Genomic DNA, 47,609 nt, shown 5'->3' with positions numbered 1-47,609 from the left:
ATCGCTGCGCCTGCCGGTGTTTGTCCAACTACGCCGCGCGGGGGGGGTGGGGCGCGGGGGGGGGGGGGGGCGGGGCCACCCCCGCCCCCCCCCGCCCTCCGCCTGTCAGGCGTCGACCTCGTACTGACCGACCTCGATGAAGTAGCGCAGCTCCTCCGGGGTGCCGTCGATGACGTCCTCCGCCGCCGCGCGCAGGGCGGCGCTGATGTCCGTCCTGGCGAGGATCTTCCCCACGGCGACCCGGTCGTCCTCCGCGCGGGCCAGCCGCAGGCCGGTGGCGAGGAAGTTCGCCCGGTCGGCAGCGGTCCCGTCGAGGGCCTTGTTCGCCTTCCTTATCACCGCCTTCCCGCTGGCGGGATCGGCGAGGAGGCGCGAGATCGCCACGGTGTTGTCCTCGTCCTGCGCTGTCGCCCAGCCCGTCTTCAGGAAGGTCCGCAGGTCCTCGACCGTGCCGTCGAGGGCCTTGTTCGCCTCCCTGGTCACCCCTGCCCCGGTGGCCGGGTCGGCGAGGATGCGCAGGATCTCGATGCGCAGCTCTTCCGGTGTCATCGAGTCGTACGGTGAGTCGGACTCGGCGGCCGTCGCCGTCGTGGCCGACGCCGTGACGGAGGCGGTGGCCGTGCCGGCGGCGAAGGCCGGCGTGGTGAGCAGCAGGGCCGGAGCCAGGGCGCCCGCGGCGAGCGCGAGTGCCGGACGGGTGAGTCTCATGTCGTGTTCCCCCATGCGTTGATTGATGTGCCGTCAGAGATCCTTACGGGGATACCGGTCGTTGTCACGGGCATTTCGGCGTTCCGGTCGATCAACGGGCCCTGAGGAATTCACAAAGACCCCGAAAAGCCCACAGTTGCCCCGCGAAAGAGACATGACTCGTTCGCCCACATCCAACGGTTGAGGGAAAGGAATCAGCCATTGACTCGCCCCGCGTGCCTGGATCACGGAGTCGCTTGGGGAGAATCGGTTCTTTGCCATCGTTCTCGCCACCATGGCGGCCGTCGGACTCTTCCTGTTCCTGAGGACCGGTCAGGCGCTGTGGGCGAAGGGGTTCGGGTTCCCCCCACCGCCCAGTGGCAGCCGGCCATACACAACTTGCGGCATCGCGGCCGTGCTCACCGGCACTCCGCTGAACGCCGCCGTCGCGGTGACGATCTCCGTGCCGCCCGCCGTGGGGAACGCGCTGTCCGGCCGCGCTGCCCATCTCCGACGTCGCCCCGCGCGGCCTGCGCCGTACGCTCGTCACCCTGGTCGACCTGTGGGGGCCGTGCCGTCCGTGGTCTACGGGCGGTGGCGCCTGCTTTGATCGCCCCGGAGAGGCGGCGGGAGTGGCTCAGGCCGGGGGTCTGGCGGTGGCTCGGGCCGCGGCGGCGAAGGCGGTGATCAGGGTGGGGTCCTTGATGCCGCGGCTGCGCTCCACCCCGCTGGAGACGTCGACGCCCCAGGGGCGGGCGCCGGCGACGGCGGCCCGTACGTTGTCCGGGGTGAGGCCGCCGGCGAGCAGCCACCTCTCCTCGGGGCCGGGGAGGGCCGCCGCAGCGCCGGACCAGTCCCAGGCGACCCCGGAACCGGGCACGGGGGCGTCGAGGAGCAGCAGGTCCTCGCCCAGCTCCCCGCAGCGCGGCGGTGCCGCCTCGCCGAACGCGGCGGCCCGGATCAGCGTCCAACCGTCGGCGCCCAGGTCGTCGTAGTACTCACGCCCCTCCGAACCGTGCAGCTGGACGGCCCGGATCCCCGCCTCACCGGCCAGGGCCCGCACATCGGGCAGGGGCTCGTCGCGGAAGACGCCGACCGTCAGGACGCGCTCCGGCACACGCCGGCACAGGCGCGCGGCCGTGGCGGAGTCGACCCGGCGCGGACTGGCCGAAAAGACGAACCCGACGGCGTCGGCCCCGGCCTCGACGGCCGTGTCGACGTCCCGCTCGGTCCTCAGCCCGCAGATCTTGATGAACAGGGGACTATTCGTGTCGTTCACGGTCCCAGCTTGCCGCATCGGCCCCGGCTCAGCGCCACGCTCCCGACAGCCGCCGGTTGACGACCGCGCTGAGGACGCGCACACCGTGCGTCGAGCCCGGGTCGATGCCGGTGAGCTCCCGGACCCGGCGCAGCCGGTAGTCGAGGGTGCGGACGTGGACGTTGAGGGCCGCCGACGCGGCACCCCGCTGCATGTCGTGCCGGTAGTACGCGTCGAGCGTGACGAAGAGGTCCGGTCCCGGATCCAGCCGTCGCGCCACCGTACGGAGCCAGTCGTCGGCGGACGGCGTCTCGGCGACGGCGAGTTCGACGAACACGTCCGGCACGGTGTGCGCCCGCATCCGCGCGGACGCCGGCCGCAGCGGGGCCGCCCGGCTGATCCGCCGCGCCTGTTCGAGGGCGTCGCCGAGCTCGGCCGACGGCCCGGAGGCGGTGCCGGCGGCGCAGGGCCGGCCGAGGGCCCCCGCGAAGTCCCGTACGGCGTCGGAGAGCCGGGACCCGTCCGGCTCCGCCTGCTGGAGCGGTCCCAGCGCGATCAGCTCCCCGCCCTCCGTGTCCCACAGAACCGGCATCTGATGGGTTTTCACCAGTGCCTCGAGCTCGCTCTCCAGGCCGGGGTCACCGTCCATGAATAGGCCCGGTACCCGGATCACCGTCACCGCGCAGCGCTCGGGCACCTCCATGCCGACGGCCGTGGCGAGTTCCCCCGCGAGGGGCTCGGCGTCCAGCAGCGAGCGGACCAGCAGGGCGGCCTGTTCGGCGTACGGCATCCTGCGGCGCAGCGCGGTGACGAATCCGCGGCTGTAGGCGACGATGCCGCGCTCTCCCTGCGGGGCGAACCAGGTCATGATCCGCATGAGTTCGTCGACGTCGCCGCCCCCGCGCTGCGCCACGGTCGCCTCGTTGATGTCCCGCAGCATGAGCTCGGTGTGCAGCCGCAGCACCCGCTGCCGTGAGTGCAGCGACATTCCCGCCACGGCACGTGCCTCGCCGATCGAGGCGATGTATCCGAGATCGTCGCCGCTCAACGCGTGGTTGTCCGGGGACAGATCGATGGTTCGGCGGCGCAGCCACACCGAGTACTCCATCGTCTCGTCCCGCGCCCGGCGGCTGCGGCCGAGGATCTCGAACTCCGGGATCTCCCGTGCGTACGCCTCGACCTCCCTGCGTGCGTTGGCCGCCGCCTGCCGGGACAGTTCCAGAAAGAGGCTCCCCATGACCGCGAGCATGACATTCCGATTCGGCGGCCGAAAGCCGAAATCAGGACGGCTGTTCATCACTCCGCACAAATGGCGGACGGGTTTTTCCAGGGCTCCTTTGTCATGATGCGCAAAATTCCCGGATCGAGGTGTTCTCCACCCCCGTTTCCGTTGTGAGGGAACTGTGAACTGGGCTTAATAGAAGCCGCAAACGACCGCTAATTCAGCTCGTACAAACGGGAGGGAAACACCGATGAAATCCTCTACCGGAAAGAGAATCGCGGCTGCGGGAGCGGCCCTGGTCACCAGCACCGCCCTGATGCTGGGCGTGCCGAGCAGCGGCTCCGCCGCCGCGGCCACTCCGAGCTTGCGCGCGTTCGGGATCACCGGCGACGGCACGTTGATGGCCACGTTCACCACCGACCGTCCGAACGTGCTCGACTGGGTGAGGGTCGTCACCGGTCTGGTCGGCGACACGAAGCTGGTCGGCATCGACTTCCGGCCCCAGGACGGCCTGATGTACGGCGTCGGCGAAAAGGGCGGCATCTACACGATCAAGACCCCGCCGGCCACCACGGACGTGGTCGTCACCAAGGTCTCCCAGCTCCAGGTCACCCTGTACGGCACGAACTTCGACGTCGACTTCAACCCGGCGGCCGACCGGCTGCGGGTGATCGGCGACCAGGGCCAGAACCTGCGGCACAACCTCAACGACCACACCACGGCCTCGGACGCCACCCTCACCACCCCGCCCGCCGGGACGGCCACGGGCGTCTCCGCCGCCGCGTACACGAACAACGACCTCAACGCGGCCACGGTGACCACCCTGGTCGACATCAACACGGCCACGGACCAGGTGGTCCTCCAGTCGCCGGCGAACAACGGCACGCTGGCCGCGACCGGCGCGCTCGGCATCGACGCCGGCGCCAACGCGGGCATGGACATCTTCAGCTACCTGACCAACGGCAAGACGACGTCCGTCGCCGCCTTCGCCTCCCTCACCCCGTACGGTGCGAGCACCCCGACCCTCTACAGCGTCAACATCATCACCGGCGAGGCGACCGCGATCTACCAGTTCCCCCTGAACATCACGGACCTGGCCATCACCCTCACCGGCACCTGATCCCGTCCACCGGGCCCGGCGGCGGGAGCGAAGGGGGGACGAACGGGGAAGCACCCTCCTTGCCGGGCCCGGTGGTACGGCTCGCACCACGCGCTCGACCGGTCAGTGGTACGCCAGTGTGGGGTACCAGTCGCCGCGCCCCTGCGGGGTGAGGTCGAGGATCTGCCAGACAGGCGCGTAGAGATCGATGCCACGCTCGTCGATGTCCTCGGCCAGCCGCGGATGCACGGAGTAGCGGTGCCGGACCGCGCCGTCGCCGTCACGGGTGAAGACGGAGATGGTCGAGTCCTGCCACCCTTCGTCGTCCTCGCTGCCCAGGTCGTACTTGAACGTGCTCTCACCACAGCTCAGCAGCCGCAGCCGGTGCCAACCCCGGTCGCGGGCGTGCTGCCGGAGGGCGGGCAGCTCGGCCGCCGCCGCCACGGCCAGGTCGGCGTTGCGGGTGACGTGGTGGGCGACACCGTTGAAGCCGTCGAGCCACAGGGTGCACATCGGACAGGGCTCGGTCTGGAGCCTGCCGAACATCAGGTGGTAGACGATCAGCGGCCGGTCCGACGCGGAGAACAGCTCGCTGAGCCTGACCTCTTCGACCGGCGCGTCCCCCGCGTCGAGGTCAGCGGGGCCCTCGAGGAAGACGTAGTCATCGAGGACCGGCCCCTGCGGCAGCGCCCGCCGCCGCGCCGCGACCTCCTCGCGGTGGCGCATCAGCTCGATCTCGGCCCTGCGCAGTTCCTCACGGGCGTCGAGGTACTCCGCCGTCTCCCCGGCCAGCCGGGTCTGCCGCCATACCATCGCAGCCTCCTGGGGTGATCGCTCCCCCCTGCTTGCGGGCCCTTCGAGTCTACGGCGGCGGCGCGGCGGACTCCTGGGCGCCGAGGGCGCGCAGCACGAAGGGCAGCAGCCGGGGATGCCGACGACTGCACCGTCGCCGTGAACGCAAAGCCGCACACTTCCCGGCCTTCACCGCGATCGCTGCCACACTCAGCTGCTATCGCAGGCTCCCCGAATGAAATGGCCTGTCAGCCTCGGCCGGCCCAGCCCTTGATCTCCTCGGCGACCAGCCGCACGTCCAGCCCGTCATGGGCGATCCGCTCGGCCAGGTCCCCGGCCTGCTTGAAGTCCGCTGTCACCACGACCCCGGACACCGTCAGGTACGAGGCGGCCACGACCGCACCGAACAGCTCGTTGGCGTACTCCAGCGCGGGCACGCGGATGAGCTGGTGCATGAGCGCGGCGGCCCGGTGGTGCACCTCGGGATAGACGGGCCGGTCCATCACCTTGTCTGCGTGCCGCGCCACCGCGGCCTGAAGCGTCCCGAAGTCGGTGACGTCCGGATCGCCGGGCAGGCTACGGTGCGCGAGGTCCAGCAGCCACGCACGGTCGATGTGCAGGATCACGCGGCTTTCCCGCGCGTGTCGTGCTTGGCGGGCGCGGGGTGGCCGAACCTCTCGGCGAAGTGGTCGCCCCACTCCTCGGTGAAGTGCGCGCCGGCGTTGAGGAACCGGTGCCGCAGGTCGTTGCCCTCGTCGGCGAGCACCGTGCGGGCGTAATCGGGCACGTCCATACCAGCCGCCTTCGCGCGCTCCTCGATGGTGGCGTACACGTCTTCTTCCACCCGTACGTTGATCTGCTTCTTCGCCATACGCCCAGCGTAGCGGCTCGTACGCGCCGCTACAGCAAAAACGGATTCGGCGTCACCGTGTCGGGCGGGCAGGTGAGGATCACGAAGCTCGTGCCGCCCGGCCCGGGCCAGGACATCCAGTCGATGCCGTCTGGTCGGTGTCGGTGCCTCGCCCCGCCGCAGCGCTTCGAGCATGAGGACGACGCGCGCGACACACTCGACAAGCTCCTTCGCCGAACCCACGACTGGCCTCGCGCTTTCACGCGCGTGCGGTGAGCAGACCCTATGATCACTCCGCCCCAGCGCCCGCTGCGGCCGCACACGCCTCTGAGACAGGCCGAAGACGATGACGAGCACTGCCCGCAAAGCTCCCTGGATCCTTGCCCGCTTCGCGCAAGCGGCGATAGCGGCGGCCGCCGTGGCGGACGTGTTCCGCGCGGCGGCAGTCCGGGATCACTACCTGCGCCCCACGGATGCGTCCCTGCACAAGTCGGGCTTCATCTCCATGATCTTCGTCAATCTGATGACCCTTGCGATCGTGCTGTTCCTCGTGTGGCTCGCCCGGTCCCGGCGCAACGCCCAGGAGCTGTCCCCCTGGGCCTCGGTCCCGAGTCGGGGCTGGACGATCGGCGCGTGGTTCGTACCCGTGGTCAACTTCTTTATCCCGCGCCAGTTCGTCCTCAACATCGGGCGCGCGAGCTCCGCGTCGTGGGAGCAGTGGCGAGACACGACACTGGTGAACCTGTGGTGGGTCGCCTGGATCACGCACGCGGTGGCGCTCGGGATGGGGGACCGGGTGGCCCCGGGGTCGATGGCCTTCCTCGTCGTGGCGGAGGCGCTCATGATCGCGGCGGCCGTGCTGCTGGGGCTCGTCATCGAGCGCATCACGGCGTTGCAGAGCGCCGCGCTCGGCGCCGCCGTCCCGGTCGCACCTCTCGCCCAGGCATGAGGCAGTTCCCCCGATGCACTCCCCCACAGCGACGTGATTTGCTGCGCGCGACCAGCCGGCCGCCAGGTGGGTGTTGAGATTGCCCGGACCACGCGGCGTCATGGAGAAACCGGCCTCGCCCTCGAAGACGATCCAGGCTCCACACGCCGCCGCGAGCCTTTCGCCTGCGGTCACACCTCCTTCTTCCACAACTCCACCCCGTGCTGGCCAGGTTCGAGCGCCCGGCGGGCGGGTGCCTGCCAGGACCAGCCGCGCCGCTCGAGAACCCGCCACACCGTCGCCACCGACAGACCGAGCCGCAGACCGCGGAGGATCACGGTCTGCACCCGGGCCAAAGTCCACCGCTCATCGGCGCAACCGTGCGCGGCCGGGCCCTTGCCAAGTTCTGCCTCGAGTACGGCGAACTGGGCATCGGTGACGGTCGGGGAACTCGCCGGGCCCGTCGAACGCAGGGCCTCCAGGCCGCCCTCGCGCCAGGCGTGGCGCCGGCGTTCCACCGACCGCACGCTCACCCGCAGATCCTTCGCGATCACCGCGGTCTTCTCACCCGCCGCGAACCGCATGCCGGCCTCAAACCGGATCCGCTCACGAAACGCCCGACGCTCAGCGGTCAGACCCCCGCCCTCTGGATACCTCACACCAACGGCCTACCGGAAGGATCATGAACGGTCGCGACCGACTACAACCCGAAAGCTCAATAGCTGTCGGCTAGCGCAAGTGGCCGATCACTGCTGGGTTGAGGTGCCGCGGGCGAGTGTTCTGAGCGTTACGCGCCGCTCGATATGAATCTGGGTGAAAACCGCTACCTTCGCTCGCAGGGCCCATGGGTCGAAGGGCTTGGTGATGTAGTCCACCCCGCCTGCGAGATATCCCTGATTGGCGTGTATCGGGTCCGCACCCATGGCGGTGAGGAAGATGATGGGGACGTCTCGGTTGCGGTGTCGGCGTTTGATCTGGGCAGCCGTCTCATATCCGTCCATGTCGGGCATTTGTACGTCCATGATGATCACGGCGAAGTCGTCGTTGTCCAGGAGGGCTTTCAGGGCATCCCGTCCGGACGAGACCGTGACGAGGTCCTGGTCCAGCGTGCCTAGGACAGCGGTGATGGCCAGGAGGTTGTCGGGCTGGTCGTCAACGATGAGGATCTTCGGCATACCTGCGTCTGGCACTGCCGGCAGCACTGTTGGATGCTCCAGGGCTTCCAGCTGCCGCTCCAGCAGCTGACAGCGCTCTTCGGCGGCGGCCCGCTCCTCACGTGCACTTCTCAGCTCCTCACCGAGTCTGGTGGCTTGCTGCTGAAGCACGTCACGTTCCTCGAGCAGTTGGGAGACGTTGGGGTGGGCGGCCGCGAGTTCGTCGGCTCGGCCCCGCTCGGCCCTCCAGTCCGCCTCCAGCTGCGAGAGCCTCACCTCAAGGTCGTGGATACGGTTCGTCCGCTCCAGCAGGGCGTCACCCAAGACATCTCCCTGGACGCTGGAACGGCGGGACCTGCGGTCGGCGTCGGCCAACTGGTCCTCGAGGACCTCCATTGCGTGATGCTGCGAGGTTCCGGCATCGATCGCGGCCCGGTACAACTCCCGGACGAGTTCGACGGCCTCGGGTGTCACAGCAGTACCTCGGTGCTCACCGAGATCGGCCAGCAGCTCTCTCACGATCTTCCACGGTGGCATCCGGGTGCCGTTGAGATACCGCGAGAGCGTGCCGGGGTCCCACTGCCGACGTGTTGCGTACCGGCGCACTGAAACTCCCAGCCCTTCGAACAGTTCCCTGAGCGCCTGAGCCAGAGCACGCGTCGCTTCAGGAAGGTCACTGCCCAATGGCCTCAGCTCACCCACGCTCCTCTCCCTCCGCTCCGTCGGAGGCACCGCCGCGTACCCCGTCACCGGCAATCAGCCGATTGAAGAACGAAACAGCCAGCCCGGCCACTGCAAGACCGGCGAGCACGCTGCGGGAAAGTCCCTCACCCGCCGTCCAGGACAGTGCCGTTGCGGCACCTCCGCTGAGCATCGCGAGCAGAAGCACCAGCGCCCCTCTGGTCGTTAACAAGGGCCGTTCCATACCGTCTCCATCCACTCGCCCCCTGACCGGGCGGCAGGGGAAGCCCATCACCCACGCGGCGGATTGCCGTCTGGGTGACTCATAGAATGGAGTGTGACGGACGCGTTGCGTACCGTAATCCGCAGTGCAACACCCGTGCCGCGGTGTTGCACACCGCAGGGCCATCAGCGAGCACGGCGTTTGCCCAGGCCACATAGACCTCCGGCAAGATCGTTGCCACGTACGTTGCGTGCAACGTGGGCATTCCCGAACAGCGGCGGCAAGCGGACCACTGTGTTCACCACCGCCGGCCACGTCCGTTCCCTGCGCAACCGCGCCGCCCACCACGAGCCGCTGATCAACGGCTTCCCGCTCCCGGGCCGAACGGACAGCCGAGGCCGGACCCGCCGGCTCACCCTGCCCGATGCGCGCGCCGAGGTCCTGCGCCCGGCCGAGTACGTCGACAAGGACGTCGCCACCTGGCTCGGACAGAGCAGCCGAGTGTCCGAGCCGCTGCGCACCCGCCCATGACGCCTGACCGCCCGCTCGGTGAAGCAACCCGCCGCTGCGGGCTGCTCAGGACAGGGCGGTCCGCCTGCGGGGTGGCGGCACGGCCCGCAGCAGCTCCCACGCGCATCAAGCTGATCAAGCGGAAGGGCTACGGCCGAGCCAACCTCGACCTGCTCCGCAAGCGGATACTCCTTACGACCTGACCAGGAGGCCCGGCCGCCCGAACACCCTGGAGCTGCCCTTCTTAAAGTTCGAAGTCTCTCGCGGTGTCGTCCCAGCAGAGGCTGCGGAGACCGTGATCGGCATCCTCGCCTGACGGGATGTCGGGAGTTTCCTGGAACCACACGACGGTCAGTGCGGAGTAATGCAGCACCGACTCTCGTTCGGGATCGATCGGATGAGAGGCGAACGACCCGACGCACGTCACGGCAGGCAGCAGTTCGACGGGTCCGAAGCCACCAGCGGGGAGGTCTGGCAACTCCCGGACCGGCGCGACCAGGTACACCGGCACCGAGGGACGATCCTTCTCGACGCTCCTGAGCAGATGCTCCAGCTTGAGATCGTTCCAGCGCCGGAACGGGTACCCCTCCAGCATTCCGCCATACGTCGAAGACAGTCGCACCTCCGAGAGCTCGATCGAGCGGCCTGAAGTGAGAACTACGTGCGCCAGTGCCATAGCCCACAACCTACTGGCGCGACAGGGCCCGGCTCCTGGTTCCCCGGCTCCGAGGCCGTGATGACAGGTCAGGAACTTTCCGTGCCGGCCTGTGCGTTGTGCCATGGCACGAACGCGTTTGTCAGCCCCGCGAGGGCCGGGCGCAGTTCCGGGTGGTGCCGCAGGATCACGGTGGCCATGGTGTTGTCGTCGATCCAGGCCATTCCGGCCTTGGAGTAGACCTCCGGGGTGTAGTACGCGGTGAAGAAGCGGTCACTGCTCATCCTGACCGAAGCCATCAGGATGAAGATGCGGAACGCGGTGTTGCTGAAGGTGAACCCGGCCGGAAGCTTCTCGGCGTACATCCCGATCGTCAGGTCGACCTTCTCGATGTCGTTCTCGTACAGCCGCTTGATCTCCTCGGCCCACGTCGGATTGTCGGTCAGCTCCTCGAAGCTTGCCGCGGGCTTCATCCGCAGAAGCCGCCGGAACTCGTTGTAGCGGGGGACGCCCAGCTCCCGGCTGCGCAGGATGTCGGTGGCGGCAAGGTCCTGCAGATGCCCGTCGGGGCGCTGGAACTCCTGGAGAAGCTTCGGGAAGTTGTGCAGGGTGACCAGACCCGGGTGGAGCGTGCCGAAGCTGTAGAGCAGGTCGGCCATTTCCGTGGTCTCGAGGACCTTCAGCGCCTCGGGTCCGGAGATCTCACGCAGGGTGCAGTGGCGCAGGGTCTCGTTGTCGACGGCGGAGCGCAGGTGCCAGTGGTCGCGGATCAGCGGATGCATGCGGTAGATGGCCACGAACTCCTCGGTGAGGGCGAACGGGGCGCCGTAGTGATCCGTTTCGGCGCCGGGGATGCCGCTGACGAGCTCGCTGTCGCTGATCCGGCCAAGGAAGTTGTGGACGCGTTCCCCCGCGAGGCCCCACCAGTTGGTTCGCAGGGCCTTGACGGTCGTGGGATGACTGATCACGGCCGGCGTCCACTCCACGGTGTGGATCTTGGCGATGAGTGCGGAGTTGACGAGCCGTGCCCGCTGGAACAGTTCCTCGTCGTCCCAGGACGGATACGCGACATGCAAGTGGTCGCAGATGGCGTTGTGCTCCTGGGCGAACAGGTTCTGCATGAGCACCAGGCCCAGCCAGAAGCCAGGCACCCGCGACGGGTCGCGAGAGGGGTCGGGAAACGGGGTCTGCTCGTCGTCCCGCAGCCGCAGTCTGCCCAACTCCCCCGTGCGCAACTGGCGTTGCTCCGCGTCGTTCGACCCGTAGACCTGGGACGCGTCCCACCAGTGGGAGGAGACGTTGACGCGCGTGTCGGGCGTTTCGGCACCAGCCTGCGGGTCCCGGGTCGGGTCGTCGGGTGTCCGCATGATCCGCATCGGGTGCTCCGGCCAGGGATCGTTTTCCATGAGGGGCACTTCCCAGGGCCGGTCCGCGGGGCTCGTACCGTGGCTGAACCAGTCGCGGATCATGAACTGCAGCCAGGCGGAGACGAGCGAATTGACCGACTCGGCCGGAATCATCTCGTGACGGGTGAGCAGGGCTCGGCTGACCTCGCGCGGGTTGGGCCGGGACAGAACATCCTCGGGCGTGGCCGACGCGATCTTGTCCAACGGGATATTGCGGTTGAAGCGTGTGCCCGCCATGCCCATCCGAGGCTCATCGAGGTCGTTGTAGCTGCCGTCGGCGCTCCTGTTGACCTTGTGCTTCGCGGACTGCGGCCCGGGATCGGGAAGGTTGACCGAGGGCAAGTGCGTGGTGTCGTGGAGGTTCTCCTGACGCAGCCTCACACGCAGCCCGAAGAGGATCGCCAGGCCAGGAATCACGGCCAGCTTGTCCCAGCCGATGCGCCGATCGACATACTCGGCGATGTCAGTGGCGATTCTCCACGGAAGAGCCGTGAATCCGGACCGGGAACGGCGGAAGAAGGGTCGTTGCGTGCTCATCGTGGTACTCCTTTGGGCGCTCCTGGTGGGGGTCCTTCATCGGGCTGACCACACCTTGTGACGGCTCGCTCGTCGCCGCCGAGGAGAAAGGACGCACATGCCGAAGGCGGCGAGGCCGGCCGCCGATGGCCCCGTCGGTTCCCGCACTGACGTAGTCGAATCCCGTGTCGCGATCGGGGAACGCCGAACTCCGAACTCGGCCGTCACTACGGCACCTGCCGCTCGGCCAGCCGTCGGATGGCACCGTGTTGGAAGCGGAGAAAAGCGTAGGTCAAGGCGACGCTACGGAGTGCGCAGGCGGCCGTCGAACTGACCTCACGATCAGGCTTGAGGCGCCGCATGCGCGGGGCCGCGCCAACTGGTTGGTAATTCCGTTGAATACCGGACCCCGACTGAAAGTTAGACCGCGGCGAGCAGCCGAGAGGTGCGTCGCTTGGCCATGGTGACTCCCTCGGGGCTCGGATTGCGATGACCGCTGCCGCAATGGCGCACTTGCGGCTCACACCTGCAGCGGGATGAAATGCCACCACAAGTCACACTAGGAGAAATTCCGCCCGCACGCATATCGGAACAGCACAGCGACCACGGCCCGGTGGCGGGGCCAAAGACGGCCGGCGTTTCCTCCAGGAGAGGCTGCCCGTCTCCCGTGCCTGCCCCTCTCTTCGGGCTCCACTCGTCATGCCTACCCCCCGTAGGCGGCCCCGTGACCCAGCAGCCGACAGCGGCGGCAGACGGGCGGTGGCACTGGGTCAACAGCGCCTCCCGCCTGCGGAGCCACTCTGCGGCGGGGGCGCCGACAATCACCGGCGCCCGCTTCTCGTCGAGCCCTGGTGAGTCGGTCCGTCCCCCGTGGACACAGTCGATGACGTACTCGCTCGCCGGCAACGCACGCCCAGCAGCATCGTCTCCCTGTGTGCCTCGACGAGGCCCCGCACATCCGCCTCGGCCTCGGCAAGACGCGGCGCGACCTCGGCCACGCCGCTATCCGTCGTGCGGAACAGCAGTTGGAATCATCACGTAACGACCGGAAATGCGTATCAAACCCTCCCTAATACGCCGAACACGTGGCCGTCACCGAAGGCGTGCCCGCCGCAGCCGACGTACTCGCGAGGAAGCCGAAGGTGGTGCTCGCCCCCGCCGTCATCGTGCCGTTCCACCCGGTGTTGCGTACCGTCGTCCCGGTCAGCGCGCCGTTCCAGACCTGGGTGAGCTGGCTGCCCGTCGGGAGTGCGAGGGTCACCGCCCAGGAAGAGATCGCCGCGGTGGACGAGGTGTTGGTGACCGTCACCTCACCCTGATAGCCGCCCTGCCACACTGACACCGCCCGGAAGGCCGCCGAGCAGCCACCGCTCCCGGGGTCACCGGGATCGCCCGGGTCACCCGGGGTGAGCAGGGCCGACAGCGCTGGGTACCAGCGGGCCGCCATCTTGGCGTCGCCGGAGGCGTTGGGGTGGACGCCGTCGTACGTGTCGGTGGCCGTGTCGAACCCCGTCCACTGATCGACGACGGTTACCGGCGACTGCGCGGTGCTGATGGCATGGGCCCAGGCCGGAATGCGCTGGTTGAAGGCCACGGTACGAGCGGCGCACTCGGCGCAGCTGCTCGGATTGATCGGGATGAGCTGGGCGACCAGCACCTTCATCGCCGGGTTGCCGGCCCGCATCTGGCCGACCAGCTTGGTGTACGCGGCGAGAATGGTGTCCGGCGCGATGCTGCTCCAGACGTCGTTGGTGCCGAAGTGCATGACGACGATGTCCGGCCGAGTCGCCGCAAGCCATCCGGGCAGCAGGTTCTGGTCGGCGGTGGCGGTGGCCTGGAAGCCGCCGTGGCCTTCGTTGTCGGCGTCGTGCGTGAGGCTGCAGCTCTGGGCGTTCAGTGTGCCGACAAAGTCGATGTCGGTGTAACCGGCGTTCTGCAACTGGTTCCAGAGGAGGGAGCGCCAGCAGCCCGGGGAGCCGGTGATGGAGTCTCCGAGCGGCATGATCCGTACCGGGGTCGCGGCGGCGGCGGGCGGGGCGCCGGCCAGGCCGAAACCGGCGGCGAAGACGAGCAGCGTGGCCAGGAAAGTGGCGAAGAGGGGGTGGTGTCTGCTGCGCACGGGGTGTCCTTCCCGAAGTGGGGCGGAGTCGGAGTGCGGTGACGGCGCATGGGAGCGCTCCCATGCATGTGGTGTTGTTCATCAAGCCACCGTTGTCACTGACACGTCAAGCACCTCGACCGCGTTCCCGTGGCCGTTGCGTCGAGGCGGCATGCGCCGGCAGACGGTAGTCCTCGAAGGTGTGGGGGGGTGTGGCCGGAGGCGTCATCGAGAGTCCAGCCGTCCAGGTCGACCGCGTTGCCGGTGGTTTCGGCGAGCTCCGGCCAAGAGCCGTCCGTGAAGCGGATCCCGGACGTGACGACCCTCGCGGCCTGCCCGCCTCGGCCCAGCCCGACAGCGCCGACGCACCGCAGACGGTGGTTCAGGTCAGGCCCAGGGAGGCCCATGGCTGGGTTCCACGCCTGGTTGACGCCCATGCCGTCCACCAGATCAACGGACGGTACGCCGTTTGAGTGAACAGTCAAACGGATGAGATGAAAAACGGTCTTCCGTCCGCGTAGGACAGCTAACTTCTCCGGGACTCGATCAAGTCCTATCCGGAGGACGCGCATGCAGGCGAGAGGCGATGTGACAGGGTGGCGCGGGCCGCAACTCGCAGGCCGGGTCATCACGGCAGTGACGCTGGCGGTGGCGTGTGCGACGGCTGGAAGCGACACACCCACACGGGCGAGCGACGGGTGTGCGCCCGCGCACGGCGTGCTGACGGTGGACGACCTGCCCGCCGGATCCTCCGTGCTCGACTGCGCGGCCGTCGGACGCCTCGTCGCCCATGAGGGCACTGCCGTCACGGTCCCCGAACCGGGCATGAAGGTCAGCGTCGACGCCCTGTCGGTGGACGGCTCGCGGCATGGCTTCGGTCTGGAGGTCGCCGCCGACGGCACGGTCTCCTACGACCTGACGGCTCATTACGGATCCGGAAAGCACGCTCGTGCCGCCGGCCCGAGCACTGGCGGCCGCGCCGCGTGCGCCGACGGCGCCTACGCCCTCTCCGGCCACAAGGAGTACGGCACCTACGACTGGTGGCTCGGCGACGGCGCCCTCCCCGGCGGTCTCTCCCCAGCCGACGCCCGCCACGCCTTCGAGGAGGCCATCGAAACCATCACCGGCACCCGAAACGACTGCGGACACAAGGACGTGGTCGGAGCGCGGGCCAAGTACCACTCGCTGACCCGCCGTGAAGCAGACATCGACCGCACGGGCGACTGCACCGCACGGGACGGACTGAGCGTATGGGACGCCGGGAAGCTCGGCGACGCACAGGTCGCCACGACCTGCTCGTGGAGCCGCCTGGTGCCCGGCCGCCCGGACTGGCTGAAGGAGGCCGACGTCCGCTTCAACACCTCCGCCTACACCTTCACGAACAGCCCCACCGCCGACTGCACGGACGCGTACGACATCCGCAGCGTCGCCACGCACGAGGCGGGACACGTCTTCGGCCTGGCCCACGTCGGCCCGGGCCACGAGAACCAGACCATGTTCACGAACTCGTTCACGTGCACGACGTGGGCCCGCACCCTGGGCCGGGGGGACGTCCTCGGCCTGCGTGCCTTGTACTGATGGTCAGGCCTGCGGCTCACTCACCACACCCGCCGCGGATTCCGGCAGCAGGATCCCGTACTCCAATCCCCTCGCCCGCCGGAGGATCATCACGCTCGGCAACCGCCGGCGCCCGTGCGAGCGACCGATCCTGGCTGCCCCGCGCCAGCGGCGCGCCTTGATCCGGTCCAGGGCGCCCACGCCCGCGGCTGCCCGATCATCCCGGCGCCGACACGCTGACGGCCGACCGATCTGCGCGACGGGCGACAACGGTTCCAGCACTTCCCACTACTCATCCGAGAGACCCTCACGCCCCACACCGAGATCACCCCGACATCAGGGCATGACCAGAAGCCCCCTCTCAAACACGGCCTAGTCACCCCCTCCCCCGCCGTCCCCGCCTCCACCGTCACCCCCGCTGTCGCCCCCGCCATCTCCGCCGTCCGCGCCCCAACCGTCGCCGCCGCCGGGTTCGTTGTCGTCGCTCCCCTTCCCCAGGTTGGTGAACCAGGGACGGTGCCACCCTTCGTCGGTGGCGATGGGCTCACCCCCGTTCACCGGGCGCCGCTCGGATCGGAACCGCGCCAAGCCCGTCGTGTCCCCAAGCCCGAAGGAGACGGCGAAGACATGCGCCATGACGGCATCCAGCGGATCGGAGCTCTCATACCGCACAGGGGCCAGCGGCAGCAGTAGTGCGCCCGGCTCGAGCGCCGGTCGGCGAGGGGGCCGCGTCAGCAGGGCGACACACCGTTCGTCGCGCAGCAGCCGCGAGCTCAGCGTGCTCTCACGTCGCAGCACCCAGTGCTGGCCGGGCAGCCGCATCTCCACGGAACTCTTGGATTTGCGCAGCTTCTTCTTCAGTGTCAGCTCCGCCGTGACGTCGCCGACCGTCAGACGCAGGCCGCTGGACGGTTCAGCGACGTCGTGACGGTTGAAGCCGTGTGGTGCCCGGATCCGCACGACGGGTGCGTGTGGCCCCCAGACGTCCACGCGCACCAGCCGCCGGTCCACAGCGACGGCGATCGGTCCGGCCGGGCCCGGCACGAAGCGCCGCGCGATCCACAGCGGTACCTCCTCGGCCCGGGCTTGCGCCGCCAGGGCGGCCACCTGCGCGGGCCCACCGCACTGCCGCACCGCCAGCTCCCCCAGCTTGTGGGCGAACTCGGCGGCCTGTCGTACCCTCACCGGCGTGGCGGTGCCCGTGATGCGGGTCACCGGAACCATCCCCGCGCCCTCCGCCAGCCGCTCCAGCGGGCGCTCAGCCCCGCCGCCTCCGAGCCAAAACCCGCGCTCGAACGCCTCGGCCATGGCGGCGAGGTTCAGCTCGGTCAGCGGCGTGGTCCTGCCGCCGTTGCGCAGGTGGTCCTCGGTCAGTTCCACAGTCCGTGCGAGCGGGTTCCACGACCGCTCGCCATAGAGCACCTGACTCACCACTACCCCCGTATTCACGCAGCCGGCTCAGCAGAGCCCACCTTCACACACCCCGGCGTGGCCCCGTCGCGGGGGTGGCCCGTCCAGAAACGAACGCGGGCACGGTTTCGGCAGCAACGCGATCGCGCTCGGCAACGGACGCTGCGGGCCGCTCCTCAGGTGGCCGGGGCACCACTCCGGTGGGGTCGCGGGCACGAGCTACTTGCTGACGGCGAAACGCATCAGGGCGTGTTCGTCGCCCTGCTTGACCTTGCCCGTCACGTTGATCACTTCGAGTTTCCAACTGCCGTTCACCCGCATCGCCTTGGCCACGGCGCAGCCGTTGTCCTGGGTGAGCAGGCTCGGCCAGATGTCGGCGACCTGCTGAGAGTTGCCCCCGGTCGCGTCGTAGACCTTGAAGCTGATGTTGCGCGCCTTCTGGAAGGAGCTGCCCTTCTTGTACGCGGCGGCGACGAACACGATCGACGTGATGTTGGGCGGTATCCGTGCGAACTCGACGGTCACCGTCTCGTCGTCCCCGTCCCCGTGTCCGGTCTGGTTGTCGCCGCTGTGTACCAGCGAGCCGTTCCCCATGGGGTCGAGTGAGTCGAGGCCCGCGAGGCGCACCGGATCCCCGCCCTGCATGGCGACGGCGATCAGATCGAGGTCGGTGCCGGTCTTGCGGCGCAGCTTGCCCAGCACCCCGCCGCTGCTGCCGGCGGTGGGGTCCCAGGAAACCCCGATGGACAGGTGGGTCACTCCGTCCAGGTCGGCCGGGCCGTCTTCTTTCGTGAGGGTGATCATCTGTGGCTCATCCTTTTGGCTCAAGGGGACTACAACACGCAGAGTGTGCCTGGTGCCTTCGTGGTTCCACGTGGGGGGTCCCGATGAGCGTGCATGAACCCCGCTCAGAAGCGGGGGTTGCCTGTGGGACGCGCTCCCGTCGTGAGGCGTCAGACATACGGCAGTGCCGCTCGCGGTGTATTTCGCCGTCCTCCGCCACGGCCCGCAGGCCCGCAGCGCGCTCGTGGCCAGGACGAGACCGCCTCCGCCCTGACGCAGGGGAGAACGCAACTGGGCGGCGGTCAGAGGTTCGGGCGACGGCGTCGGCCGCCCGACTCCAGCGTGGCGCACCGGGTGACCGTCTCAACGGTGTTGGTCAGGCGGGTCGGGTGCCGAACAGGTAGAAGTTGCCGATGTCGATCACGAAAGGAATCGCGCAGGCGGGGTAGCGCTCGATGATGGCCCGCTTGTAGGCGTCGCCGTCATCACCGAGCAGATCGCCGGCCGTCTCCAGGTACGCGGCCATCTCGGCGAAAACGGCCTGCCCCGCGGGCAGCCCGTGTCCGGGCAGAACGGTGTCGTAATCGGGGTCGACAAGCTTCTGCAGGATGACCTGCCAGCGGGCGATGTCGTTGTTTCCGGCGAACGCGTGGGTGTGGTGGGAGACGAGGTCCTGTGCCACCAGTACACCCTGCTCGAGCAGCCGGATCAGCAGCTGGTCGGTCGTCTCACCGCCGGAGACGGCTCCGGAGTCGAAGGTGACACCGTCGATGACCTCGGTGCCCGGGGTGATCAGGTCGGTGGGGGCCACTCCCGCTGCCGGCACCGGGGTGCCGTTCAGGTCCTCGCTTCAACCGGCTCAGCGGCAGTTCCTGGCTTCTGATGCCACCGGCACCGCTGGGGGCGGCCTGGGGCATCGAGCACGTCGTTGGGGAGGGCCTGCACCGCGAGAATCGACCAGTCGCGGCACACCGACCAGGTGACGGCCCTGACCCAGGCGCTGGCCCAGACCGTGACGGTAGACATCGCGCAGGGATCTTGGGCCTTGGCCGAGGCGAATGCCATCGAGGTCAAGGAACTGCCGGATGGTGGTGACTCCGCCGCCGAGTCGGATGTCCTTGCCCTGCGCTGCTTCCCGCGCACGTTCGAGGACCGTGGCCGGGTCGCCGTCGACGAAGTGGAACGTGGTGTCGGAGAGCGTGAACGACGGACGTGTGTGGTGGGTCATGACGAACACCGGAGTGCAAAACGGGGGCTTCTCCCCCCACCAGCCACGCCACTCATGATCGGGCCAGGGCCCGCGCTGGGGGCCGAACTTGTTGCGGCCCATGATCTCGGCGCCGATGTTGCGTGCGAAGTCCCGCGTGAAGTAGTCGTCGAGGCCCCGGCTCCCGCCGGGATCCGTGCGCATGGGCCAGCTCGCCGTGGTTCCGGCCCAGGCGAACAGCCTCTCGGGATGGTCCTGGCCGAACGGTCGCTCGAGGCTCTGGTGCTCACCGGCACCGATTCCGTCACTCGAGACATTGAAGTTCATGACTTTCAGCAGTTGATCCACGTCTGTCCTCGTCTGATCCTGTCGCGTCATCGTGCGGCGAGGCGCCGCACACAATGACGTCGAACGGGAGGTGGCCGGATCGACGGTGCCCCCGTGAACTTTTTCACCGGCGCGTCAGGCGGTCCCGTTGGCGGTGTGACCGTCGTGGACGCGGAGGGCGGCGAGGTGACCGGGGCGGCCGCCGCGACCGTTCACATGCATCGCAACGGACGTCACCGGACAGTCAACCGATCCACACGCCATCCCGGCGAACCTGCCCGGTCAGAGCACCTGCCACTGCTGCGGTTGTCCCCACGCCTCTCCGTAGGACTTCTCCCGCAGTCTGCGATCGAGGACCCAGAAGGAGAGTCGCGGCCGCCCGGCCGCTGTCAGCGGGCCAGGTCCGTCAGCGAAGCGCGCAGCGTCTCGCGCAGCCGCAGCATCTGCTCGGGGGCGTAGGTCCAGCTGTCGTACTCGTTCTGGACGAGCAACCGGCCACCGAAGCTGGCGACGCCGATCTTGGGGGGCATGCCTGGCGCGTTGGCCGTCCCGCCGAAGCGGAGTAGTTCCACGCCCTCCGGGACAGGGTGGGCGGGGATCCGGCCCACGTTGGAGATCCCGTAGCTGACGACCGGGACAGGCACCGCGATGCCCCGGGCACCGGACCTGAGCGCGGCCAGCAGGAAACGCTCGGGGTCACGCCGGGCCAGCGCGCCGGCGACCTGGTCGGCCACCTCCCGGCCCACGCTCTCCGGCCGGTCGTCGTGGCCGACGGCCAGCGTGGACTGCAGGCCGGTGATGCAGTTGAGTACGGTGCTCAGGGGCAGTTCGGGCGTCAACCGGGTCCGCAGGTCGACTCCGTGACCGCAGGTCATCGTCAACGGTCCTTGCTCGGGCGCGAGTTGAGTGCGCACAGCGATCAGGACCAGCCCCGCGACGAGGCTGTTGACGGTCACCCCGCGGGCCCGTGCGGCGGCCACCACGGCGTCGGTGGTCTGCGCGGCGAACTCCAGCCGGTCGACCACGAAGCGATGCGTCGCGGCCGGACGGTCGGGGCGCCCCACACCCTCGGTGGGCAGGACGGCGGGCTTGGTCTCGGCCACAGCTCCCTGCGCGATCGCGTCGACCACGGCGTCGATCTCTGCTTCCGGCAAGGTGCCGGCCAGCCGGGTGTCGATCGCTTCGGGAAGCTCCTCGCGCCGCTCGACGGACGGGCTCGCGCCGGCTGCCAGGGCGGTGTAGTGCTGCCAGAACTCGTCGAGCAGGGCGAAGACCGAACGGCCGTCGGCAACCCCGTGGTGGACGCCGAGCACCACCTGAGAGCGCTCGCCGTCGGTGAGCAGCCAGGCGTGCAGCAGGCTCTCGGTCCAGTCGGGCCGCGTGTTGATCAGTTCGGCGTAGGTGTCCTCGATGCCGTCGAGCAGGGTGAGCGGCGGCTCGACCCGGTCGCGGACTCGCAGCAGCAGGCCATCCTCGCCGGCCGCCACCTCGGAGCGCAAGATCGGATGGCGCTCGGTCAGCAGGCCGAGCGCCCGCCGCATCAGCGCCGGGTCCAGTCGGCCGCGTACCAGGGACTCCACGAACGCCGGCATGTCGTACAGGGGGAGCCCCGCCGCTCCCAGGTCCAGGAAGTAGACGCTCTCGAAGGGCGATATGGGTCGCTGACGGGGCATTGGCTTCAGGTCTCCGATCTCGGTGGACGAGGACTTTTCCTACCGGGCCGCCCGGCGGAAGCCGCCGAGACGGTGCAGGGCGGCCTCGAGCTGCTCCTGGTCGAGCGGTGGCGCGGGCAGGGGGCGGGCGGCCGCGGGGCGCAGACCGTCCAGCATCAGGGCCAGGTGGCGCCGCCAGGACCGGGGGGCGGCCGGCGTGGCCCGGCCCAGCGCGGCCAGCAGAAACAGCAGGTCCTCGACAGTGAGGTCGGGACGGATCGTGTGCTGTTCCTGGCAGCGGCGCAGCAGCGTGTCCAGCGTGCGCCGGTTCTCCTCACGCAGGGCGTCGAGTGTGGGCACGCCCTGGATGCCGGTGGTCATCAGGTCACCGGCGCCCCGGTCGGCGGCCAGCAGCGTGAAGACCTGGTCCAGGTAGGCGGTGAGGCCGCTCCAGGCGTCCGCTCGATCCCGGGTCTCGCGGGCTGCGTCCAGGATCGGGGTCAGCGCGTCGTGGAAGACGGTCTCGATCAGTGCGGCGCGGTCGGTGAAGTGGCGGTAGAGCGTCGCGTTGCCCACGCCCGCCCGGCGGGCGATGTCGTCCAGCGGCGCTTCCACTCCGCGGGCGGCGTAGATCTCCCGGGCGGCGGCGATCAGCATCTCGCGGTTGCGGCGCGCGTCACTGCGCCGAGGTGTCCGCCGTTCGTCTCCGCCGTCCATGCGCGGCACACTAACAGCAAAACCGGGGACGGATCCCCGTTTCGTTGCTAGGGTCGCGCCGTCCACCGGGGGTTTACTCCCCGCTCAGCCGCACCAGCGAGTTCGAAGCGAGGAACACCGTTGTCCTTGACGGGATTTGAAGATCTGACAGCACTGGGCCAGCCTTTCGTCGACGATCCTTATCCGGTCTACGAGCGGCTGCGCGCGCAGGGGCCGGTGCATCGGGTCCGCACCGCCGCGTCGGGGGAGTTCTGGCTGGTCGTGGGTCACGCGCAGGCGCGGTTGGCGCTGGCCGACGCGCGACTGTCCAACGACATCAGGCACTCGGCCGGGTGGCAGGACGACGGAGGCAACTCGATCGGCCTGAACATGGTGCAGACGGACCCGCCGCAGCACACCCGCTTGCGGGGGCTCGTGGCGAAGGAGTTCACCTCCCGGCGCATCGAGGCGCTGCGTCCGAAGATCCAGCGGATCGCGGACGAGCTGGTGGATGCCATGCTTCCGCTGGGCCGCGCGGACCTGGTCGAGTCGTTCGCCCTGCCGTTGCCGCTGGCCGTGATCTGCGAACTGCTCGGCGTACCGGCGAGCGACCGCAAGACCTTCCACGACTGGTATCTGGAGAGCACCGACTTCACCCGGCCCGAGGTCGCCGCCGCAGCGGCCCAGGCCATGACGGGGTACCTCGCCGAGCTCGTCGCGGCCAAGCGGCGCGAGCCCGGCGAGGACCTGCTGAGCGCGCTGGCCGGCCGCATGGGCGAGGAGGAGGACGGCCTTACGCCCGAGGAGATGCTCGGCATGGCTTTCGTGCTGCTGGTGGCCGGATACGAGACGGCGGCCAACCTGCTGTCCAGCGGAACGCTCGCCCTGCTGCGCCACCCCGACCAACTGGCGGCGCTGCGCGGCGACTGGTCGCTGCTGGAGAACGCAGTCGAGGAGATGCTCCGCTACGAGGGGCCGGTGGAAACCACGGCGTTCCGCTATGCCAAGGAGCCCGTGGAGATCGACGGCGCGGTGATCGGCGCGGGGGATTCCGTGGCCGTCGTGCTGGCCGCCGCGTCCCGGGATCCGAGGCGGTTCGCCGAGCCCGACCGCTTCGACATCCGCCGTGACACCCGTGGCCACACGGCCTTCGGCTACGGCATCCATCACTGCCTGGGCGCCCCGCTGGCCCGCATGCAGGGCGCGATCGCCTTCCGTACCCTGTTGGAGCGGTGCCCCGGCCTGGCCCTGGACACCGACCCCGCGGACCTGGGGTGGCGCCCCAGCCTGATGCTCCGCGGCCTGCACGCGCTCCCCGTCATGTTCCGCTAACGCGGTTCGGGCACCATCGACAGCGGCCCGGCTGTCAGACTCATCTCGGCCCGGGGCGAGACGGTGGCGCCCGGCACGGGCCGCAGACGCCAGCGGGAGGCGAGGGCGGCCACCGCGAGCGTCGCCTCCGTCATCCCGAAGACGTCACCGATGCACTTGCGGCTGCCCGCCCCGAACGGCAGATACGAACCACGGGTGACGTCCTTGGCGCGCTCGGGCAGCCACCGGTCCGGGTCGAAGGTCTCCGGGTGCGGGAAGAACTCCGGGATGCGGTGGATAACGTAGGGGCTGATCAGGATGTCCGTCCCGGCCGGCAGCCGGTGACCGGCCAGTTCGGTCGGCTGCGTGGTCATCCTCGTGTACATCCAGGCCGGCGGGTACAGGCGCAGGGTCTCGGTGAAGATCCGCTGGGTGTGGGCGAGCCTCGGCACGTCGGCGTAGGTCGGCGGTCGGCCGCCCAGCACCTCGTCGACCTCGGTGTGCAGTCGCGCCTCGGCCTCGGGGTGGGCCGCCAGCAGATGCCAGGTCCAGGTCAGGGCGCTCGCGGTGGTCTCGACGCCGGCCAGCAGCAGCGTCATGACCTGATCGTGGACCTCCCGGTCGGTCAGCGCGCCGCCGCCGTCGTCGTCCCGCGCGGCCAGCAGCGCCGACAGCAGGTCGCCGCGGTCCTCGCCGGAGCGCCGGTAGTCCCCGACGATGCCGTCGATGAGGGTGTGCAGCCGGTCGAGCGCGGCGTCGAACTCACGGTTGGCGGCCAGCGGCAGCCTGGCGATCAGGCCCGTGGGATCGAGCGCTCGGCGGAACGCGCCGCGCACCATGACGGGCAGGCTGCGCTGGACCTCCGCGACGGAGTGCGGCGCCATCTCCGTCGCGAACAGCGCGCGTGCCGTCACCCGTGCGGTCAGCGCCTGCATCGCGTCACCGACGTCGACCGGCCGGCCCGGCCGCCAGGCATCCGCTTGTGCCGCGCATTCCTCGCGCATCACCTCGGCGTACGTCGCGATGCGCGTGGTGTGGAAGGCCGGCTGGACCATACGCCGCTGTCTGCGGTGGTCGGCCCAGTCGGAGGTGATCAGCCCGTTGCCGAGGATGGGACGGGCCTTGTCCTTCACCGGGCCTCCGGTGTCGTAGACCCGGGCGTTCAGCAGCACGTCCTGCACCAGTTCCGGATGGCAGGGCAGATAGGTCAGCCGGTTGCCCAGCCGCATCTCGACCAGGTCGCCCAGGGCGGATAGTGACGACAGGTATTCCAGCGGGCGGCGCGCCAGGTGGAGCGCGTGGCCCGCCAGCGGAAGCCGGCCCGGCGCCTTGGCGATCCGCCAACTGCGCCTGACCGGTTCGGATTGGGTCTTCATTCCGGATGCGCCCCCTGAGACGGTACGGACGGAGAGAAGGGAAAGAAGGGAGGGGTCGGGAGAAGGAGAAGGAGGGGGAAGACAGGTCAGCGGCGTTCCAGCACCATGGGCAGCGGGCCCGCCTCCAAGGTGGCCTTCGGCTCAGGTCGCAGTCGGCTGCCGGGGGCCGGACGCAGCCGCCAGCGCGCGGCAACTGTCGCGACGATCAGTGCCGTCTCGGTGAGCGCGAGGACGTCACCGATGCACTTGTGGCTGCCCGCGCCGAAGGGCAGCAGTGCCCCGCGCGGTACCTGGGCCGCTCGCTCGGCCTCCCAGCGCCCCGGATCGAAGGTCTCGGGGTCCGGGAAGAGCTCGGGATTGTGGTGCAGGGCGTAGGCGCTGTACAGGATCATCGTTCGGGCGGGGATGGTCCGGCCGCCGAGTTCGACGTCCTCGGCCGCGACCCGCATCGCCATCCACGACGGCGGGTACAGCCTCAGCGCCTCGGTGATGACATTGCGGGTGTACGGCAGCGTGGGCAGGTCGTCGTAGACCGGTGTCCGGCCCTCCAGTGCGCCGTCCACCTCGGCGTGCACCCGCTGCTCCACCTCGGGGAGGGTGCCCATCAAGTGGAAGACGAACGCCAGGGTGGAGGCGGTGGTCTCGCTGCCGGCGACCAGGAAGGTGACGACCTGGTCCAGGATCTGGGCGTCGTCCAGCTTCTCTCCGGTCTCGGGGTGCTCCGCCCGCAGCAGGGTGGACAGCAGGTCACCGTGGTCGGCGTCGGGCCGGCGTCGCAGCGCGATCATGTCCGCCACGATCTGCCGCAGCCGTGAGTTGGCGTGGTCGTATGCGCGGTTTCCCGGGGTGGGCAGCCTTTCCAGGACGCCCAGCGGGGCGACGGTCCGCCGGTAGATGCCCTGCGAGACCGTCCGCAGGCACTGCCGGGCCTCCTCGATGGTGTCCTCGTCGAGCCCGGTGGAGAACAGGGTGCGGGCGGCGACCCGCATCAGCAGGGCGTGCATGGCGTCGCCGATGTCCCGGACCTCGCCGGCCCGCCAGCCGTCGGTGACGGTACGGGTGTCCGCGGCCACCGCGGTCGTGTAGCCGGCGATCTTGGTCGTGTGGAACGCGGGCTGGATCAGCCGCCGCTGGGAGCGGTGCTCCTCGCCGCGGGAGACCGACAGGCTGTTGCCGAGGAGCTGGCGCGCCTTGTCGAAGACGCCGCCCTTGTCGAAGACGCGCGGGTTGAGCAGGACGTGCCGGACCAGTTCGGGGTGGGCGGCGAGATAGGCGCGGGTGGGACCGAGCCGGACTTCGACCAGGTCGCCGTGCGCGGGAAGCGAGGCGAGGAACTCCAACGGGCGGCGCCAAAGGGCGGGGACGTGTCCGAGCAGCGGTACGGCGCCGGGCGCGGCGCCGTACCGCCAGGACCGGTCCCCCGAGGGCGACCTGGGTGTGGTGGGCATCCCGGGTCCCCTACTGGATGCGTGAGTTGACGTCGTTGACCGCGGCCTGGTAGCGCCGGTCCCGGGTCGTCCAGACGAAGTTGCCCTGGATGAGGTCGAGCAGTACGTCCCGGGTGAGCGGGTCGAACGCCTTTATGCACTCCATATCCTCGGCCATGTCGTCGAGGCGGGCCTGGAAGAACGCCTGGAAGTCGGCCGCGTCGGACATGTCGCACAGCCGGAAGCAGTTGGTGATCTGCCCGAGGGCCTGCTCGCGTTCGTAGGAGTAGAAGTCGTTGACTATCGCCAGGCCACGGGCCGTCATCCGGGCGGCCAGCCCCGTCTTGGAGTGCTCGGTCAGCTCGGGGTGGCGGTAGATCGGGTACGACATCCGCATCCAGAAGTCCACGCCGACGTCGGTGACGCGGAAGCGGAAGTACTGCTCGGGCGAGGTGCCGCAGAGCACTCTCTTGAGCTCCGAGTCACGGAACATGTGGTCGCTGGTGACGAAGGCGCGGGCGCCCTCGTAGGCGAACTCCGCGTCCTGCGGCGTGTAGTACCGCTCGCACACCGCGCGCAGTTGGGGCAGGAACAGGTCGAAGTCGTGCAGGGCGGGATCCATGTCGTCCCACACGAAGGTCACGCAGTTGAGCACGCAGACGGCCTTGAACGCCTCCATGTCCTTGATGTGGCGGGCGCTCTGCGACCAGCGCACGACGTCCATGTAGGAGATCCAGCGCTTGTCCGAGACGCTCTTGCCGAGCGGGGCGACCGCGCGGTTGCAGGCGTCGATGACCTCACGCAGTTCGACGTCCGTCATCGATACCTTCTGGGCCTCGTACCCGACGTGCTGGTCGAACAGGGCGGCGAACCGGTCGGTGCACTCCTGCCAGTGGCGGGCCGTCCCCGCGGCTGGTGCGGTCAGATCCGCGGTCATGAGTTCCTCCTGGTGGCCATGGTGGAAAGATTTTTGAGGGCGGTGACCGCGTCGGCGGTGAAGGGGGCCGAGTCCAGCACGCCCAGTGCCCGCCGGTAACGGTCGTCGATCATGCGTTCGACGGTGTCCCGGGCACCGGTGGCCGTGAAGATCGCGCGGACCTCCTCGGCGCCGGTCTCGCCCAGGTCGGGATCGCCGATCAACTTGCGCAGCCGGGCGCGTTGTGCCGCGTCGCCCGCGCGCAGCGCCAGCGCGACCAGGGTGGTGTTCTTGCCGGCCCGCAGGTCGTCCAGGCGCGACTTGCCGGTGTCCCGGACCTCGCCGTACACGCCCAGCAGATCGTCGCGGAGCTGGAAGGCCTCTCCGAGGGGCAGCGCGAACGACGTGCAGGCGGCCAGGGCCGGGGCGTCGGCGCCCGCGAGGGCGGCGCCTATGTGCAGCGGCCGTTCCACTGTGTACTTGGCGGTCTTGTAGCGGTTGACGGTCAGAGTGGCATCGACGTCGTCGGTGAGCTCGCCGGTCGCCCGCAGGTCCAGATACTGGCCGAGCATGACCTCGGTGCGCATCTCGGTGAGGATCGGCAGCACCGCCGCCGACTGCGCGGGGGTGAGGCCGGCCGTGTGCAGCAGGTCGTCCGACCAGGCGAAGGCGAGGTCGCCCAGAAGCAGGGCTCCGCCGATTCCGAAACGCTCGGTGCGGTCGTCGCCGCGTTTTCCGGCGAGTATCCGGTGGATGGTCGGACGACCGCGCCGGGTGTCGCTGTCGTCCATGATGTCGTCATGGATGAGAGCGAACGCGTGAAACATCTCGAGTGACGCGGCTACACGTACCACAGCAGTCAAGTCATTTTCTCCGCCGGCCGCCTGCCAGCCCAGCACGGTGAGAATCGGGCGTATTCGCTTGCCACCCACCATGAATTCTTCAAGTAATTTCACAAGTTGGGCCAACTGTCGTTGCCCGGTGTTATTTCGGTGATTGTGCAGGAAATCGAAGAGGACGGTGTCCACGGCGGCCTTCGTGGCGACCGGGTCTAGTATGTCGGGAGATATGGTGTGGGTACTCATGTTTCTGCGCTACATCCCCACTCGTAGGGCCCGTCACATCGGTTCCGCGCATACGACGGTACGCACCGGCATCCCCGCGCCACGCCGAGAACTGAGGAGGACGGCGGTGCGGGAAGCGGCGTTCGGCCGGAACACTGTCAGACGGTCCGGATGTTGGGCGGGCAAAGGTACGGTCGGCCGCCCGCCAGGAAGTTCTCGGCCCGACGGGGTCCGCGGGGCGACACAGCCCCGCGCACCGCAGGTCGGCAGGCATCAGGGGATCAGGTCCACGCGGAGTTCTCTGAGTCCGCGGATGTTGACCTTCGCGTGCCAGATGACGTCCTCGCGGGCCGGTCTGATGTCGCGGTGCCGGCGCAGCAGCTCGGTGAAGACCAGACGGGCCTCGGCCTTCGCCAGGAGCGCGCCGATGCAGTAGTGCGGGCCGCCCCCGAACGACAGCGGGCGGATGTCGGAACGCCGCAGGTCGAGGCGGTCGGGATCGGCGTAGCGCCGCGGGTCGCGGTTGGCGGCGCCGAGAAGGACCATCACCTTGGCGCCGGCCGGGATCGTGGTGCCCCCGACCTCGATGTCACCGGTGGTGATGCGGGCCACCAGCTGGACGGGGGCGTCGTACCGCAGCAATTCGTCGACGGCGTTGTCGACGAGGCCGGGCTCCTCACGCAGGGCGAGCAGCTGGTCAGGGTGGCGGAGCAGGGCGAGCATGCCGTTGCCGATGAGGTTGACGGTCGTCTCGTGACCACCCATGAAAAACATCATGACGTTGGCGATGATCTCGTCGTCGGAGAGCTTCCCGCCGTCGAAGTCCGCAAGCAGCAGGCGGGAGATGATGTCGTCCTGCGGGTCCGCGCGCCGTCGCGCCAGATGCCCGGCGATGTACTCGCCGAACTCCTCCGCCGCGTCGTTCATGGCCCGGCGGGCGGTGTCGTCGGTGGCGGGGTCGATGACGTGGCTCAGCGCGTCGGTCCACCTCCGGCACAGGTCACGGTCCTCGACCGGCAGGCCGCCCAGGCCGCAGAAAACGGTCACGGGCACGAGGGCCGCGAGGGACCCGATGAGGTCGACGTCCCGGCCGCCGCCCATCTCGTCCAAGATCCGGTGGACGATGCCGGTCATACGGGGAGCCGTCTCACGGATGGCCCGGGCGGTGAACACCGGGTTGGCCAGACCGCGCAGCCGACGGTGTGCCTCCCCGTCCCGCATCAGCATCCAGCTCCGGGTGGCCTGCACGATCGGGCTGCCCTGTCCGCCCCGATGCGCGGCCCATTTCGGGTCCTGTGGGTATTCACTGGATAACTCGGGCTTTCGAAGGATTGCGGCGACCTCATGGTATCCGGAGACCACCCAGTGCCCGTACGGCGTCCGATGGACCGGTTCGGTGTCCCGGAGGCGTTTGTAGAGCGGATACGGGTCGGTGCGCAATCGCGGATCGCGCGCATTGAATAGAGGTTCGTTGCCCGGTGGTTCCATACCAGTCTCCCCCATGAAATCGGCATGCGGGACTGCCGGTCCGCCGAAGCGGCCGAGATCCCGGTGGTTGAATACTAGGCACATGAGGGCCGTGGGTGACAAGGCCCGCCCTCCCTGGACACTGCCCTCGACTCCGTATTACGTTCGAGTCGTTGGCCAAGACACCGATCAGAGCAGCAGGGAGATGAACGGTGCGACGCACTGTTTTCCAGGACGAGCACGAAGCCTTCCGCACTCAGGTGCGCGAGTTAATCGAGGCGGAGGTCGTACCCGTCTATTCGGAATGGGAAACCGCCGGCCGAGTGCCACGTGATTTCTATCGCAAGCTGGGCAAACTCGGCATTTTCGGGTTCGGTGTCCCGGAGGAGTTCGGCGGAGGCGGCCCCAAGGGCTTCAAGTTCAACGCCGTCATCGCCGAGGAGTGTGCGAGGGCCGGCGTCACCTTCGGCGGAGCCAGCGCGCACCTGGCTCTTCCGGCCACCCTGGTGGACTACACCACCGACGAGCAGAAGCGGCGCTGGCTGCCCGGGTTCGTCACGGGCGAGCTGATGACGGCCATCGCGATCACGGAGCCGGAGGCCGGCTCCGACGTGGCCGGCATCCGGACGGTGGCCGAGCTGTCCGAGGATGGCACGCACTACATACTCAACGGCAGCAAGGCCTATGTGTCCGGGGGCGCCCAGGCCGATCTGGTGCTCGTCGCCTGCCGCACCGCGTCCGCGGTAACCGACCGGCGCGGCGGAATGTCCCTGCTGGCTGTGGACACCCGAGCCCCGGGCGTGGCGGTCGACTCGGAGCCGGCCACGCTCGGCCTGCGCTCGTCCGACATCGTCGGGATGACTTTCACGGATGTGCGCGTCCCCGTCGGCGACGTGGTGGGCGGGCCGGGCGACGCCTTCGCCTGTCTGGCCGGCATCTTCCCACAGGAGCGGCTGGGCATCGCCGTCGGCGCGTACGCCCACGCCGCCGCAGCGGTCCGGCTCGCCACCGCCTTCGTCCGCGAGCGCACCGCCTTCGGCAAGCCCGTCGCAGCCTTCCAGAACACCAAGTTCGTGCTCGCCGACTGCAAGGTCACGGTGAACGCGCTGCAGGCGGTCGTCGACCAGGCCCTGGAGGCGTTCGACACCGGGGAACTGACCGCCGAGGAGGCGGCCGCGACGAAGCTGTACTGCACGGAGGCGGCGACCGGCGTGCTCGACAAGTGCCTTCAGCTGCACGGCGGTCTCGGTTTCACGATGGACCACCCGATCACCCGGCTGTACGCCGACAACCGAGCCAGCCGGATCTTCGGCGGCACCAGCGAGATCATGCGCACCATCGTCGCCAAGTCCATGGGGCTCTGAGCCGGCGGCTCACTGGCCCTGTTCCTCCCCTGGAAAACCGGAGGAGAAGCCCGACCACGGCCCCGCCGGTCCCGGTACGCGAGCGTAGCGGGGGCCGACGGCGGCGCTGCTCGTTACGGTGGCCCTCAACGCGGAACAGCCTTTGAGGCGGGTGATGTTGGGCGCACCACCTCTGACCGATACAGCCACCGCTGTCAAAGCCTCGGCCAGGGCGGTCTCCCCTGGGTTCCGCTGCCGGGCCTGGGCGACGAGGCCTACCGACACATCCCGCCCGACTGCGCTCCACCGGGCGCACAGACAGCGGTACTCCTCGGGCGCGACTCAACCGCGCGGCGCGCTGACGGCAGACTCGTTCGCCCCCGGGGTCCCGACGCCAGCGGCCGCTCCCTGGTGTGGGAGCGGCCCTGAGCATGCAGCAGCACGGCACGCACTGGCCGACAGGCCCGTGACGCTCGTCGAGGTTCTGACTGACGTGGACCGAAGTGCGGCTCGGTGTCCTCCTGAGCAGGCTCAGCCCTCAGCTGACAGCCGGGCCGGCATCGTCGGTGCCAGATAGTTCAGCCAGGAACTGATGGGACCGGGCCGCGCGTTCCGAGTCCTGTTCCATGACGGTGCGAAAGAACTCGGCGATCTCCTTCTTCCCCGCGTTCTCCGCGTCACGAACGTACTGGCCGTAGTCGTGCCCGGCCTTCAGAGAGTGGTACTGAACGGATATGAGGTCGTACACGACGTCACTGAATCCCGTTTCGCCTGTCGCCATGAGTCCTCCTTGTGCCAAAAGCGGAACACCGGCCGAGTATCACGACCTGGGCAACTGAAACGAACTACCGCCGGCTCCACCATGCGCGCCACCGAGACCCGAGAGCCGTTCCCCGCGGTGTCCGACGACGGCACCCCGTGTGGCCCAGCGCTGGGCACGATGCGGATGGAGTGGCGGCCGATCCGGGCCCGGCCGAATGACAAGGCGCGGCTGGACACCGCCGGCCGCCCAACCCAGAGAAACCTCAGCACCCCTCGCGCAGCGGGCGGCTGCCTGCCGTTACGTCAGGAACAGGCGGTGGCATCGAGCAGGGCGAGGCGGGCCGTGATGCGTTTGCCGACCGGTTCCTGGTCGATGAAGAGGGCCTCGGTGATGGCCTTGACGATCTCCAGGCCGTGCTGGCCGATCCGGCCGGGATCGGCGGCCCGGGCCGCGGGAACGGTGGGGTTGCTGTCCCACACGACGACGTCCACGGCGCGGGAGGTGATGCGCAGTTCCACCAGGACCGGGCCGGGGGCGTACTTGCAGGCGTTGGTGACCAGCTCACTGACGACCAGCTGGGTCAGGTCCCTCGTGCGGGCGGGTACCGACAGGGGGTAGTCGGCTTCGGCCTGCTTGAGGAAGGCGAGGGCTTGCTGGCGGGCGTCGGCAATGCAGCCGTCGTCACCGCCAAGGGCGTAGCCGGCGCGGATCAGGTACTCATCCGGCGCCGGACCGCCGTCACCGTCGTCATGGGATGCCACTGGCGTCGCCCTCATTCGCCGCTCACGAGCGCGCCACTACCCCCGATCCCGTCATCCATGTCAGAGGCACGTTATTCGGCACGGTCACTGCCGTCGGGCAGGTGCCGCTGTGTGCGGGAAGAGGCCGTCATTGTCGTCGGTTGCCATGCTTCTCATTGACGCCCTCCTCCGCATTGCAACCGCACACAGCAGACCCCGCTCGGGTCGGCCAAGTGGTACCGCCTCACAGACGGGCCGATCCAAACGACGGCCCTTCGTGCTGCGCCGTGGAAGTTCCACCGATGAGTTTCCGGCGGTCGTGCCGTCTACCCGTCGACGAAGGGAGCGCACCATGCGCAAGATCATCATCTGCACGTTCCTGACGCTGGACGGCGTCATGCAGGCGCCGGGCGGTCCGGACGAGGACGCTGAGAGCGGCTTCGAGCACGGCGGCTGGCAGAAGCCGGTGGCCGACGACGAGGTCGGCACGGCCATCGCCGGCTGGTACGAGCACTCCGACGCGATGCTGCTCGGCCGCAAGACGTACGAGATCTTCGCGTCGTACTGGCCGACCGCCGATCCCGACAACCCATTCACCAATCGGATGAACAGCATGCACAAGTACGTGGCGTCCCGGACCCTCACGTCCGTCGAGTGGCAGAACTCCACGCTGCTGGAGGGCGACATCGCCGATGCCGTACGCAAGCTGAAGGCGTCCGACGGCGGCAACATCAACGTCGTCGGCAGCGGCGACCTCGCCCAGACCCTCATGCAGCACGGCCTCGTCGACGAGTACCGGCTGACCATCCATCCGGTGATCATCGGCACCGGCAAGCGGCTGTTCGCCGACGGAGCGATTCCCACGGCGCTGGAGCCGGTCAGCGTCTCGACGACGAAGGGCGGCACCATCGTCGGCGTCTACCGCCCGAGCGGTAAGCCCAGCTACGACAGCTCCTAGGACTGTCCGGCCGGAACTCACTACGGGGGCTTCAGCTCGTCGATGGGGACACACCATGGCGCAAGAGACCCCCACGCCCCGGCGGCCTAGGCTGAACGCATGAGTGATGCGGCGGGACGGGTCGAGCCGTCCGGGGTGTGGGCCACAGCCGTGGGCGTGGCCCGGGTGAGGGCGATGGAGACGGCACGCGAGCAGCCGCTGTTCCGGGACCCGCTGGCGCTGGCCTTCGCCACGGCCGGCGGGATCGGCCCCGGGGCGCCACCGCCCCCGCGCGCGGACGAGGCGGCGCGGCACCGCTGGCTCGGTGTGGCCTTCTCGATCGTCATCCGGACGAGGTTCCTGGACGACCTGCTGGACCGGGCTGTCGCGTCCGGCGTCCGGCAGGTCGTGCTGCTCGGAGCCGGGATGGACAGCAGGGCCTTCCGGATGGACTGGCCTGCGGGGACCCGGCTGTTCGAGGTCGACACGGCCGAACCGCTGGGCTTCAAGGCCTCGGTGCTGCGTCAGGAGCGGGCCGTTCCGCGCTGCGAGCGGATCACCGTCCCGGTCGACCTGCGCGAGGACTGGCCCGGCGCCCTGGCCGCGGCCGGGCACGATCCGGCGCAGCCGACGGTGTGGATCGCCGAGGGACTGCTGATCTATCTGCCCGAGGACGCGGTGCAGTCGCTGCTCGAACGGGTCGGCGCACTGTCCGCTGCGGGCAGCAGGATGGGCCTGACACTGGGCTCGCGCGGTGTGGTCGAACGCTTCCGCGGGGACGCCGCTCCGGGATCGGTAGCGTCGATGTGGGTCTCGGAGATGCCGGAGGACCCGGTCGGCTGGCTGGACGGCCTCGGCTGGGAGGCGGAGACCTTCACCCTGCGTGAGCGCGCCGAGGCCTACGGGCGTCCGGTGCTCACCCCGCCGGAGCAGGACGAGGGCACCGGCGGACTGGTCTCGGCGGTGCGCGCGGCTCACTGAGCACGACGAAGGCCGGCCCCCGCGTGTGGCGGGGGTTGGCCTTCTCCTGTCCGTCCCTGGGGTCCGCCAGGCCGGCACGCCGGCCCCGCCCGGGGCGAGGAACGGCTTGCCGTTCACCCGCTGGGACAAGCCGCGGTCCAGGTGGGGAGTGAACCGCCCAGCCTGAGCGAGCATCGCCACCGAGAGATCGACACCCCTCACCAGCGATACCTGACGCCAGCGCGCCAGAGCCGCACAGAACATCCCCGTCCCCGGGATGGGCCCCTGCGGGTGTCTGCCGCGCCCGACCTGCCGACGGGAGCCCCGGCCCGGCGTGCGGCCCCGGCTCAGCCGGGTGCCACGAACCCCGACTCGTACGCCGCGATCACCGCCTGCGTACGATCCCGCGCCCCGAGCTTCGCCAGTACGGCGCTGACGTGCGACTTCACCGTCTCGGTGCCGACGATCAGCCGGGCCGCGATCTCCGCGTTCGACAGGCCCCGGGCCATCAGCCGCAGCACCTCCGCCTCGCGCTCGGTCAGCGCGGCCCGTTCCATGGCTGCCCGCGCCGCCCGGTTGCCCACCCCGTCGCCGTACTCGGCGGCCAACTGCCGTACCGAGGCCGGGAACAGCAGCGACTCGCCCTCGGCGACCAGCCGTACCGCGTGCACGATCTCGGCCGGCCGCGCCCGCTTCAGCAGGAAGCCGTCCGCGCCCGCGCGCAGCGCCTCGTACACGTACTCGTCGTTCTCGAAGGTCGTCACCACGAGGATCTTCGGCGGCTCCGGCACGGTCCGCAGCAACGCCCGCGTGGCCTCGATGCCGTCCAGCAGCGGCATGCGCACATCCATGGCGACGACGCGCGGCCGCAGCTGCCGCACCAGTGGGATCACCGCGGCACCGTCCGCCGCCTCCCCAACCACCTCGATGTCCGGCTGCGCCTCCAGAACGGCCCGCAGACCGGCGCGTACGAGGGGTTCGTCGTCGACGAGCAGAACGGTGATCCGGGGCATCACGCCAGCGTAGATCAGCTCCTTGACGTCGAACGGTCGTTCAGCTCAGGGGCAGTTCGACGCGGACCTGCCAGTCACCTTGGTCGGGGCCGGTCAACGCCCGACCGCCGAGCAGCGCAGCCCGCTCGCGTATGCCACGCAGCCCGCTGCCCCGGCCGGGACCCGGTATCTCCGCCGTCAGCGGATTGCGGACCTCCAGGTCGAGGCCGCCGTCCGCGACCGCGATCCGCACCCGGACCGGGACGTCGCCCGCGTGCCGGAGCACATTGGTCAGCGACTCCTGGAGGATGCGGTAACCCTCGCGGGAGATCGGGCCGGGTACCGTCTCCAGCGGTCCCGACAACTCGGCGTCCACCTTCGCGCCGGAGTTCCGCGCCGACTCCAGCAGCCGGTCGGCCTCGGTCAGCCTGGGCCTGCCCTGAACGGGCCGGTCGGCTTCCCGCAGCACCCCCAGCACCCGCTCCAGATCCTCCAGCGCGGCCCGGCCGGTGTTCTCGATGGCGGCCAGCGCACGGTCGGTGAACGCCGGATCCCCGGCTGCCCGCGCCGCGCCGGCCTGTACCACCGCTACCGTCAGAGCGTGCCCTATGGAGTCGTGCAACTCGCGGGCGATCCTGCTGCGTTCCAGCAGTTGCTCGGTCCGCTCCTCCAGGGTGGCCAGCCGCTCGGCCGCCGAAGGCCCCAGCAGGCTGCGGGCAACCGCGGTGATCAGTTCGCCCAGACCGACCACGGCGGCGAACGCCAGGGCGAGGGTGACGGGTGCCAGGAGCGCGTACGCCCAGTGCGGCTGAACATCGCGCAGCACCGGGTTGTCCCGCGCCGTGTGACCCGACGCGACCCGGATCAAGTCATGGGCGAGGATGGGCAGCCAGGTGGTGGCCACCAGAGCCAGCGCCCCGAGGGCCATCCGTACCTCCAGCCAGAGCACCGTGCGGAACCGGTCCGGCCAAGTGGCCGCCGGCCCCACGGAGATCCCCGATTCCTCCTCCTCACCCGGCGTCAGCAGCAACCGCGCCTGCACACCCTCGCCCAGCCGCACGGCAGGGATCAACCCGAGCGGGATCAAGAACAGCGCCGGCACCCACGGGCGCGTGGGCATGATGAACATCCACAGGCTGACGATCAGCATCGGCACCCACAGATGCAGCAGGCGCGTGTACGTCGTCCCCTGGACCACCGAGCGCAGGAAGCGGGCCATTCGGTCATCGTGCCAGCCGCCACCGACAACGGGCCTCCCCCAGACGGGGGAGGAACTCTCCCCCCGCGGGGGAGGCCCCGCCCCCCGCCGACGGCCAGGCTGTGCCCATGACCAGCATCGACGTACAGGACCTCACCAAGGAGTACGGCACCGTCCGCGCCGTGGACCACCTCACTTTCCGTGTGGAGCCCGGCCGCGTCACCGGCTTCCTCGGCCCCAACGGCGCCGGGAAGTCCACCACCATGCGGCTCGTCCTCGGCCTAGACCGGCCGACCGCCGGCACCGCCACCGTCGGCGGCCGTGCCTACGTCGGCCTCGACGAGCCCCTGCGCCACGTGGGCGCGCTGCTCGACGCGCGGGCCGCGCACGGATCACGCACCGCCCGCGACCATCTGCGCGCGCTCGCGGCGAGCAACCGCGTCGCGCCCGCCCGCGTGGACGAGGTGCTGGAGGAGACGGGCCTGGCGAAGGTCGCGCGGCGCCGGGTGAAGACCTACTCCCTGGGCATGCGCCAGCGCCTCGGCATCGCGACGGCCCTGCTCGGCGATCCGCCCGTCGTCCTGCTCGACGAACCGTCCAACGGCCTCGATCCCGAAGGGATCATCTGGATACGGGAGTTGCTGCGCCGCCTCGCCCGTGAAGGCCGGACCGTCCTGGTCTCCAGCCACCTCATGAACGAGACCGCTTCATTCGCCGACCACCTGATCGTCCTCGGCCGCGGCCGTCTTCTCGCCGACACCCCGATGCGGGAGTTCATCCACGCGCGCCTGCAGCCCCGCGTACGGGTGCGCTCCACGGACGCCGACGCCCTCACCGACCTCCTGGCACGACACGGCTACCGCACGGCGGAGGGCGAGCATGGTGGCCGGACCGTGTTCGACGCGCGCGTGGACGACATCGGCCGTCTCGCCTCCGGCGTCGGCCTATCGATCCTCGAACTCGCCGCCGAGGAGGGCACCTTGGAGCAGGCATACCTCGATCTGACGGCCACAGAGGCCGAGTTCACCGCCGCTTCCTTCGTGGCTGCCACTCCCGCCCAGTCCCAGGAGGCCTGACCATGGCGTTCGCACCCGTCCTCCACTCCGAGTGGATCAAGATCCGTACCCTGCGGTCGATGCAGTGGGCCCTCCTCGCGGTCGTCCTCGCGACTGCGATCTTCTCCGCGCTCGCCGGACTGGACTCCGACAGCACCGACTCCGACCCGCTCTTCGCCGCGTTCTTCGGCGTCAACTTCGGCCAGGCCGCCGCCGTCGCTTTCGGTACGACGGCCGTCTCGTCCGAGTTCCAGGGCGGCGCTCTCCGACTTTCGCTGGCCGCCGTACCCCGCCGGGGCCTGTGGTTCACGGCCAAGGCGGTCGCGATAGGCGTACTGTCCCTGGCAGCCGGCCTGCTCACCGGAGTCGTGAGCCTCGCCGTCGGCAAGGCCGTCCTCGGCGACAAGGCGAGCGGACTCGGGGCTGCCGAGAGTTTGCGCGGCGTCATCGGCTGTGGCGCCTACCTTGCCCTGATGGCCCTCCTCGCGGCCGGCCTGACCGCCCTCCTGCGCAGCGGCGTGGCAACCCTGAGCATCCTCATCCCGTTCCTGCTCGTCGTGTCCTTCGTCGTCGGGGGAGTCTCCGGCGGCATCGCGGACTTCCTGCCCGACAAGGCGGGCCAGGTGATCCTCCACGAGACGTCCGACGGCGCGCTCGGCCCTTGGAGCGGCCTGGCGGTGGCGGCGCTGTGGGCGGCGGCCGCGCTGGCGGCAGGTGCGTGGAGTGTGCGGCGGCGGGACGCCTGACGCCGCGCAGCGGTGCCGATCACCGTCCGCTCTTGCCGAACCGCGCGATCGCCTCCAGGATCGCGTCCTGCATCGCGGGACTGCCTGTGTGTCCGGATTCGTCAATCACTTCCAGCTCCGCGTCCGGCCACGCCTTGGACAACTCCCACGCGGTCTTCAATGGGCTTCCGAGGTCGAGTCGGCCGTGGATCAGCACAGCCGGGATGCCGGCCAGCCGGTGTGCGTCACGCAGGAGTTGTCCATCTTCAAGCCAGGCATCGTTCGCGAAGTAGTGCGCGCAAATCCGAACGAATGCCATCAGTGCGTCGTCGGTCTTGTCGCTGTAGGCGCCCGGGTGACCAAGTACTTCGTGGGCGATGACAGCATCCTCCCAAGCGCACCAGTCCCGCGCCGCCTTCGCCCTGACCGCCTCATCAGGGCTGTTCAGCAGTTGGTCATAGGCGGCCACGAGATTGCCGCTCCGGTCCGCCTCCGGGAGTGCGTCGCGGAATGTCTCCCAGGGGCCGGGCAGCAGGCGTCCGACGCCGTGGTAGAGCCAGTCGGTCTCCTCCGGCCGGGTCGTGGTGACGCCGGCGATGATGATCTCGCAGACCCGCTCGGGATAGCGCTCAGCGTAGGCGAGGATCAGTGTTGAGCCCCAGGAGCCGCCGTAGAGGAGCCAGCGCTCGATGCCCAAGCGCTCGCGTAGCCGCTCCATATCGGCGATGAGGTGGTCGGTGGTGTTGTGATCGAGGCTGACGGACGGGTCGGAGGCGTGAGGCCGGCTTTCACCGCAGCCACGCTGATCGAACAGGACGATCCGGAAGACCTCGGGATCGAACATCTTGCGACTGCCGCGGTGCCCTCCGCTGCCGGGGCCGCCGTGCACGCAGAGGGCCGCCTTCCCATCGGGGTTCCCGCTGGTCTCCCAGTAGATCTGGTTTCCGTCACCGACATCGAGGAGGCCGTGCGCGTACGGTTCGATGGGCGGAAATGCCTGGGCCATGAGGTCTCCTCCTGGAGGCACGAAGAACAACTTCGCGAGGCTAGTCGACGGCTGTAACGACGTCTCCTGATTTGTCCTCAGCTCGGGCGGCATGCGGACCGGCCCGTTCGCCCATCGGGTGTTGACCGGCTTGGTCCGACCGCCGCGGGCGCGCGGCTCGCCAGTGCGGTGTCGCTGGTAGCAGGTGGCGCGGATCGGCTGGCCCTGTTGATCGCGGCTGGTGCAGGGGCCGGACCCGGCTGCAAATTGAGCAGGTTGCCCCGGGGCCCGAGTAGCAGCCGTCGCACAGGTTCGGGTGCGCTGCCCGCTGGTACCGCTCACCGGTGCCCAGCTGTACGTCCGGTGGCCGGTCTCAGTGCCGTAAAGTCCGTTACCCGGGTGGCAGTTGGTGGGCAGAATGGCTCCATGCCCGACTACATCGAAGTCAGCCTCGTCGGGGCGGAAGTGCGTCTGGAACTCGCCGACGTCGGGGAGCCCGTCGCGGACGGCGACGGCTGGACACCGGTGTCCAGCGGCGGGGCCAGGGTGACGGCGATGGCCGCCGACGCCCTGAAGGCGACCCTGCGGCCGCTGGGCCCGGTACTGCAGCACGTGCACGACTCGATCATGGGCGCCGAGAAGCCGCCGCAGGACGTCTCCGTGGAGTTCGGGGTGCAGATCGGCCAGGACCTGAAGCTCGGGATCGTCGGCGGCAGCGGCCAGGCCACGATGAAAATCACGGCGACCTGGCGGCTCGGCAGCGGATCGAACTGACCGATGACTTGGTTCCGACAGGATGGCTCCCCCAGCCCCGTCGTGTCCTTGCTGAGGCGGGGCCCCGGGGGCGTGGAAGAGCGCGGCGGCAAGGAGGCGGGCACCGCGGTGCTGCTGTCCCCCCGTCAGGTTCTCACCTGCGCGCATGTGGTCAACGACGCCCTCGACGTGCGGCCCCTGACCGCCGACCGCCCCGCCGCCGAGGGACTGGACGTCGTCTTCCACACCGCCGGGACGCCTCGACGGACTGTCGCCCGGGTGACGGTGTGGGTGCCGCCCCGGCGCATGCCTTCGGGGGTTTGGCACGGCGACCTGTGCGTCCTGGAGCTGACGGAACCCGCGCCCGAGCAGGCCCGGCCCGCAGTGTGGCGGGAGATGGCCGAGGGCCAGGCGGTCCGCGCCTTCGGTCCCGACGGCAAGGCCGGCGGCTTCGCAGACACCGAGGTCAAACTGGCCGACCAGGGCATCTACTACCTCGACGGGGCGCTGTCCGGTGCGGCCATCGCCCCCGGCTTCAGCGGCGGACCACTGTGGTACCGGCACGATCCGGCCGTGGTCGGCCTCGTGGTCGCGCACCGCGAGACGCACGGCCCGCTCACCGGCCAGCAGGTGATACGGCGCAGTTGGGCGCTGCCCTGGCAGACCATCCGAGCCGAACTGCTCGCCGCGGGCGCCGGCGACCTGATCGAGCGGTGCCCGGCACGCGACACCATAACCGCGGATCCCGCACGGGAGGCACTGGGCCAGGCCTTGTGGGAACTCCTCGGCGATCCGCTGATCCGGGCCGACCACGCCAGAAGACTCGCGGACCAGTTGGGCTATCACCCACCCGCGGACGCGTCGGCACCCGGTGTGGAGGAGCTGGCGGACCTGCTCATCACGGCGGACCGCGCCCTGGCCACCCTGACCGAATCCCTGGCCTCCGCCCACCCCGGCAGCGGGCGTCCACAGGCGCTGGACCGGCTGCTCGCGGCGGGCCGGCTGTCCGACACCGCCCGGCTGCTCTCCGTCGGCGAGCACCGGAGGCTGATGGGAAGGCTCAAGCAGGTCGCCGCGAACGATCCCGTCCTGTTGCCCCGCGCGGCCCGCGAGGCCCTGCGCTACATCCCGCTGCCCGCCGCGCTGCGCGGTGCACGCCTGTCACCGGAAGACGTCGAGGCGGCACTGGGCGAGCTGGAGACACTTCCCGACGGTGATCTGCCGGACGGCGGACCCTCGGTGCCCGCGCTGCTCAAGCTCGTCGAGTTCACGGCGGCGGCACTGCCCGACCCGCACCGCGAGGAGCTGCGCTCGTGGAGCGGGCGGGTCTCCCGCCGACTCGGCGTACACCAGGCGGCCCTGGCCCAGCGCAGGGCCGACGCGGCCGCCTGGACTGCTCGGCAGCCGGCCGCCGTCACCCGTATCGTCGCGCAGATCAGCACCTTCGCCTCGGACCCGCCGGGGCAGCACCGGTGCCGCCTGTGGCAGGTGCGCGAGGACGGAACGCCGGTCCCCGTGTTCACCGAGGAGTCGGGACCCGCCACCACGGACCGCATCGGGCGGCTCATCCGACAGGCGGCGGAGCGCGCCGAGTTGGACAGCGGCCAGGAGGTCAAGGACGTGGACATCCTCGTCGACCGGGAGGGGCTGCATCTGCCGGTCGACGAGTGGGACGCGGGGAACGCGATCGAGTGGCTGCCGGGCGAACCGCTTGGAGTCGGCCACCGGGTGGCACTGCGCTGCCCCGACATCACCGGCCACAACCCCAAGCACGCGCACATGCTGCGCGCCCGCTGGTCGGACGCCGACGCGGCCGAACCGCTCGTCGTGGACGAGAAGACGGCCGACCCCAAGCAGCTCTACAGCCTGCTGCGGACGTCCCACGAGCGCACCGGCAAGGTCGTCCTGCACGGCCCGGCCCTGGCTCGCAAGATCCTGCTGGAGATCTGCCTGGCCTGCGGCGTCCCTGTGATCCTCTGGGACCGGGTGGCACAGTCGCACGCGGACGCCCGCCGCCTCGACGAAATCGCACCGCACGGACCGCTGTTCCAGCTGCCGGAGAGGGTGCGGACCTTCCGGGGGAAGATCTGGGCGGACCCCGAGCGCCACCAGGCGCGCCCGTCCCTGGTGTGGGAACCGGAGGAACCCTCGCCGCTGCCGAGCCGCCACCGTCTCATGGACCCAGCCGAAGGAGCGCAGACGCGATGACCGATACCGGTGGCGTGCGGGGAACTCCGGTAGCCGACCACGAGGAGTGGCGGCTGTTCCGGGGCGACGGCGAGGAACGGCACGTCGCCCTGCCTTCGGCACCGCCCTGGCGACGCTTTCCCCGCACTACCCGGGCCAACGAGCGCCCGTACCTCATCGGCGGGAAGGAGGCGGACGTCGTCAGCGCCGCCCTTCACCTGCGACGGCCGCTGCTCGTCACCGGGCATCCGGGCACCGGCAAGTCCTCGCTGGCGTACGCCATCGCTCGCGAGCTGCGCCTCGGTACGGTGCTGACCTGGTCCGTCAACAGCCGCAGCACCGTGCAGGACGCGTTGTACCAGTACGACGCGGTCGGCCGGCTGCGCGAGAGCAACCTCGCGCGCGGGGACGACGAACCCGGCCTGGGCATCGGCTCCTACGTGCGGCTCGGGCCGCTGGCCACCGCGCTGCTGCCCACGGCCCGGCCCCGGGTGCTGCTCGTCGACGAGCTGGACAAGGGAGACCTGGACCTGCCCAACGACCTGCTGACCGTCTTCGAAGAGGGCGAGTTCGAGATCCCGGAGCTGGCCAGGCTCCCCGACAGCCAGACCACCGTCACGGTGATGACCTTCGACGCGGGAGCCCAGGCCGAGCTGGTGCGCGGCCGGGTGCGCTGCGAGGAGTTCCCCGTCGTAGTCATCACCAGCAACGGCGAGCGCGAGTTCCCACCCGCGTTCCTCCGCCGCTGCATCCGCCTGGACCTGCCCGACCCCGACGAGGACAAACTGCGGGCCATCGTGGCGGCCCACCTCGGCGAGTCCGAGGTGGCGGGCATGGACGAGCTGATGGCCGCGTTCCTGAACCGGCGCGCCCGAGGCGAACTCGCCACCGACCAGCTGCTGAACGCGGTGTTCCTGCGCATGGGCGGAGTGAGCCTGGACGCCGACGGTCTTCTGGACGCCGTGCTGCACCGGCTCGGCGGCACCGTGTAGCCATGATGCCGGAAGCGCTCCTGAAGGTACTGGCCGACGGCGGCATCCCCGTGTCCGCCGAGGAACTGCTCGACGTCCTGTGGCTGGCCCGGCACATGCCCCCGGGTGCCGCAGCCCCACTGGCCCGCGCGGCCGGGCGGACGGACGACGCCGCACACCCCGGAGCCGTCCGGGGACAGTCCGGCGAAGGCGATTCGCGGGACCCGGGCCACCGGCACTCCAGGACCCCCCGGCCGTCGAACGCCGCGAACCGGCCCGCTCAGAACACCGCGGCGGACCAGGCGGCCCGCGCCTCCACCCGGCCGCGCGGCCCGGAGGGGACCGGCGGCGCATTGCACGCGGCCGACGGCGCCGGGCACCAGCAGACCTCGCCGGCGCTTCCGCTCCGCATTCCGGAGGGCAAGGTCCTGACGCGGGAGGAACTGCCGTTGAGTCGGGCCCTGCGGCCCCTCAAACGCAGCCGCCCCGATCCGCGCGCCTGGGAACTGGATGAGCGGGCGACCGTGACGGCCGTGGCGGAGACCGGGCTCCTGGACCCCGTCCTGCGCTCCGCCCGCATCCGATGGCTCGACCTGGTGATGCTGGTCGACGACGGCGTGTCCATGCTGCTGTGGCGCCGCCTCGTCACCGAGGTACGGCAGCTCCTCGAACGCAGCGGAGCCTTCCGCACCGTGCGCGTGCACGGCCTCGACACCCGCAGCCAGAACGCCCCGCGGATCTTCATGCGCCCCTACCTCGGCGAGGACCACGGCGCCGCGCCCACCGTGAGTGCCACCGACGCCGCCGGCGGCACCCTGCTGCTGGTGATGAGCGACGGCGTCGGAACGGCCTGGCAGGACGGACGGATGCACGCCTTCCTCGCGCGCCTGGCCCGGCACGGCCCGACCGCCGTGATGCACACCCTGCCGGAACCCCTGCGCGACAACTCGGGCATCCGCGGCCGGCTGTGGCAGGTGACCACCCGGCGCGCGGGAGCCGCCAACCACACGTGGCAGATTCGCGATCCGGTCCTGCCACCGGAACTGGCCCCGTTCGACGGACTGCCCGTCCCCGTCCTGGAACCGTCGGCGTCCGTGGTCGAGGCCTGGGCCCGCCTCATCGGCTCCGCCGGCACGAGCGAGCGAATGCGCCTGCTGGCCCCCCTGCCGCCCGCCCTGCCCCCCACCACGCCCTGGCCCGACCCCCAGGACGCCGGCCACGACGTGCTGCGCTTCCGCGCAGCGGCCACCCCCGAGGCCTACCGTCTCGCCGCCCACACGGCAGCCGTCGCACCGGTGACCGTGCCGGTCATGCGGCTGATCCAAGGCGTCCTGGGGGACCACATCGACACCAGCCACCTGGCGGAGGTCTTCCTCGGCGGCATGATGCGCCGCACGGACACGGGCGGTGACCGCACCCACCCGGAACACCGCGTCTTCGACTTCCCCGAGGACACCCGGCGCATCCTGCTGAGCACCGTACCGGCGAGCGAACTGCTGCGGACCAGTCGGGCGCTCGTGACCCGTCTCACCGAACTGGCGGGCAGCGCACCGGAGTTCGCCGCCTGGCTGGCACACGAGCACGGCCCCGGCCGGGTCAGCGCTACGGGACGGCCGTTCACGATCGCCGACGAACGCCTGCTGCGGCGCCTCGGCCTGTCCGCCGCCCCGGCGTCTGCGTCCCCTTCGTTGCCGCCTTCGGGAGGCGGGAGAGCCGACGTCAGAGGACTCGTCGACCGGCCGGGCTCGCCATGGAAGAGTTTGCGGGAGGATGACCCGGCCCGGCTGGGCTCGTACACCCTGTTCGCCCGCAGCAGCGTCGTCCACGGGCATGTCGTGCAGTACCTCGCCTGGTCCTCTCCCCGCGACACCGACCCGGACCGCATCACGCTGCTGCGGGTGCCCCGCAGCGGGGACCGCACCGCCGACAGGGACCTGGCCCGCACCGAGGCGACGGCACTGGTACGCCTCATCGGTCTCAGCGCGCCCATGCTCTGGCGGCAGGAACTGGACGACGAGCCGTGGCTGGCGGTCGACCCCCACCTGCGGCTCGCGAGCAGGCAGCCGCCCCAGACCCTCAAGGCGTTGCTGCGCGATGGGCTTCTCAGCGAGACTCAGTTGGCCCTGACAGGCGCCAAACTGGCCGCCGGAGTGGCCCGCGCGCACGGCAAACAGATGGTGCACGGTGCACTGACCCCCGACCGCGTGCTCGTCACGGAGAAGGAAGTGCTCATCGCGGACTGGGCGACCGCCACGATCGACGGCGTCCCGAGCCGGCAGCGCCCGGCCCCCGAACTGGACAGCGCCTATCTCGCACCCGAACTGGCAGCCCGCCGCCCGACCCAGCCCACGGAAGCGTCCGACGTCTTCGCGCTCGGTGCCCTGTTGCTCACCATGCTCCCGGGTTTCCCAGCGGCGGAGGGCGAACTGCAACGCGTCCTGCGGCAGTGCGTGGCCCGCGATCCGCGTGTACGGCCTTCCGCCGCGCACCTCTCCCGTGTCCTGCGCGCCCACGCGAAGGCACTCGCCCCGCGTTTCTCCGGCGGGCGCCCCGGATATCCGACAGGGGCCGAGGCGACCGCTCCCCGGACCCTGCTGATCAGCTACGCCGGTGTCGACCGCCCATGGGCCGAGTGGATCGCCTGGCACCTCGAGGAGGCGGGGCACCACGTCGTCCTGGACGTGCCCGAGGTTCCCCCGGGGGCCGCGTTCGCACGGCACCTGCACAGCGCCGCGCAGAACGCCGACGCCGTGATCATGCTGCTCTCGAAGACCTATGCCGCGTCAGGATGGGCCGGACTCGACACCGACGTCCTGAGCACGTATCGCGTCATTCCGCTGGCTGTGGAAGCCTTCACTCCCGAGGACCTGCCGGAGTCCCTGCGGAGTGTGCTGCGCCGCAACCTCTTCGGTCTTGACGAACCGGCCGCCCTGGCCGCCCTGCTGGACGCGGTCCGCGGCCCGGTGCCCGGACCAGTTCCCCCCTTCCCGTCCCCCCTGCCACCCCCGGCTTTCCGACGCCCGCCTGTCCCCACCCACCTGTCGGTGCCCGACACCTGGAACGTCGGGCGCCGCAACCCGGACTTCACCGGACGGGAGCGGGTACTCGCGCACCTGCGTGATGTCTTCGCGCCGGAGGAACGCGGCGCCGTGCAGGTGCTGCACGGCCAAGTCGGCGTCGGCAAGACCGAGGTCGCCGTCGAGTACGCCCACCGTTTCGCCCGTCTCTACAACGCGGTCTGGTGGATCGACGCCAAGGACGCCGAGCGGATCCCCGTCCAATACGCGGAACTCGGCTTCCACCTCGGTGTCCGGATGACCCCCGGGCTGATCCCCCACCTGCTGCCGGAGCTGTTCGAGCGTCTCCGCACGCGTGACGACTGGCTCATCGTCCTCGACGGCGTGGAGGACCCGGAAACGGCCGACCGCTACATTCCTGACGGGCCCGGTCACGTCCTGATCACATCGAGGAACCCCGCGTGGGCGGAGCGCGCCCGCCCGACTCGCCTGGGGGTGTTCACACGCCTCGACGCGGTGGAGTTCCTCACCGAGCGGCTGGGGGTGACCTCCAGGGAGGCCTACCTTCGCGCCGAAGAACTGGGAGACCACCCTCTCGCTCTCGCACGAGCCGTCGAAACCCACAGGACAGGAGTGGCGAACGACCCCTATCCTCCTCCGGTCTCACAGGCCGTCACCAGCCTCGGCCACGAAGATCTCGTCGCCATGGACCTCCTGCGCATGACGGCGTTCCTCGGCCCCGAGCCCATCCCGGTGACCTGGGCGCCGGAACTCCTCCAGCAGTACGCGCTCCCCGGGCTCCATCTGGACCCGCCGCCGCCCGAAACGGCCCTTCGGCCGCTGGCCCGTCGGGGCCTGGCGGACGTGGAGGACGACACCTTCCGGATCCACCGGCTCACCCAGGCGCTGGTCCGCGCCCGGACCGACGAGGAAGCGGTGTCGGGCAAGGTCGCCGCCTTCCTCGCCGCCGTCGACATCGGTCGGCCCGACGTCCCCGACGCGTGGCCCCTGTGGTCCCTGTTCACCGCGCACCTGACCACCGGCCACCTCGGGGCGGCCGAGCGGCCGGAACTCCGCCCACGACTGCTGAAAGCCGTTGACTACCTGATGGCGAGCGGACAGCACCAGCCGGCACACGACCTGATCGTCTTCCTGCGGCGGACCTGGTCCGGCGCGCCGGGAGCCGACCACCCCGACTCCCTCCGCCTGTCCAACGCCCTCGCCGTCACGCTCAACTACCTGGGCAGGCACCAGGAGGCATACGGCGTCCACGAGGACAACGTGGCCCGGTCCCGGCGGGTCCGCGGCGACGACCACCCCGACACGCTCGCCGCGGTCCACAACCTGGCGCTCTCCCTGCACCGACTGGGCCGCGTGCCGGAAGCCGTCCCCCTGCTCCAGGACGCACGCCTGCGCGCCGTACGCGTGGGGGACCCCGACCACCGGGTCACCGAACGCCTCACCAAGACCCTTGCCGCCCTGCTGAGACTCGCGGGCCGGGAGCACGAGGCGGAGGAACTGCTGCACGACCGAGACTGAGGCCTGTCCGGCGGAGGAAGCCTGACGGTTGAGGCGCCCGAAGGCCAGTGGGGCAGCCGCGCCTGCGCCGATACCGTGCGGCTGGAGAAATGGACCTTCCTGATCTACTGCTTCACCGAAGCCGGCAGCGCACTGTGGCCTGCGCCCGCCTGCAGCGGTGGGTCGAGCGATC

General features: G+C 70.0%; 41 protein-coding genes and 2 pseudogenes. 15 read left to right on the top strand and 28 right to left on the bottom strand.

Translation table 11 applies throughout. The features are described from left to right. Positions 1–105: 105 nt before the first annotated feature. From ACIPFH_RS05845 to ACIPFH_RS05835, 3 genes are all read right to left on the bottom strand, one after another. On the bottom strand, positions 106–708 hold the full coding sequence (locus tag ACIPFH_RS05845) for an ALF repeat-containing protein (protein WP_401823432.1): 603 nt from the start codon (positions 706–708) through the stop codon (positions 106–108). A 616-nt stretch (positions 709–1,324) separates the two neighbouring features. Continuing rightward, the gene (locus ACIPFH_RS05840; RefSeq protein WP_401823430.1) at positions 1,325–1,984 is read right to left on the bottom strand and encodes a phosphoribosylanthranilate isomerase; all 660 of its coding nucleotides are present in this window, start codon (positions 1,982–1,984) and stop codon (positions 1,325–1,327) included. Positions 1,985–1,994: 10 nt separating this feature from the next. Continuing rightward, complete coding sequence (locus ACIPFH_RS05835; protein WP_401823428.1) at positions 1,995–3,182, bottom strand: PucR family transcriptional regulator; 1,188 nt, start codon at positions 3,180–3,182, stop codon at positions 1,995–1,997. A 235-nt stretch (positions 3,183–3,417) separates the two neighbouring features. Between ACIPFH_RS05835 and ACIPFH_RS05830 the strand changes: the two genes are divergently transcribed. After that, positions 3,418–4,287 carry a DUF4394 domain-containing protein gene (locus ACIPFH_RS05830; RefSeq protein ID WP_401823427.1) on the top strand — a complete coding sequence of 290 codons (870 nt, stop codon included), beginning with the start codon at positions 3,418–3,420 and terminating at the stop codon, positions 4,285–4,287. A 102-nt stretch (positions 4,288–4,389) separates the two neighbouring features. On the opposite strand, the gene ACIPFH_RS05825 is transcribed toward ACIPFH_RS05830, so the two are convergent. Continuing rightward, the gene (locus ACIPFH_RS05825) at positions 4,390–5,079 is read right to left on the bottom strand and encodes a DUF899 family protein (RefSeq protein ID WP_401823425.1); all 690 of its coding nucleotides are present in this window, start codon (positions 5,077–5,079) and stop codon (positions 4,390–4,392) included. 113 nt (positions 5,080–5,192) lie between these two features. Between ACIPFH_RS05825 and ACIPFH_RS05820 the strand changes: the two are divergent. Further along, positions 5,193–5,297: pseudogene (locus ACIPFH_RS05820) on the top strand (IS5/IS1182 family transposase); the annotation flags it as partial. 9 nt (positions 5,298–5,306) lie between these two features. Here ACIPFH_RS05820 and ACIPFH_RS05815 read toward each other — a convergent pair. Both ACIPFH_RS05815 and ACIPFH_RS05810 read right to left on the bottom strand, forming a co-directional pair. Further along, the gene (locus ACIPFH_RS05815; protein WP_401823424.1) at positions 5,307–5,684 is read right to left on the bottom strand and encodes a fic family toxin-antitoxin system, toxin component; all 378 of its coding nucleotides are present in this window, start codon (positions 5,682–5,684) and stop codon (positions 5,307–5,309) included. Continuing rightward, positions 5,681–5,929: a plasmid mobilization protein gene (locus ACIPFH_RS05810; protein WP_401823423.1), complete on the bottom strand. Its 249-nt coding sequence runs from the start codon at positions 5,927–5,929 to the stop codon at positions 5,681–5,683. Before ACIPFH_RS05810 ends, ACIPFH_RS05815 begins: the two co-directional genes overlap by 4 nt. A 325-nt stretch (positions 5,930–6,254) precedes the next feature. Here ACIPFH_RS05810 and ACIPFH_RS05805 point away from each other — a divergent pair, with 325 nt between their 5' ends. Then, positions 6,255–6,857, top strand: coding sequence for a DUF4328 domain-containing protein (locus ACIPFH_RS05805; RefSeq protein WP_401823421.1), 603 nt, complete (start codon positions 6,255–6,257; stop codon positions 6,855–6,857). Positions 6,858–7,027: 170 nt separating this feature from the next. Here the strand turns inward: ACIPFH_RS05805 and ACIPFH_RS05800 are convergent, their stop codons facing one another. Beyond that, positions 7,028–7,495 (bottom strand): winged helix-turn-helix domain-containing protein, encoded by a 468-nt coding sequence (locus tag ACIPFH_RS05800; protein WP_401823419.1) that lies wholly within the window; start codon positions 7,493–7,495, stop codon positions 7,028–7,030. A gap of 87 nt (positions 7,496–7,582) precedes the next feature. Then, positions 7,583–8,692, bottom strand: coding sequence for a response regulator (locus ACIPFH_RS05795; protein WP_401823417.1), 1,110 nt, complete (start codon positions 8,690–8,692; stop codon positions 7,583–7,585). A 496-nt stretch (positions 8,693–9,188) separates the two neighbouring features. Here ACIPFH_RS05795 and ACIPFH_RS05790 point away from each other — a divergent pair, with 496 nt between their 5' ends. Next, complete coding sequence (locus ACIPFH_RS05790) at positions 9,189–9,425, top strand: hypothetical protein (RefSeq protein WP_401823416.1); 237 nt, start codon at positions 9,189–9,191, stop codon at positions 9,423–9,425. Between the two features lie 223 nt (positions 9,426–9,648). On the opposite strand, the gene ACIPFH_RS05785 is transcribed toward ACIPFH_RS05790, so the two are convergent. The 4 genes and pseudogenes from ACIPFH_RS05785 to ACIPFH_RS05770 form a co-directional block, all read right to left on the bottom strand. Continuing rightward, complete coding sequence (locus tag ACIPFH_RS05785; RefSeq protein WP_401823414.1) at positions 9,649–10,080, bottom strand: hypothetical protein; 432 nt, start codon at positions 10,078–10,080, stop codon at positions 9,649–9,651. Between the two features lie 68 nt (positions 10,081–10,148). Next, positions 10,149–12,002, bottom strand: a complete 1,854-nt coding sequence (locus tag ACIPFH_RS05780) for a peroxidase family protein (protein WP_401823411.1) — start codon at positions 12,000–12,002, stop codon at positions 10,149–10,151. A gap of 795 nt (positions 12,003–12,797) precedes the next feature. Beyond that, positions 12,798–13,006, bottom strand: a pseudogene (locus ACIPFH_RS05775) (transporter); the annotation flags it as partial. 44 nt (positions 13,007–13,050) lie between these two features. Then, positions 13,051–14,100, bottom strand: coding sequence for a GDSL-type esterase/lipase family protein (locus tag ACIPFH_RS05770; RefSeq protein ID WP_401823408.1), 1,050 nt, complete (start codon positions 14,098–14,100; stop codon positions 13,051–13,053). Between the two features lie 705 nt (positions 14,101–14,805). On the opposite strand from ACIPFH_RS05770, the gene ACIPFH_RS05765 reads away from it, so the two are divergent. After that, positions 14,806–15,657: a matrixin family metalloprotease gene (locus tag ACIPFH_RS05765; protein ID WP_401823406.1), complete on the top strand. Its 852-nt coding sequence runs from the start codon at positions 14,806–14,808 to the stop codon at positions 15,655–15,657. A gap of 351 nt (positions 15,658–16,008) precedes the next feature. Here the strand turns inward: ACIPFH_RS05765 and ACIPFH_RS05760 are convergent, their stop codons facing one another. The 6 genes from ACIPFH_RS05760 to ACIPFH_RS05735 form a co-directional block, all read right to left on the bottom strand. Further along, complete coding sequence (locus ACIPFH_RS05760) at positions 16,009–17,067, bottom strand: hypothetical protein (protein ID WP_401823403.1); 1,059 nt, start codon at positions 17,065–17,067, stop codon at positions 16,009–16,011. A 198-nt stretch (positions 17,068–17,265) separates the two neighbouring features. Further along, a complete protein-coding gene (locus ACIPFH_RS05755; protein ID WP_359130046.1) occupies positions 17,266–17,850 on the bottom strand; it encodes a TerD family protein in 585 nt (194 codons plus the stop codon). A 355-nt stretch (positions 17,851–18,205) separates the two neighbouring features. Then, positions 18,206–18,640, bottom strand: a complete 435-nt coding sequence (locus tag ACIPFH_RS05750; protein WP_401823400.1) for a hypothetical protein — start codon at positions 18,638–18,640, stop codon at positions 18,206–18,208. Between the two features lie 48 nt (positions 18,641–18,688). Then, positions 18,689–19,384, bottom strand: a complete 696-nt coding sequence (locus ACIPFH_RS05745; RefSeq protein WP_401823397.1) for a dihydrofolate reductase family protein — start codon at positions 19,382–19,384, stop codon at positions 18,689–18,691. Positions 19,385–19,752: 368 nt separating this feature from the next. Then, on the bottom strand, positions 19,753–21,036 hold the full coding sequence (locus ACIPFH_RS05740; protein ID WP_401823395.1) for a condensation domain-containing protein: 1,284 nt from the start codon (positions 21,034–21,036) through the stop codon (positions 19,753–19,755). A gap of 39 nt (positions 21,037–21,075) precedes the next feature. After that, positions 21,076–21,732 (bottom strand): TetR/AcrR family transcriptional regulator, encoded by a 657-nt coding sequence (locus ACIPFH_RS05735; protein WP_401823392.1) that lies wholly within the window; start codon positions 21,730–21,732, stop codon positions 21,076–21,078. Between the two features lie 126 nt (positions 21,733–21,858). Between ACIPFH_RS05735 and ACIPFH_RS05730 the strand changes: the two genes are divergently transcribed. Beyond that, positions 21,859–23,043, top strand: a complete 1,185-nt coding sequence (locus tag ACIPFH_RS05730) for a cytochrome P450 (RefSeq protein WP_401823390.1) — start codon at positions 21,859–21,861, stop codon at positions 23,041–23,043. Here ACIPFH_RS05730 and ACIPFH_RS05725 read toward each other — a convergent pair. The 5 genes from ACIPFH_RS05725 to ACIPFH_RS05705 form a co-directional block, all read right to left on the bottom strand. After that, entirely contained in the window at positions 23,040–24,398 is a 1,359-nt protein-coding gene (locus ACIPFH_RS05725; RefSeq protein WP_401823389.1) for a cytochrome P450, read from the bottom strand. The two genes, ACIPFH_RS05730 and ACIPFH_RS05725, sit on opposite strands and share 4 nt — an antisense overlap. A gap of 86 nt (positions 24,399–24,484) precedes the next feature. Next, a complete protein-coding gene (locus tag ACIPFH_RS05720; RefSeq protein WP_401823387.1) occupies positions 24,485–25,846 on the bottom strand; it encodes a cytochrome P450 in 1,362 nt (453 codons plus the stop codon). A gap of 10 nt (positions 25,847–25,856) precedes the next feature. Further along, complete coding sequence (locus ACIPFH_RS05715; protein WP_401823384.1) at positions 25,857–26,762, bottom strand: terpene synthase family protein; 906 nt, start codon at positions 26,760–26,762, stop codon at positions 25,857–25,859. After that, on the bottom strand, positions 26,759–27,769 hold the full coding sequence (locus tag ACIPFH_RS05710) for a polyprenyl synthetase family protein (protein WP_401823381.1): 1,011 nt from the start codon (positions 27,767–27,769) through the stop codon (positions 26,759–26,761). Before ACIPFH_RS05710 ends, ACIPFH_RS05715 begins: the two co-directional genes overlap by 4 nt. Before the next feature lie 309 nt (positions 27,770–28,078). Then, positions 28,079–29,053, bottom strand: coding sequence for a cytochrome P450 (locus ACIPFH_RS05705; RefSeq protein WP_401823379.1), 975 nt, complete (start codon positions 29,051–29,053; stop codon positions 28,079–28,081). 431 nt (positions 29,054–29,484) lie between these two features. Between ACIPFH_RS05705 and ACIPFH_RS05700 the strand changes: the two genes are divergently transcribed. Next, the gene (locus ACIPFH_RS05700; protein ID WP_401823377.1) at positions 29,485–30,636 is read left to right on the top strand and encodes an acyl-CoA dehydrogenase family protein; all 1,152 of its coding nucleotides are present in this window, start codon (positions 29,485–29,487) and stop codon (positions 30,634–30,636) included. Positions 30,637–31,153: 517 nt separating this feature from the next. Here the strand turns inward: ACIPFH_RS05700 and ACIPFH_RS05695 are convergent. Together ACIPFH_RS05695 and ACIPFH_RS05690 are read right to left on the bottom strand one after the other, a co-directional pair. Continuing rightward, positions 31,154–31,396, bottom strand: a complete 243-nt coding sequence (locus ACIPFH_RS05695) for an acyl carrier protein (protein ID WP_401823375.1) — start codon at positions 31,394–31,396, stop codon at positions 31,154–31,156. 284 nt (positions 31,397–31,680) lie between these two features. Then, entirely contained in the window at positions 31,681–32,139 is a 459-nt protein-coding gene (locus ACIPFH_RS05690; protein ID WP_401823373.1) for an ATP-binding protein, read from the bottom strand. Positions 32,140–32,470: 331 nt separating this feature from the next. Between ACIPFH_RS05690 and ACIPFH_RS05685 the strand changes: the two genes are divergently transcribed. After that, positions 32,471–33,076, top strand: a complete 606-nt coding sequence (locus ACIPFH_RS05685) for a dihydrofolate reductase family protein (RefSeq protein WP_401823370.1) — start codon at positions 32,471–32,473, stop codon at positions 33,074–33,076. A gap of 99 nt (positions 33,077–33,175) precedes the next feature. Continuing rightward, positions 33,176–34,036 (top strand): class I SAM-dependent methyltransferase, encoded by an 861-nt coding sequence (locus tag ACIPFH_RS05680; protein WP_401823368.1) that lies wholly within the window; start codon positions 33,176–33,178, stop codon positions 34,034–34,036. A gap of 326 nt (positions 34,037–34,362) precedes the next feature. Here the strand turns inward: ACIPFH_RS05680 and ACIPFH_RS05675 are convergent, their stop codons facing one another. Together ACIPFH_RS05675 and ACIPFH_RS05670 are read right to left on the bottom strand one after the other, a co-directional pair. Next, on the bottom strand, positions 34,363–35,028 hold the full coding sequence (locus tag ACIPFH_RS05675; protein WP_401823366.1) for a response regulator: 666 nt from the start codon (positions 35,026–35,028) through the stop codon (positions 34,363–34,365). Positions 35,029–35,068: 40 nt separating this feature from the next. Further along, positions 35,069–36,226, bottom strand: coding sequence for a sensor histidine kinase (locus tag ACIPFH_RS05670; RefSeq protein ID WP_401823364.1), 1,158 nt, complete (start codon positions 36,224–36,226; stop codon positions 35,069–35,071). A gap of 107 nt (positions 36,227–36,333) precedes the next feature. On the opposite strand from ACIPFH_RS05670, the gene ACIPFH_RS05665 reads away from it, so the two are divergent. After that, on the top strand, positions 36,334–37,281 hold the full coding sequence (locus ACIPFH_RS05665) for an ABC transporter ATP-binding protein (RefSeq protein ID WP_401823363.1): 948 nt from the start codon (positions 36,334–36,336) through the stop codon (positions 37,279–37,281). A gap of 2 nt (positions 37,282–37,283) precedes the next feature. Beyond that, the gene (locus ACIPFH_RS05660) at positions 37,284–38,006 is read left to right on the top strand and encodes an ABC transporter permease (protein ID WP_401823361.1); all 723 of its coding nucleotides are present in this window, start codon (positions 37,284–37,286) and stop codon (positions 38,004–38,006) included. 19 nt (positions 38,007–38,025) lie between these two features. Here ACIPFH_RS05660 and pip read toward each other — a convergent pair whose 3' ends face one another. Then, the gene (pip, locus tag ACIPFH_RS05655; protein WP_401823359.1) at positions 38,026–38,991 is read right to left on the bottom strand and encodes a prolyl aminopeptidase; all 966 of its coding nucleotides are present in this window, start codon (positions 38,989–38,991) and stop codon (positions 38,026–38,028) included. Positions 38,992–39,396: 405 nt separating this feature from the next. Here pip and ACIPFH_RS05650 point away from each other — a divergent pair, with 405 nt between their 5' ends. The 4 genes from ACIPFH_RS05650 (at position 39,397) to ACIPFH_RS05635 (ending at position 47,437) form a co-directional block, all read left to right on the top strand. Continuing rightward, complete coding sequence (locus ACIPFH_RS05650) at positions 39,397–39,744, top strand: CU044_2847 family protein (protein WP_401823358.1); 348 nt, start codon at positions 39,397–39,399, stop codon at positions 39,742–39,744. Between the two features lie 72 nt (positions 39,745–39,816). After that, on the top strand, positions 39,817–41,931 hold the full coding sequence (locus ACIPFH_RS05645; protein ID WP_401823355.1) for a trypsin-like peptidase domain-containing protein: 2,115 nt from the start codon (positions 39,817–39,819) through the stop codon (positions 41,929–41,931). Next, positions 41,928–42,902: an AAA family ATPase gene (locus ACIPFH_RS05640; RefSeq protein WP_401823353.1), complete on the top strand. Its 975-nt coding sequence runs from the start codon at positions 41,928–41,930 to the stop codon at positions 42,900–42,902. The genes ACIPFH_RS05645 and ACIPFH_RS05640 overlap by 4 nt, the downstream gene beginning before the upstream one ends. 2 nt (positions 42,903–42,904) lie before the next feature. Beyond that, positions 42,905–47,437, top strand: coding sequence for an SAV_2336 N-terminal domain-related protein (locus ACIPFH_RS05635; protein WP_401823350.1), 4,533 nt, complete (start codon positions 42,905–42,907; stop codon positions 47,435–47,437). Positions 47,438–47,609: the final 172 nt, after the last annotated feature.

The sequence above is a fragment of the Streptomyces sp. NPDC088157 genome (assembly GCF_044741545.1).
Classification (GTDB): Bacteria; Actinomycetota; Actinomycetes; order Streptomycetales; family Streptomycetaceae; genus Streptomyces.
This window is presented reverse-complemented; position numbering and strand designations above follow the sequence as displayed.

What these genes read in the sequence shown, in the direction of transcription:
- ACIPFH_RS05845 (WP_401823432.1), bottom strand. Translation starts at nt 708, where the DNA reads ATGAGACTCACCCGTCCGGCACTCGCGCTCGCCGCGGGCGCCCTGGCT.
- ACIPFH_RS05840 (WP_401823430.1), bottom strand. Translation starts at nt 1,984, where the DNA reads ATGCGGCAAGCTGGGACCGTGAACGACACGAATAGTCCCCTGTTCATC.
- ACIPFH_RS05835 (WP_401823428.1), bottom strand. Translation starts at nt 3,182, where the DNA reads ATGGGGAGCCTCTTTCTGGAACTGTCCCGGCAGGCGGCGGCCAACGCA.
- ACIPFH_RS05830 (WP_401823427.1), top strand. Translation starts at nt 3,418, where the DNA reads ATGAAATCCTCTACCGGAAAGAGAATCGCGGCTGCGGGAGCGGCCCTG.
- ACIPFH_RS05825 (WP_401823425.1), bottom strand. Translation starts at nt 5,079, where the DNA reads ATGGTATGGCGGCAGACCCGGCTGGCCGGGGAGACGGCGGAGTACCTC.
- ACIPFH_RS05810 (WP_401823423.1), bottom strand. Translation starts at nt 5,929, where the DNA reads ATGGCGAAGAAGCAGATCAACGTACGGGTGGAAGAAGACGTGTACGCC.
- ACIPFH_RS05805 (WP_401823421.1), top strand. Translation starts at nt 6,255, where the DNA reads ATGACGAGCACTGCCCGCAAAGCTCCCTGGATCCTTGCCCGCTTCGCG.
- ACIPFH_RS05785 (WP_401823414.1), bottom strand. Translation starts at nt 10,080, where the DNA reads ATGGCACTGGCGCACGTAGTTCTCACTTCAGGCCGCTCGATCGAGCTC.
- ACIPFH_RS05780 (WP_401823411.1), bottom strand. Translation starts at nt 12,002, where the DNA reads ATGAGCACGCAACGACCCTTCTTCCGCCGTTCCCGGTCCGGATTCACG.
- ACIPFH_RS05755 (WP_359130046.1), bottom strand. Translation starts at nt 17,850, where the DNA reads ATGATCACCCTCACGAAAGAAGACGGCCCGGCCGACCTGGACGGAGTG.
- ACIPFH_RS05740 (WP_401823395.1), bottom strand. Translation starts at nt 21,036, where the DNA reads ATGCCCCGTCAGCGACCCATATCGCCCTTCGAGAGCGTCTACTTCCTG.
- ACIPFH_RS05735 (WP_401823392.1), bottom strand. Translation starts at nt 21,732, where the DNA reads ATGGACGGCGGAGACGAACGGCGGACACCTCGGCGCAGTGACGCGCGC.
- ACIPFH_RS05725 (WP_401823389.1), bottom strand. Translation starts at nt 24,398, where the DNA reads ATGAAGACCCAATCCGAACCGGTCAGGCGCAGTTGGCGGATCGCCAAG.
- ACIPFH_RS05720 (WP_401823387.1), bottom strand. Translation starts at nt 25,846, where the DNA reads ATGCCCACCACACCCAGGTCGCCCTCGGGGGACCGGTCCTGGCGGTAC.
- ACIPFH_RS05715 (WP_401823384.1), bottom strand. Translation starts at nt 26,762, where the DNA reads ATGACCGCGGATCTGACCGCACCAGCCGCGGGGACGGCCCGCCACTGG.
- ACIPFH_RS05695 (WP_401823375.1), bottom strand. Translation starts at nt 31,396, where the DNA reads ATGGCGACAGGCGAAACGGGATTCAGTGACGTCGTGTACGACCTCATA.
- ACIPFH_RS05685 (WP_401823370.1), top strand. Translation starts at nt 32,471, where the DNA reads ATGCGCAAGATCATCATCTGCACGTTCCTGACGCTGGACGGCGTCATG.
- ACIPFH_RS05680 (WP_401823368.1), top strand. Translation starts at nt 33,176, where the DNA reads ATGAGTGATGCGGCGGGACGGGTCGAGCCGTCCGGGGTGTGGGCCACA.
- ACIPFH_RS05675 (WP_401823366.1), bottom strand. Translation starts at nt 35,028, where the DNA reads ATGCCCCGGATCACCGTTCTGCTCGTCGACGACGAACCCCTCGTACGC.
- ACIPFH_RS05670 (WP_401823364.1), bottom strand. Translation starts at nt 36,226, where the DNA reads ATGGCCCGCTTCCTGCGCTCGGTGGTCCAGGGGACGACGTACACGCGC.
- ACIPFH_RS05665 (WP_401823363.1), top strand. Translation starts at nt 36,334, where the DNA reads ATGACCAGCATCGACGTACAGGACCTCACCAAGGAGTACGGCACCGTC.
- ACIPFH_RS05660 (WP_401823361.1), top strand. Translation starts at nt 37,284, where the DNA reads ATGGCGTTCGCACCCGTCCTCCACTCCGAGTGGATCAAGATCCGTACC.
- pip (WP_401823359.1), bottom strand. Translation starts at nt 38,991, where the DNA reads ATGGCCCAGGCATTTCCGCCCATCGAACCGTACGCGCACGGCCTCCTC.
- ACIPFH_RS05650 (WP_401823358.1), top strand. Translation starts at nt 39,397, where the DNA reads ATGCCCGACTACATCGAAGTCAGCCTCGTCGGGGCGGAAGTGCGTCTG.
- ACIPFH_RS05640 (WP_401823353.1), top strand. Translation starts at nt 41,928, where the DNA reads ATGACCGATACCGGTGGCGTGCGGGGAACTCCGGTAGCCGACCACGAG.
- ACIPFH_RS05635 (WP_401823350.1), top strand. Translation starts at nt 42,905, where the DNA reads ATGATGCCGGAAGCGCTCCTGAAGGTACTGGCCGACGGCGGCATCCCC.